We start from the raw sequence: 57,671 nt of genomic DNA, 5'->3' as shown, positions 1-57,671 counted from the left end.
AGACAACATTTATGATTGTCGGATCATTCGGAATACTATGGATTATTCCCTGGCTGATAATAAATAAAAAACTTCCATCGCACCATCCCTGGATTACCGAAAAGGAGAAAGAGTTTATCCTCGAAGGTCAACACGTACTCGATAAGAATGATCCGGGCAGAAAAGGACTTACTCTAAAAGAGATCCTATCGTTCAGGGAATCGTGGGCTGTTCTAGTTTCCAGATTTTTTCTGGAACCGATCTGGTGGCTCTTCGTTGGTTGGATGCCCCTTTATCTTGCTGATGTATACGGATTCAATGTAAAGGAGATCGGATTTTTTGCATGGGTCCCATACGTCGGAGCGGCTGTTGGAAGTTTATCCGGAGGTTATTATGCCGGTAAGTTGATTTCAAAAGGATTAACTGTTAACAGAGCTAGAAAAACTGCTATAGTTATCGGTGCTGTAGTGATGTTCACTGGTTTGCTTGCAACCATTCTGTTAGCGGATACAGCTCTGAAGTTTGTAATAATCGTAGCGTTTGTTCTCTTCGGATTTCAGTTTGCTATCGGTAATATTCAGACTATACCGAGCGACCTTTTCAGCGGTAAGTCTGTCGGCTCGCTTGCCGGGCTCGGCGGAATGGTGGGCGTCTTCTCTGTTATAATAATGAATTTTCTTGTACCGGTAATATCGGAGATCTCATATATCCCGATTTTTATTATGATTGCCGTATTCGTTCCGCTTGGTGTCCTTGCGGTTTATACTCTGGCAAAAAACATTGCACCAGTTGAGAAACATTAATCAAGGAAAAATAAAATGAAACGGTCATTATTCTTTCCGGTTATAATATTTCTGATTTTACTCGGAACCGTTGTATCTGCACAAACGGTTTTGAGTCTTCACGCCTTGTTTTCCGATAATATGGTGCTTCAAAGAGATTCGAAAATACCTGTATGGGGTAAAGCGGAAGCCGGGAGAAAAGTTGATGTGAGGATCGGCTCGAATCTGAAATCGACATATGCAGATGCTGACGGCAAATGGAAATTATTTCTAAATGAAATGAGTGCCGGAGAAAATTATGAAATGACCGTATCATCAGGTAAGGATACGGTTAAGTTTACGAATGTTTCTGTAGGTGAAGTTTGGCTCTGTTCCGGGCAGAGCAACATGGAGTTTCAGTTAATTAAATCGGAGAACGGTGAAGCGGAAATAAAAAATGCTAACGATACCAGAATCAGATTGTTTACCGTCGCTCATAAATCCTCTCCAATACCGCTTGAAAATTGTGAAGGTGTCTGGAAAGCCTGCTCTCCCGAAAATGTAAAAAACTTTTCTGCGGTCGCTTATCATTTCGCCAAAAACCTGATAAATGAGATCAATGTTACTATAGGATTGATCCACTCCTCCTGGGGCGGTACACCGATAGAAGCATGGATATCTAAAGAAACTCTTGAATCTGATCCCGAATTTGAACAGGTGTTTCAAAGATGGGAAAAGATTGTTGAAGAGTATCCTGCTGTATTGAATGATTTTAATCTGAACAAGGAGAAACTGCTTCTCAAATGGAAAGAGGATTCTGCAAAGTCGGTATCGCTTGGATTTGCGCCCCCTAGAAAACCCGGACTTCCCACTGCTCCGGGCGGCAGGAATACACCTTACGGACTTTACAATGGAATGATCTATCCTCTGGCTCCATATGGTATCAGAGGAGTGATCTGGTACCAGGGGGAATCAAATGTCGGAAGACCCGGTGAATATAAAAAACTATTTCCAGCGATGATTAAAAACTGGAGGGATGTATGGGGTGTAGGACAATTCCCGTTCTATTTTGTACAGCTTCCTAATTTCGCGAGGGAGCCGGAACCATCCGGCAGCGGCTGGCCTGAACTGAGAGAAGCACAGCTTCATACTCTTTCGGTTCCTAATACAGGAATGGCGGTAACCATTGATGTTGGAGATCCGATGGATCTTCATCCGAAGAACAAAACTGATGTTGGATACAGACTTGCACTGATCGCGCTTGCAAATGCTTATGGCAAGAAAAATCTGGTCTTCTCCGGACCTATTTATAAATCACATCGTATTGATGAAAATAAAGTTATTCTGGACTTCTATTACGGCGAAGGATTGACGGCAATGGGTGACGGTAAGTTAAAGGGCTTCCGGATAGCTTCCGACGATTGGGAGTTTGTTGATGCCGAAGCTGTAATTGAGAACAATAAAGTAATTGTATGGTCCGATAAGATTACAAAACCTTCTGCACTCAGGTATGCATGGGGTGATAATCCCACGGGAAACCTTTATAACAAAGGCGGACTTCCGGCTTCTCCCTTCAGAACGGATAACCGGGAAAAATAATCTTCAAGTATTCAGGGAAAATATTAAATGAAAGAATTTCTCTTCGCTCTATTTTTCATAATTAGCTCTTATTCCTTCTCACAGGTAGATAAAATTAATCCGGATATAATTCCTTCCGACGGAGATCTTCTCTATTCGCTTAAGTCCAGTATCCCTGGATTGGAACAGGTTTACCGGGAGCGAGATAAAGGAAATCTTGAAAATGGGATTCGTTTGCTGGCGGATTATTTCAAGGAGAAATTTTCGGAGAGATATTATTTCAGCTGGAAGAATTTCAGGGAACGGTTTTCAGAATACTCAAAGAAATATCCGAATGAAAGATCGTCTCATATACGAAGAGCTGATGAACACAGCACACTCTTCCCCGCCTCAGCAAAATGGGAATTACCTTCCACAAATCTGAAAGGGGAAAATGTAAGCGCGTATGAATTGCGGCATCTCGCCCGGCAGCATAAATCAATCAATGCCGCGTTTGCCTACTTTTACGAAAATGAAAAATCAGGAAGAGTCCGCTACTTTATAGACCAGGTCAAATCGTTGAACGATGCTTTTACGAAAAAAAGATACGACGATAAAGGGAATGCGGTTTACGAGGTATTCCATGCCGGATACAGAGTTCAGAACTGGCTCTTTGTCCACGCTCTCTATCTTGCAAGTGAAGAGTATTCGCATAATGACCAGGCGGAATTGATCCGTACCTTTCTTCATACAGGAGCACAAATTGCGAAACGGGGAAAGAAATTCTCTTACGGAAATCATCATACAAAAGGATTGACCGCCCTCTTTTTAATCTCCGTTTTATTTCCGGAATTCCGAGTTTCGGATCAATGGCGGAAAATGGCTGTTGACGGGCTTACTCTCCATCTTCAGAGAGAAGTAAACGACGACGGATTCCAGTTCGAACGATCGGTCCATTATCATATGGGTGATATCGATAATTATTTCTACGTCTATCAGCTTGCTATGATCAATAAAGTTGAGCTGCCGCAGGAATTCAGATCCCGTTTTCGTTCGATGTTCGATGCGCTGGTCAGAATGGCTCAGCCCGGCAGAATACTTCCTGTACTTCAGGATGATACGGATGCGCCGTGGGGTGAGTATAACGAGATCAGGAATGCGATGACGATCGGCGCGCTCCTTTTTACCGATCCCGTCTACCGCTATTTCGCTTCGGAAAGTACAGGTGCTGAACTCTCCTGGTTCTTTTCTAAAACTCAATCGGAATTCCTTAAATCAAAAGGACGGAAACCCGAATGCGGATCCGAGGCGCTTGAAAAAACCGGGTATTATGTTATGCGCGACGGGTGGGAAGAGGATGACCGTCATATGATAATTAGTGCCGGATTATCCAAGCAGAAGCCTGATCATCAGCATGGTGATATGCTTGGATTGGTCGCCTACGCTTACGGCAATCAGATTCTTCCGAATTATCAGGTGCGGTATAATCTGAATGATTATGAGTTCTTCAAAAATTCATTCGTTAAAAACGTCGCGATAGTCGATTCGATTCCGCATGCGAGAGGATGGAAAATGAATGACGGACAGTCGGGATTCGGCAAATGGAATTTTATTCCCGCGCCTAAAACACTTGCGTGGTACAGCGACGAAAACATCGACTATTATTGCGGATCTCATAATGGTTATGATTCTCTCGGTGTTGAATATTTGAGAGAAATCTTTTTTATAAAGGATGGGTTCTGGATTGTGCGTGATCAGTTCATCGGAAGCGATTCTCATGATTACTATCAGATCTGGCAGGGTCATTATGATTCCGAAAAAGGGAATAAGCATATAAGATCAACTTTTCAGAACGGATCAGGCCTTGATATCGTTCAGCTGAATGAAGAGCCGGATCGTTTAATTAAAAGCAGTATCCGTGGGAAGGGCTCTGTTCAGCTTACTGCACGAAATAAAAATAATTATCTTTTTGAAACGCTCTTATATCCTTTCAAAAATTTCGAAACAAGGATTATCGATGCAGATGATAAAAAGATTCCTCTTTCCGGCTGGAACCTGTTTAAAACTGATAACCGTGAAAAAATAATTGATACTGATTTTACAATAGTATCCGGAGCCGAACATTACATTAAATCAGAGGGGAAATATCTACTTACAGGAGTTACTGAACTGAAAATAAAAGAGGATACATTCAAATTTGATAAGCGGGTAAACATATTCCTTACAACGACGGAAAATAATATTTTAATAAGACTTCTAAATGGATACGATATTAATGTTCATCTTAATAACCATGACAGCATTATGATTAACGAGCAGAATATTCCCGGTGTGAAAAATATTCTCTTAAAACCGCTCGATGTTTTGAAAATACCACGTAAGTAAATAATTCCTTAAATACTTTACAGTATCATATTCAGAAAAATTTTTATTTCACCGGATAATTTAATATTCCTCAAGCTGCAGAGATAACATCTGTATCATTTGAACAACCTGAAGTTTTCCTCAATCTAAAAAGGTGTTAATTTATTAGCATAGTATATGAGAATCGATTCTATTATTTTTTTTGGTCTTCAATCTGCATAATAATAGTTAAAAGTTAGATCACTGAGGATCGATGATGAAACTTTTAATATTTGCATTGCTCACTTCATTCTTGATTATAACCTGCGATTCGGCAAACATTGATGAAAATGAACCGGTCACTCAGATCCTGATGCCGGAATTAACCGGCGACGGCTGGGAAGTAGCCTCGCTTAATTCGGCAGGACTCAATGAAACAAAATTCAAAGAACTAATCAACCGCTTAAACACTACCAGCAACCACCGTATTCATAGTATTCTTGTAGCTAGACACGGGAAACTCGTCTTTGAAAAATATTATCCGGGAGCAAAATTCAATCTTGGTCAGTTTACCGGAGAATACGGATATAGTATTAACGACCTTCACGTTTTATGTTCTGCTACCAAAAGCATTACTTCGGCGCTGTTAGGGATAGCAATGGACCTCGGTTATATTCAATCGGTCGATCAGAAGGTATTCGATTTCTTTCCCGAGTATTCGTCTATCCTGTCTGAATCCCCATCTAAAGGAAATATGACAATAAAACATCTTCTTACTATGACCTCGGGACTAACTTACGATGACGAATCTCTTCCATACACGGATTCCCGCAATGATATGACCCGTTTTTTTGTAAGCAGCGACCCGATCGGATTTCTTCTTTCCAAACCGCTCTTCGCCGAACCCGGAACCGTTTTTGATTATGATAACTGCAATACGAACATACTCGGAAGAATAATCAGCAAAGCGGTGAATAAGAGGATTGATCAGTTTGCTGCTGAATTTCTTTTCGGTAAACTCGGTATCAGACAATGTGAATGGCAGATAGTAAGGGGCGATGTCATACTCTGCTCCGGGGATCTTCATCTGCGCCCCAGGGACATGGCTAAGTTCGGTCAGCTTTTTCTCAATAATGGAATTTGGGAGGGGGAGGATGTTATTTCATCCGGATGGTGCGGCATATCTACATCGGCATCCCTCAATCCCAACAATTACAATAATGAATTTACCTGGGCGGGCGGATATGGGTATCAATGGTGGCAGAAGACTTTTTACAGCGGTTCGAAATCATATCCGTCTTATTTTGCTGCGGGCTGGGGCGGGCAGCATATTTTTATTATTCCATCGTTAAATATGATTATAGTAACAACGGCGGGAAACTGGTACGACCCTGAGATTATTTCCCCTTTCACAATTGTCTCCGATTATATAATCCCTTCGGTAAAGTGATTATTTATTTCTATGTTTTCCTGATATTAGAATGGATTCATAGTTACTTATCTTTTTCATAACAAGGTTTCAATTGATATCCGCTTAGAAGCTGCTATGTCTTTTGCATGTAATGTTATGAAAAAATAGTTTTTGCTTCGAAAATCTCCTTTAACTGTAAATAACCGGCCATTATTAAAGTAATATAAGGGTAATGGTCTTTCATGAAGATCAAATTTTCGGCAAGATCACCAAGAATAGGAAATAAAAAACCCCGATTTCTTTCGATTTCGGGGCTTTTTGAGCTGGCGGACGGATTTGAACCGCCGACCGGCTGATTACAAATCAGCTGCTCTACCAGCTGAGCTACGCCAGCAACTTCTCCCGCATAGCGGGATGAATAAACCAAATTTTGAGGCACAAATCTAAAATAAATTAACATTCGATGCAAACTTTTGTAACTTATTACGGAAATTTTCCGGATTCAAATGTTTTCTAAGAATCAGCTTAAATATTTCGCGAATCTGAACCAGAAAAAGTACCGTCTCCTCGAACAGAAGTTCCTGGTAGAGGGTCATAAGCTTATTATCGAAGCTCTCCGCGCAAAATTAAACTGCGAAGCAATTCTTACTACCGGTTCATTTCGGGATACTAATCCGTCGTTCTTCAAAAACCAACTCCTTAAAGATCTATCTGTCGAACTGATCAGTCATAACGAACTCGAAAGAATCTCCGATACTCAAACACCCCAGGGAATTATCGGTGTTTTCGCTATTCCTAAACCTAAACCGGTAAACCTTAACAAAGAGAAAATAATCGTTGCTCTTGAATCGATCTCCGATCCCGGCAATATGGGTACGATTATAAGAACCTCCGACTGGTTCGGAATCAATTATCTGTTTACGTCTAATGACTCAGCAGAAACATTTAATCCGAAAGTTATCCGATCGTCTGCCGGCTCCGTATTTCATGTGAATGTCATTGGATTCGATAATTTCTACGGCGAACTTGAACACCTCAAAAAAAATAATTATAAAGTTCTTGTTACAGATTTAAACGGAGAGAATCTTTACAGTTTCAGTAAACCTGAAAATTCGGTAATTGTTTTTTCGAGCGAAGCGCACGGCCCTTCTCAGGAACTCCTTAATATTGCCGATCATGTTTTAACCATTCCGAGAAAAGGTAGAGCTGAATCTTTGAATGTTGCCAGCTCCGCTGCGGTTTTTCTATCTGAACTGACATAGTTTAAAAATTGAATCTGAATTTAATAATCACTCAATAGTTATTATCTGAACACGGCAATCTGATCAAGACTCTTTCTTTTTATCTCAGGAACTAAACAGTTTTCTTCGGGGTAACCAGCCACTAATATCAGAAAAGGTTTTTCGTTATCGGGCCGCTCAAGAATCTCATTAAGAAATTTCATCGGAGCAGGTGTGTGAGTGAGTGTAGAAATTCCGGCATTGTGAAGAGCTGTAATCAGAATTCCAGTTGCTATTCCTACCGACTCTTTTGTGTAATAATTCTTAACAATTTTGTTGTCGCCGGTCTCATCGTATTTTTTTTCGAAGATCACAATGAGGTATGGTGCGGTTTCGAGGAAAGGTTTATGTTCGTCTGTGCCTAGCGGTGCAATCGCTTCGAGCCATTCGGCAGGGGCTTTACCGTTATAGAATTCCTTTTCCTCGGCTTCAGCAGCCGCACGAATCTTTTTCTTGATACGAGGATCTGACACTATAACAAAATGCCATGGCTGACGGTTAGCTCCGCTGGGAGATGTTCCGGCGGTAGAGATACAATTCCTTATTAGGTCAATGGAAATATTTCTGGAAGAGAATTCTCTTACTGTCCTCCGTTTGCTCATTAGATCAAAAAAATTTTTTGATCTTTCAATCGATTCAGCAGGCTTTAAAGTAAGAGGATGAGTATAATGAATCGTTTTGAGTTTGGTCATGGTTGTTCCTTCTTGACTCACCGAATATAATAATTTTTGGAAGATATATTGAAAAGCCGGCGGGCTAAGTCAAATAAAGGAGAGAGGAGTCCGCAGCCAATTACAAAGGGGCGGCCGCGGATCCTCTCTGAGAGGGCTACGAGGGCTTAAAATTTATTTTCCCGGTCCATACTATTCATAAAGTTGTAATTCACCTTAAATGTGTTATCAGAAGGGAATGTAAGTCTGAATTTGGTTCCGGTTCCTTTACAGCTCTCTACATCGATACCAATCTCGTTCAGCTCGCAGTACTTTTTAACCAGGGCCATTCCTAATCCGTTACCGTCGAACTTTCGCGAGTAGCCTTGATCCTCTTGTGAAAACGGAGTAAAGAGGTCTGACAGGTAATCTTCGGAAATACCGATTCCCGAATCTTCTACTGTCACAACAAGTTTATCCTGTAAATCTCGGTAAAGATTAACTTTTACAAATCCTTCATTTGTGTATTTAATTGCATTATCGATCAGATTGTTGAAGATCTGTCCTACCGAATATTCGTCGCAAATAACTGAATCATGCTCGGTTTCTATATTGATTTTAAAATCGATTCTTTTTTCCTCGGCCAGCAGAGCAAATTCGTTTTTTATAGGACCTAATATTTCTTCTCTAAGACTCACTACTTTCGGATAGTATTCATACAAACCCGTCTGAAGTTCGGATACATTAAGTATTAGGTCGATAGTTCTAATAATCCTCTTTCCGGAGATCTGTATACCGTCTACGCTTTCCCCGATCAATTCACTCGTAATTCCGTTTTCCTCCAGTTCATCCTGAATAAATCTTGAATAACTGAGCATTGCGTTAAGTGGAGTCCTGATTTCATGCGATACCTGGGCAAGAAATTCAGATTTCAATTCATTGGAACGTTCAGCTTTTTCCTTTGCACGTATCAGCTCATTCATCAATTCTTTCCGTTCGGTAACATCTTCTTTGATAGCCAGATAATATTTTACTTCATCCTCTCCGTTTTTGATTGGTGAGATCGAAGTTGATGCCCAGAAGAGATCGCCGTTCTTCTTCCTGTTGTGAAATTCACCCCGCCATTCGTTTCCGGAAACTATTGTCTCCCATAACTTTCTGTATTCCTCTTTTGTAGTATGCCCGGATCTTAAAACATTTGTTTTCTTATCTTTTACTTCCTCGAATTTATAACCGGTCAATTCTTCGTACTTCGGATTTACATATTCTATCAATCCTTCTGTATTTGTAATTACAATAGCCACGGGACTCTGTTCAACTGCGCGGGATAATTTAACGACTTCCTCCTGAGCTCTAAGTTTCTCGGTTATATCGGTGGCAAGTACGAGATCGGCTTTTCTTCCATTAAATATGATCGCGTGTGAGATAATTTCAACTTCGATTTGAGTACCGTCCTTCTTTAAATGGCGCCATAATCCGGCATGGTCAATTCCCTGGTAATCATTAATGCTTTCCAGCAATCTCGGAATATCTATAGCTGGACGGATCTCCTTGATGGTCATGTTTAAAAACTCATCTCTCGTATAACCGTAATGATTGATTGCGGACTCATTTACAGCAAGGAACTTGAGTGTTTGAAGATCGTAGACCCACATCGGCTGCGGATTTGCATCGAAAAGCTCTCTGTATTTTTCTTCGCTCTCTTTCAACGCATTCTCAGCGTATTTGCGTTGAGTTATATCCGTAAAGAATCCGATAGTAGCCGGGCCGTCGCTCAGTTCAACTCTTGTAACAGCAGCATTAATGTAGAACTCTGAACCGTCTTTCCGGAGCCCGATAGCTTCATATTCATTCTCAACGGGTAATCCTTTTTCTCTTTTACTTGCCCGGTCTATAAATTCTTTAAGATCCTTTTGCGAGACCGCGTCTGAAAGCGGCCGGTTAGTCAGCTCTTCAGGATTATTGTATCCGTACATTTTTGCAAAAGCGGGGTTGACATATACAAATTTCAGATTGCGTGATATTCCGATTGCTATAGGTGAGTTTTCGATAAGGGAGCGGTATCTGGTTTCGCTTTCCTGCAATGCTCTCTCGTACTGTATCCTTTCTGTAATATCGACAATTACGCCTCTTAAACCGATTACTTTGCCATCGTTCAATATCCGGTTCGAAAAGACCATAACGGGAAACGTTGAACCGTCCTTCCTCATAGCACTGTATTCGTGTGTGTCGGATTTGTCGCCTCTAAGAACCCTTTCCAGATTTCTTTTAGCCTTCTCCCTATCGGACGGGGCAATCATCTGAATTACAGATAAATTCTTTGAAAAATCCTCTTTGCTGTATCCGAATGTGCTGAATGCAAGCTCGTTGGCAAAAGTGAGATTTCCGCTTATATCCACTTCGAATATTGATTGCGGTAGAAGCTCCGAAAGATCTTTGTATTTGCTTTCGCTCAGCAGAAGCGCCTTTTCCGCTCTCTTCCTTTTTGTAATATCGCGGGTTATAAAAGAAACCGATTTCACTTCACCTGAGGCGCTAACTATCGGATTAATTCTTCCGAGGAACCACCGTTCTCCATCCAGAACTTCTAATTTGTACTCAATATGCTCTGTCTGCCCTGTCATATGTACTTTTTTGATCAAATCAACAAACGTTTCAGCAAGATCTGGAGGAATCACATCGAATATGCTCTTGCCAATTAATTCATTCTTTGGTAAAACAAGAACATTTTCGTCCGCAGCCCAGATATCGAGGTATGTTCCCTTATCATCGAATTCGAAAACCGCTTCGTCAAGAGTTGTAATTAGTGCACTCAGCCTGGCTTTTTCCTCCTTCAATTTATTCAGAAGTTCAATACGCTCCGTGTAGTCCCTGCTTATGCCGATCAATCCGATAATGTTGCCGTTCGAATCCCGCCACGGGAATTTAACTGCATCGAATATTCTTTTTACGCCGTCGCTTACAAGTATCTCTTCTGTCTTAACGGTTATTCCCTCATTTAGAACCTTGCTGTCGTTTTCAAGAATTACTTTGTCGGTTCCTTCTGTAAAAAATTCTGAATCGTCTCTGCCGATAATTTCTTCAACATCCTTGCCTAGAAATCCGGCGGCTGCTTTGTTTGCAAGAATGTATTTTCCTTCAACATCTTTAATGTATATGGCGTCTTTGGTGCCGTCAATAATCGATTTAAGCAGAATGTTGCTCTGCTTTAATTTTTCCTCGGCATATTTTCTATCGGAGATATTCCTGACAATGCACTGAATGAATTCGAGATTGTCGATCACTATCACCCTGGAACTTACTTCAACGTCGATTGTCCTTCCGCTCTTTGTTATATGCTTTGTTTCGTAAATATTTCCGGAACCGGAAAGCTGATTATGTTTTTCATGATCAGGAGCTTTTTCTTTTGACTTAGCTGTAAGATCCCTTAGATTAAGATTTCTAAGCTCTTCAATCGAATAACCGTATGTTTCAACGGCTTTGTAATTTGCCTCAAGAATTTTACCTGAGGGCTCAGCCATAATTATAATATCATTAGCATTTTTAATAAACGACTCGTAGTGACTTACAACAGCTTTTCTGTTTAATTCAGCCTCAAGTATTTTTTTGTAGGATTCCTCACGTATTTTACGGTAGTAACTATATATAACCGTCCCGGCTGTAAACAGCAGGGTTGCAATTATTATTGAAATCCAGATCCCTTTTTCAATAAGAGTTGCATAAACCTCTTCCTTATCAATTTTGGTTACCAGAATCCAGTTCAATCCTTCAATTATGGTTGTTACAGCAAATACTTCTTTCTCCCTGTAATCAATTCCGCTTAAAAATTTCTCCCCACCGGTTATAGCCTGAACAGCCGGAAGATCCTTCTGTGTATATGGTTTCCGGAAATCTAATCCGCGGTTGTTAATAAATCTTAAGTCGCTTATAAAATGGATACCGGAAGAATCCTTCCTTGCAAGAAATGATTCAGCCGTTTCGAAAAATGCGGGGTAATTCTTTAGCAGAGGGAATATGACCTTTTCCGGTGAAGTCTCGAGTACTACTACTGCGATTACTGAATCAGTTCCGTTCACATTCTTAATAATCGGAAGATAGGTGGCGAGGTGCACTGAACTGTCGTTTAAACAGAAATATATGTCTGTAAATATTTTTGATTTTGTTGTTACAGTTTGATTGATAAATAATTTTTTATGCTGGTCGACTTCAACATCGTCGGGATATGAAAGGATTATTTCACCTTCCGGGCTGGATATATTTACAGAACTTAGAAAATGTTGTTCCTTTAAATCCTTAAACATTTTTCTGAAATGTTCACTCTCACATTCTATTCCGGTTTTGGTCAAACAGATTTCAACTTTTTCTTTAACAACCGGATTGTTGAAGAAAATTTCGGTATCTGCAAATGATTTCTGAAGCCAGTTGTCTATTTCGTCGTTCTTGTAATCTGAAATAAGTTTAAGCTCCCTGTAAATATTATTTACGGCTTCATCTTTAAGCGAACCGTAATAAATAAAACCTGAAATGATCAGGAATAATGAAAGGATGAGAAAACTAATAGTTAACTTTCTCTCACTTTTATTTTTCATCTTTATGTCTGTACGATTAATCATTATGCCTTCTTTCTGCTATTAAGCTATCTGAAACATCTTCTGCATTTCTCTGCGGGATTTAACTGAATGCTGCGTTTCCATTAAACTTCTTATCTTTTCAAGAATTTCTTCGAACTGCCCGATTTTATCGAAACAAAAATCGGCTCCATTCGACATAAATTTTCTCATTATATCAATATTCGGAAATAGTGTCAGAAGAATTATTGCAGCATCGGGATTATTCTGCCTTAACAGGCTAATAATCTCTCTGAAACGGCCATGCAGATAATCCATGTCTATAATTGCGAGGTCAAAGCTCCGGCTTTTAATTAAATCAATAGTGTCGTCAATTCCTGAGACAGCCGCTACATTTATATTGTATGCTATCGCTTCAATGTTCCTTACAAGCGATGATCTTACTTCTTTTGAACTTTCAAAAAGTAAAATGTTCATCTAATTCTCCGGTTATTACGATTGCAAATTAACCTGAGTGCAAAATGTTGACTATAGTACATTTAATAATTGTTTTGTGGTTTAAGTATGAAAAAAATGTAATTGATACGACTACAGGCTGTCCGCAGAGATTATAATTTCAGCTTGCTGAGAGTTTTTATGAGCTGTTCAATGTCGTTAGTCTTATCGTAAAAATAGTCTGCCCCGAAACCAATTGACGTTTTCTTAAAAATATCGATTGAATAATTTGTAAGAATAATAACCTTTGTTTCCGGACTTTTTCTTTTAATTTCTGAAAGAACATCGAGACCGGTACCCTTTTTCAGATTGATATCGAGGATTACAATATCGGGAAGGTTATCGTTGAAAAGCTGAACTGCACTTGCCTCAGTTTCCGCAACTCCGATTATTTCAAAGTTTTGAAGGAGATTTAACCATCTTATAAGGCTTGTAACAATTTCGGGTGAATCGTCAACAAGGAGTATTTTTTTCACTTTCAACCATATTATTTGAGTGCAATCTAATTTAAAAGCAAAATTTTGTATGTAATACGCGGTATGATTATCATGTAGTAAAATTACTACATAGGGTAGTAAATATGAGGAGAGGAGAGAATCAGTTCCTAAAAAACTCTTGTGAGATAAAAATGAAATCTGAGTGCTGTAATGACTTTACGCTAATTTATTCCATCAAATTATTTTGAATCGCATATCGTATAATATCAGCGTTGCTTTTGAAATTCAGTTTTTCCAGTATTCTACTGCGATAAGTATTAACAGTACTTACACTGATTGCCAGTTCATCAGAAATATCGGATTGAGATTTTCCAGAAGCAATCATTTTGAGTATCTGAAATTCACGGTCCGATAGAATTTCATGAGGTTGTTTCTCGGTATGATCATAAAGGTCGTTTGCAAGTTTTTCCGCAAGGAATTCGCTTACATACTTGCGGCCGGAAGCGACTCTCCGGATTGCCGTAAGGATATCGTCGGGCAGTGAGTCTTTGGTAATATATCCTGAAGCACCGGCTTTCAGAGTCCGCTTGGCAAACTGGTCTTCAGGCAACATCGACATAATCAGCACTTTTACATCCGGCAGAATCTGTTTTACTTCCTTAAGCACATCCAGACCGCTTTTGCCGGGCATGGAAATATCGAGAAGAATAATATCCGGATTGGTTTCTCTTATCCGGTCACAAACAGTAAACGGATCTGCGGTCTCACCCACAATTTTGAGATCGCTTTCTAGTCCCACAAGATTTTTAATCCCTTCGCGTATCAGGGAATGATCATCGGCAACAAAAATCTTAATCATTTGGAGCCCTTTCTCTCAGGTGTCTGAAATATAACAGCAAATTAGGTTTATAGCATCTCTTTTTTTTCAAAAGTGGCCTGCATCAAAACCGTCGGTATTTATAATTCAGGCACAAACAATTTAATTTTTGTTCCTCTATTCTGCTCTGAGGAGATAGACAGTTCCCCCTTAATCAGTTTTGCTCTTTCTCTCATGCCGATTATTCCGTAAGTATTTCTGGTAAGACTATCTTTTGCCATACCGATTCCGTTATCAGTTATTTCCAGAATGTATCCCGGTTTATCCCTGTTGAATCTTACTTCAACTTTTGAAGCGCGCGAGTGCTTGGCTATATTGTTTAAAGATTCCTGCAGAATTCTAAACAGGGAAATTTCCATGTTTTTATCCAGCTTCAGTTCTTTTACATCGGTAGAAAAGCTGCATTCGATTCTGGTTTCCTTTTTAAATTCCTCTGTCTGCCACTCAAGAGCTGTAATTAGTCCGAGCTTATCTAGAACCTCGGGCCGTAAAGCGGTTATCAGTTTTCTCAGTTTAATCACGGAGCGGTCTATAATTCCCGCCATCGAATCGATATCGTTCAGCAGATCGTAATGTTCTCCTGCTTTATTACGGCTGTTAATATTCCTTTTAAGGAATGTAAGATTCATTTTCATGGATGTAAGGACCTGACCGAAATCATCATGTATTTCGCGTGCAATCGATTCGCGCTCCTCCTCCCTTGCAGTTTGAAGATGCCTTGTAAGAAGCTCGAGCTGATTATGATATCTCTGAAGCTCCTCTTCAGATTTTTTACGGTCGCTTATGTCCCGCAGTATAACATGAATCGCATTGCCGCCGTGTAAAGGGAATGGCGCGGCGGATACTTCTACATCTATTTCAGTACCGTCCAGGCATACTATTTTCTCTTCGATCGGCAGAACAGGTCTGCCCGTTTCCCGCATTGTCAAAATCCTCTGCCGTATATTGTCGTGAAAATCGTGATGAAAAATATCGAATGGTGAGAGTCCGATTAGCTGATCTTTTTCTCCGGCCCGCATCAGATTTTGAAATTCCCTGTTTACCAGAACAATCTCATCGTCAAAATTAATAAAGACCGCATCCGGCGCATTCTCGAAGAGATTCTGGTATTGAGTCTGGGATTCGGCCAGTTTGATCTGCATCTCCTTCTTTGCCGAAATATCCTCAACAACACCAAGTATCTGTTTCGGTTTTCCATCGGCTGTTCTGGAGAAAATAACATCCCACGAATGGAGCCACCGGAATTTCCCTTTCTTATCCTTCATCCGGTATTCAAGTTCCAGAACATCATTCTCCTGTGCATTTTCGTATCTCTTAATGTTCTGAGAAAGCTTTTTAAAATCATCCGGATGAAGTAGGCTGGGGAACAAATTACTTCCCATCTGTAATATTTCTTCGGGCGTATATCCGAGCTTTTCAAAAATATTTTTGTTTGTATAAATGTTCCGGTCTTCTATTATGTCGTAAATATAAATTGCAAGCGGGATGGTATCTGTGATTTTCTGAATGAAAGTCTGTGATTCTTTCAATCTTTCGGCAGCACGCTTGGTCTCGGTGATATCCTGAAAAGAACCCTTCACTTTAACTACTTTGTTGTTCTTAATAACGGGCTGCCCGATTGTCCTAACCCATTTATTTACATTATTAGCAGTCAGCATTTCCAGTTCAAGATCGTAAGGTTTCCCGTTTTCGAGTGCCTCCTTAATTGCTGCTTCAATCTTTGCGCGCGAATCTTCAGTATAAAAACTGACACCAAGCTCAACATTGGTCGGTAGGGAAGGGTCTAAATCGTGAATCCGTGCCACTTCATCTGTCCATGTCCCTTTTAATGTGACGGCGTCAAACTCCCATCCTCCGACTTTTGCAATTCTTCCGGTTTCTTCAAGTAAAAGATCTTTCTCGTTCAGCTCCTCTTCATAAAGTTTCTGTTTAGTAACATCCGAGATCGAAGCAACAACACCAGAGAATTTCGATTTTTCGGTATAAATGGGAGAAGCATTTAAGGATAGATATATTTTTTTCTTGCCCGGGGATTCAATTGTAAATTCAACATTCCTTACCGGGGATTTCGTCCTTTTAACAACATAAAATGGAAGCTCTTCAGGTTGAATCGGGTGTCCATCCAGGGATCTTATTATCCATTCAGGCGAATCATATTTTCGCGATTCGATCTCTTTTTTTGAAAGTCCGAATAACTCGGATGCTTCTCTATTCGCAAATGTAAATTCTCCCTTTTCGTTTAATAAAGTAATGCCGACAGGGCTTGTTTCAACAATGCTTTGGAATAGCATTTTCTGTTTCTGGATTGAGACCACATCCCGGTGAATTAAAATGTAAATAATTATTGATGTAATACCGATAAAGAACAATCCTTTAACAGTTTGAAATGTGGACAGAGTAGCTGCATCGGGGAAGAACTGCTCAATAAATTTATCGGAAAAGAAGATCCATAAAAAAGAAATAATAAAGTAGATAAGCGCAATCCTGGATGGTACTGCAATCAGATTGTTGTTATCTAACCGGTTTCCATTTGCCATGGCTAACCTCGAAGGAATTTAATAATAATTTTCGCGATGATTAATCGGCTATGGGAAGTGAAAAAATAAACTCCGATCCTTTACCTAATTCACTTACGACATTAATCTGTCCGCCGTGTTTTTCAACAAATTCTTTACAAAGCACTAATCCTAGTCCAGTCCCTGTTTCGTTATCGGTTCCGGTTTTTGATAATGTCTCATCGAGGCGGAATAATTTATTCCTGGTATTGTCGTCCATTCCAACCCCGGTGTCTTTAACACTGATGAAAACCCTCTCATCTTTTTCGGTTGAAGAGATTGTAATTGATCCGTTTTTATTTGTGAATTTGAGTGCATTGGTTAAAAGGTTTCGCATGATTGTGTTAATCATATCCTCGTCGGCTTTCACGTGGATTTGTGAATCGATCCGGTTAACCAAAAGGATCTGCTTTTTAAGTGCGGTTGCTTTAACAAGCTCCATATTTTGAAGAATTATCTCCAAGAGTGTGATTTTTTGTGGATGGAATTCAATTTTTCCAGTCTGCGATCGGGACCATTGAAGCAGGTTATGAAGAAGATTGTGAGAAACTTCGGCCGATTTATTCATTTCCTGTATGTAATAAATCTTTTCCTCGTCAGATAAATCCTTAAAGTCAGATAGAAGTAATTCGGAGAATCCGAGTATTGTTATGAACGGGTTCCTTAAATCGTGAGCGAGGATTGAAAAGAATTTATCTTTTGTAGCATTTAGCTGGTTCAGCTCATCTACATATTTTTTGATTGCTTCGGCATTTTGTTTCCTTATAATTGCCTGTGCAATCTGTTCGGATACGAATATAAGAAGCTGCTTCTCGTTTTCACCGTAAGCATTCTCATTCTCATAATCCTGTACAACCATAGCTCCGACAACTTTGTCACCGAGTTTTAGCGGAACCCCAAGCCAGATAGCCTGCGGTGCGCCGATCAATTCAACCTCGCCCTGTTCTCGTAATTCGAGATCGCGTTTTGCGTCAATTAAAGCCGCCTCTCCTTTCCTAATAACAAACTCTGTCATACCTTTACCCAGCTTTTTCGGGGGCTGGGGCGGATCGTATTCATCAACAAAATAGGGGAACGTAAGTATGTCCTCCTTCTCATTATAAAGTGCAATATAGAAATTCTTAACCGGTAAAAGTTCGCTCATTATTTCATGGAGGCTTTTATAAAGATTATTTATGTCCTCCGAAGTCTGAGCAGCCTCCGATATTTTATAAATAACGCTCTGAAGTTTTTCCGAGTAGATTCTTTCGCTAATATCCCTTAAGGTTGCCTGAACTAATTTTTTGCCTTCGAGTACTACTGAATTTAATGCGATCTCAACATCAATAAGCTCGCCGTTCATTTTTTTGTGCTGCCAGTAGAATTTTTGCGGTTGACCGGAAAGAGCGAGTTTAATTTTTTCATTTGCCTTTATAGTGGAATTGCTACCGTCCGGCTGTGTCTCCGGTGAAAACTCTGCGGGATGGTGACCAATAATATCCTCTTTTTCACAACCGAAAATCTTTAGAGTAGAATTGTTGCAATCTTCGAATAGGTCTGTCATTAATAGTATTCCGTCGGCGGAATTTTCAAATAATACATGGTACCGCTCCCGCTCCTGAAGAAGAGCTTCGTCGGCCTGCTTTTTTTCAGTTACATCATCGTAAATGGCAACGATTTCACCAGAAGGTAATTTATAAACATAATTTTCGTACCAGCCGGTTATTCTTTCATCTTTATAATTTTTTACAGGAAAAAGTTCAGGTTTTCCGGTTTTCCAGACACGCTTGAATACATCCAGAAGACCGAATTCTTTTGTTCCGGTAAATACGTCTAAAATATTTTTACCAATAATCTCTTCTCTTTTAATATTTAGTGAATTCTCGCTTGCCTGATTGAAATCCTTAAAAATAAAATCCTCGCCGTCATTCTTCACTTCGTAAATTGAACAACCGCTGCTCATATTATTAAAAAGTTCTTTAAACCTCGTCTCATTCTCCTTGATGGCTCTTTCTGCGAGCTTCTGGTCTGTGATATTCCTTGTAATCCCGAATGTCCCTATTATCTCGTTGTTTTCATTGTAAAGCGGCATCTTGGTTGTTGAAACCCATGTGGTGCTTCCGTCTTTGTATATTTGAACTTCCTCTCTACCGATTATCGGCTGCCCGGTTCTAATAATTTCCTGCTCATTATTATATGCCTGTACTGCATGTGTCTCGTCGAAAAAATCGAAATCGGTCTTCCCGATCAATTCTTCCGGATTAACATAACCGTGTTTCTTTGCTTTGGAATAGTTGACTACTAGATACTTACTTTCCCGGTCTTTGAAATAGATACTGTCGGGTATGTTGTGCATCAAAGCTTTCAGCAATCTTTCTTCAGACGCCAGGCGGGATATAATTTCGCGCTGTCCGGTAACATCCTCGGCAACGGCAATAAAATATTTAATTTTTTTATTGTCCCCCTTAATAGCAGTTACGCTTACTCTCCCCCAGATTATCGATCCGCTTTTATGAATATATCTTTTTTCTACTTGATAGGTGTTTCTTTTACCGGCAAGTATCTCTTTGAACATCTTTATACTTATATCTTTGTCGTGAGGGTGGGAGAGATCGGTATAAGTCATCTTCGAAAGTTCTTCGTTGCTGTATCCGAGAGTTCTAGTTATAAAACTGTTTGCGCCGATAATTTTTCCTGTATTGCTTATAATTATTATTCCCAGATTTGCGTTATCAAAAGCAAAATTGAATAGCGTCTCCTTTTCTGTCTCCAGGAGCGCTGAACCTTCGGCTTCGGATTTTTTGAGAAGTGTATTATACTTTCTTTTTAGGGAGGTAAGCTCTTTAAGCAGTTCAGCTTTGGTTTTTTCGGCCATTTAATATCCGGATTTTTTAAATCATTTTGTTATGATTTTTCAGGTTGAATATAAATAAATTGTGATATAAATGGAATTCAATCTTTGAGCGATTTTATGAGTCGTAATCCATAATATCCAACTAAAACCGGCTTGACCGAGAGTAACTTCATCAATCGTATGGAATCGGGGGGCTTTAATCCTTAAGTTAACAGTCAAAAAAATCAGGCATTGTATGAAACACTTTAGAATACTATTGGCAGTGCAGACACTTATAATTTTCTCCTCCTGTTCTACTCAATTAAAAGAGAAGGGTGATCCGGCATATGTTTCCGGAATAAAAAAATGGAAGGAAGTCAGGATTGAAAATCTGAAAAAGGAGAACGGCTGGCTGAATCTTGCAGGACTTTTCTGGCTCGGGGAAGGGGAGAATAAATTCGGATCTGACAAATCGAATCAAATAATTTTCCCAGAAGAAAAATCTCCCGGTTTCATGGGAAGTTTTTTCCTGAAGGATTCAATCGTTACGATGAAAATTAATGCAGGTGTTGAAGTGTTCCTTGAAAATTGCGAACTGGTCTCTGAGATTATTCTTAAGCACGACCAGCAGAAAGAAACTACAATCCTCGACCATGGGTCTCTCAGGTGGAACTTAATTAAGAGAGGCGAACGTTATGGTATCAGACTCCGTGACCTTGATGCGGCGCTTGTAAAAAATTTTCAGGGTATTGAATCTTATCCTGTTAACGAAGATTGGAGAATAGAAGCGGTCTTTGAATCATATAATCCTCCTAAAGAGATCGATATTCCTAATGTTATCGGGACAGTTGAAAAAGGGATTTCTCCGGGCGCGCTTGTTTTTGAAATGGAAGGGAATCGATACAGGCTGGATGTTACGGATTCAGGAAGATCCTACTTCCTGATATTTGCCGACCTTACGAACGGAAAGGAGACTTACGGCGCCGGAAGATTTCTTTCGGTTGAAAAAGCCGACTCTACAGGGAGGATTTATATAGACTTTAACAAATCCTATAATCCGCCCTGTGCTTTTACGAAATTTGCTACATGTCCGTTACCGCCGGCGCAGAACTATCTGAAAATTGAAGTAACCGCAGGCGAAAAGAATTTTGGAGAAGGTCACTGAAACCAATTACCGTATCAAATCCACCTTCTTTATTACAGGCGGACGATATTAAGAATTTTGTTTTTGTAATAACCCTGTTTCTTGTAAATTGTTTACCGGTTTTTTTAAAAAACGTATACTGAAAGGAATTAACGGATATCTATGGAAATAATAAACTACCTGATCGATCTATTTCTGAATCTGGACGATCATCTTCACGAACTGATTCTTGAATACGGTGCTTATACATATGGTATCCTCTTCTCTGTAATATTTGCAGAAACCGGATTTGTATTTACTCCTTTTCTGCCGGGGGATTCGCTTTTATTCGCTGCCGGCACTTTTGCCGCCAAAGGATCGTTCGACCCCCATCTTCTGTTTCTTCTTCTTACTACCGCTGCTATTCTTGGCGATACTGTTAACTACTGGATAGGCCATTATATCGGAATGAAAATATTCGACCGCTTTCCCAAAATACTTAAACGGGAATATCTTGATAGAACTCATCAATTCTATGAAAAACACGGCGGTAAGACGATTATACTTGCCCGATTTGTACCGATTGTCAGAACATTTGCGCCGTTTGTAGCCGGAGTCGGTGCTATGACTTATTCCCGGTTTATCTCTTACAATGTTATAGGCGGAATTATCTGGGTCGGCATATTCGTTTACGGCGGATATTTCTTCGGCAACCTTGAGTTTGTTAAGAACAATTTTACAATAGTAATCATTACGATAATAATTATTTCAATACTCCCCGGTGTTACGGAGTATTTAAGGCACAGGAAATCCGCTTCTAAGATTGAAGGAGAAAAGTAGTTTTATTCAGTTATTCAATCATAAATATACCGGCTGATAACGGATTCATTTTCAGAATTAAATCACTCTCCAGAATTCTTTTCGAATTTGTTATCAACTCTATCAGACTTGTTTTTTCTCCGATCCGGTGCTTAACCGGATTCAAATCAACTAAGGCTTCTTTTTCGTTTCCGTTTATAACAATTAAAAATTTTCTGTTGCCATCCTCCCTGAAATAGTAATAAACATCTGATACCGGAGGATAATGAATCAGTTTGCCGTTAATAAATGCGCTGTGACTTTTTCTGATATGAATTAAATTCCGGATAAAGTTAAAAAATTCGTTTTCGAAATCACTGCGGCCTGATTTTTCAAATCCATTCTGTTTATCGCTTGGAAATCCGCCCGGGAACGGTGCTCTTAAAACACCGTGTCCGCGTCCGCCTGTCATCCCGATTTCGGAGCCGTAGAAAACGGATGGTATTCCTCGAGTTGTCATCATTATTACATAAGCGAGTTTTACTTTATCAACATTTCCGTTTGCATAGTACATTACACGTTCGAGGTCGTGGTTATCAACAAACGTAACTAATTGCGAAGGATCTGTAAAAAGAAAATCCTTTGCAATTACATTGAATACTTTATACAGTCCACCTCTTCCGGAAACAAAATCAATCAGTACATCGCGCAGACCGAAATCGGTGAGGGAGGGTAGATGGGTGTTAAAATTCTTTTTAAGGAAAGTGTCTCTCTGGTAAGCTGCAAGAAAATCACTTTCTCCAGTCCATACTTCACCTACTATGTTTAATGTCGGAAATTCATCCAGAATTGCTTTGGCCCAACTCGCAATAAATTTCTGATTGTTATAAGGGTGAGTGTCTTCGCGTATCCCGTCCAGACCGGAAAATTCGACCCACCAGATTGTATTCTGTATTATATAATTCTGGACGAACAGGTTCTCCTGATTTATATCGACCATGTCTCTAACAAACCATCCCCTCTCAACATGTTTGATAGTGGAACTATCCGCATAAGGATCCGTAAAGATCATCTTATGATGATTCGCTGGGAGATGATCCTCAATTGATCCGTTGATCCAGTTTTTCATCGGCAGATTTCTCATCCACGGATGATTATCGCTGAAATGATTAGCCACATGATCCAGAATTACTTTGATTCCTCTTTTATGAGCTTCATCAACATATTTTTTGTAAAGCTGGTTTGAACCGAGCCGCGGATCGGTATTATAAAAATCTGTTGCGGAATAACCATGATATGAACGGAAAGTATTGTTCTCTACTAGTGGTGTGGCCCAGACAGCCGTAACGCCCAGGTCTTTCAAATAATCGAGTTTATCGATCATTCCTTGGATATCTCCGCCGAACCGCCACTCGTTCGGAATTCTCTGCATCGAATCGTAATATCCGGAAATTGAGTCGTTAGCATGGTCTCCATTTGCAAACCGGTCCGGCATCAGCAAATAAATTATATCATTGCCGGAAAATCCCTGGTGACGTATCCCTTTCTCCCTTTGGTAAACGGGAAAGTCGATGGATGCTTTTCCGGATCCGTTTCTCAATTCAAGTTTGTAATCGCCTGACGGGAGCCGGTCGGGAATCTTTATGTCGATGAATGCATAAGAAGAATTTTCGGGTGTATGAATTTTTTTAATTTTTATCCTGCTGTCCGAAAACTTAGCCGATATACCATTCAGATTTTCCCCGTATATCATCAATTGGATATTGTTCCATTTCATTCCGGTCCACCAGTTGGGCGGTTCTACTTTCTCTATTTTCAAAGTCTGGGAAAAAATCGGGCTGAAAGAAAAAATCAGAAATAAGAACAGAAAAATTTTTTTCATCATTACCTCAAATGAATTCACTGAAAGATATTTTAAAATACTCTACAACACAAAAGTATTAAATCCAATAACAAAATTATTATTACCCCTGTAATTAAGTCTCCATGTAAATTCAACAGTTATGGGGAAGAGGATCTGACCGATACTGAAACCGAGCTCGTAGATCGGCTTGTCGAATTCTGTGTACTGTGCGGGAAGAATTCGTTTGCTCTCGTCAGATATCCTGAGCAGTGCCGCGTTAAAATAGGTTGTGAGAATCAGATTCCAATCCTTAAGCAGAGGGACCTTCAGCAGTCGGAATAATTCATCGTTCAAATTATACTGGGCCGTAAAGATAATTCCGTTATCGCCGAATACTTCGCCGATGCCGAAAGTTCTGAATGAATACTCCCTGCCGACGCTTTCGATATTACCCGGAAGGGCATACATCATCTGAAGCGGCACTTCGCCTTTCGATCCGATCCCCTTAATTAGAAAATTGAGCGCGGTAGTCTTGAATAGCGGGATAAAACCCGACAGGTTTAATTCATAGAATTGAAAATCGAGACTGCTTTTAAGCGAAGAACGATCGCTTAAAAGGGCTTTGCCATTAAAAATTAAATTCGGACCGCCGAACGAAATCTTTCGGCGGAAGTAACCATCTTCAATAAACTTCCTGAAATCAATTGAAAATTCTGCAGTAACAGCATTTACACGTGTTTCGCGGATAAGCTTATTGGTGCGGTATACTTTGGATCTGTTCAGAATTGAAAAGTTGGAATTGTTGTTTGCGCTGTTGTCCGTCCGGTTTAATAAACCGATTCCGGCACGAAGGATTGGAAAAATTTCGCCGGTTATCTTAGCTTCTATTCCTGTCGTGTAATAGTAATCCCTGAAATCGTATTTGCCGAGCAGACTTGTAAGTGTAGATGTAGAACGGTCATACCTCACCGATTCGCCGAACAAATCGGTAAGCTTGTTAAAAGCTTTAAGACTTACAGTGGTTGTCCTGTAGTCTCCCAGATAGTATCTCGCGTAAAAGTCGGTTTCAAACTTTTTATCGGAAAATCCGTAAGCAATGTCACCGCTCAAATTCAGTCTTTTATCCAGCTCGTTAGAGATTGAAAAACCGAAGTTCAGAGCATGACCGGTAATGTTATTGAAACTGTAGAGGGATAACGGCCCTGAAATTGAAAAATTATCGCTTAGCCGCAGACTGGATGATAAGATGGAAAAATCATCCCAGAAATCTTTCGGAATTGTTTCCAGGCTGTCGATTCTCCTGTAAGCCTCAATCTCCTGAAGAGTATTCGGAATTGTCTGTGTCGAACGCCAGAATGTTGAATCCTTCTTATCGGCGTCGGGCATTACTTTAATAACAATCATATCGAAGAAATCAGGGTCGATTCTGTTGTTGATTTCGTAATCGTAGAAGATCGTATTAAGCTCGAAGCCGAATTTGGCAAGACCCAGAAAATTTCCTTCAACAAAAACACGGTAGTCGATAGGCATTACAATACCGTTTTCGAATGGAACGAACTGCTGAAAAATATTTATCCTTGTAAAAATTCCGCCGGGGTTTGCAGCGCTGTTTAAATTAACATCAAGTTTAACCAGGGAAAATGTACCGTCCTTTATATAAATCTTACCGTAAAATCCCGGAGCGGTTCTATCAATCGGCTCGAAGTAGATCTGAAAAACATTTTTATTGTCCATTGCCAGAGTGTCTTCGATGATATAGTAATAATAATCCAGCGCGTTATCGGCGATAGGACCTGTTAAAGGTCTTGTGAAAAACTGAATGTCATTCGTATAAAAATTCTGAAGCAGCCGCCCTCCCGTTAAAATATTAATTGTAGATGGAGTATTGGCTGACTGTTTGCGTGCGATTATTTCATCCTTGTAATAATCGGGTTTCTTAAAATATCCTTTGCTTTCGTTTTCTATGATACCTGTTATTTTCAAATCCCCTGTATCTTTAGTTCCGATTGAAATTCCAACGCTTCTGTCCGATGTTGTAATATCCTTTGTGGTTTTTACGAGACCTTTGGTGTAAGCTTTAAAAATGTATGAATCGATCTTCTCCTCGCGGGTCTTCTTAGCTTCGATAGCCCGGCGGATAATTTCGTCGGCCGGATTCTCACCCGGCAGAACTGTAATCTCGGGGAGCTTAACCGGAATCGGTTCCAGGCGAATACTAATATTTCTGTCTGCAGAAAGATCAACTTTAACAGTATCGGACTTATATCCGATAAATGATGTAATGAGGGAATAATTGCCGGTTTTAAGTTTAAGTTCGAAATCACCGTCAAGATTTGCAGCCGTACCGATTGTTGTACCGGCGATCCGGATGTTGGCATAACTTAGAGGTTCACCACTATTGCTGTCGGTTATTTTCCCCGACACCGAAAATTGCTGCGCAAAACAATAGCTGTTCAATAGCAGCAATATAATTAACTTATTCATATTCCCCCTGTAGATAATTCCGGAAAACAATATTTCACCCTCTTACTTGAAGATTCAATATATCAAAAGCAATACCTCTATAACAAGTTCCGAAAAATATTAATTCTGAATCAAAACTTTTTATTTATCAATTTTGTTGTAAAGAAAAAAAGGTAATTTGTGAATAAAAAAATAGTCATAACGGGTGCCACAGGTTTTATAGGAAGCAACATTGCCAGGCGGCTGATTAAAGAGGGAAACCGGGTTTCTATTGTAAGCAGATCGACCGAAAGAGCGAAAAGTGTTATTCCTGATGCTGTTGAATATATTGAGTGGAATTATAAAACAGATCCTGCAGGTTTTGTGAATGGTAGGGATGTTGTAATACATCTTATGGGCGAAAATATTATGGCCCGGAGATGGACCGCTAAACATAAAAAAGAAGTAATTAACAGCAGGATTGAATCGACAAGGGCACTGGTTAAAGGGATTGAAAACGCGGAAGTTAAACCGGAATTGTTCGTCCATTCTTCGGCAATCGGTTTTTACGGAAACGGATTTTTTGAAGCCGACGAAAACAGTAAAAAAGGAAAAGGATTTCTGGCCGATGTTGTATCCGAATGGGAGAATGAAGCGGCTGAAGTTGAAAAATACGGTGTAAGAAGAGTGAGTGTAAGACTGGGAATTGTACTTGATAAGAATGAAGGCGCGTTGAAGAAAATGATACTTCCTTTTAAATTTTTTATAGGAGGCCCTTTAGGCAGCGGCAAACAGTGGTTCCCATGGGTAAGTATCGACGATGCTGCAGAGATTTTCAGGTTTGTAATTGAAAAAGAAAAAATTGAAGGACCTGTAAATGCAGTCGCTCCAGAGTTCATAGACATGAAAAGATTTGCAGCTACTCTTGGCAGAATAATGAAACGGCCCTCTTTATTCAGGGTTCCGGAATTTGCACTTAAAATGATTCTCGGTGAAGCAGCCGAAGCATTGGTTTACGGCGTTAAAGTGATTCCGGCGAGATTGGTTGAACACGGTTATAATTTCAGGTATAAGAATATTAATGAAGCTTTGATAAATCTGCTGTAGAGTTTATTCAAACCATGAAACAATTTCGAAATTGCCTGTACCCGGGAAGAACGGGGGACTGGCAACCATGAACCTGTCATCGTAACGGTAACGTTTCGAGAATCCGTTTATAATTGTTGATACTCCGCCGACAGTTCTGAACTCGCCAACCGGACCTCTTGCATTCTGAATTACGCCGCCATACAACTGAATAGCGCCTGCAACCGGCCTGCTCTGGTAATCCTCTGCCTGGAAGGATCCGGATTCCGAATAAATTGAAGCCTGAACCTTTATATTGTTATTGTTGGCGGCATTGTTGGTAATCTCAATATCTCTTTGCGCAATTATCCCGAGCATATCCTGTGAATTCGGATTTACCTGCGGATCGGTATTATAATAAATATCATCGTCCAGATAGATTTTTCCCCGGTCTCCTCCGGTTCCGGAAGATCCTATTGTAAATCTTCCTTTTACTCTCCCTTTAATTCTCAACTCGGCATTCTCTGCAAAAATTGCCCCGTTGGGCGCGAATGTCGAAGCCAATGCATAGTTCCAGGTCCCGGAACTGCTGTATCTGTATCTGATACTGTCACCCCTGAATTCGAGATAAACCAGAGACCGTCCTGTAAATTTGTATCCGCCGGCAGTTGCGGCTGCATTAAGGTTCGATACGCCGTTTGAGGGGATAGCGATATGAACACCGGTCTGGAATCCGCCGAGGAATTGAGGCCGGGCACTGTTGCTGTATTTAACAAGCCGTCCGTCTATTGTAACCTTTCCCATAAAAACGGGCCTGTCAGCAACACGTAATGATCCGTTCGTATGCAGAGGACCCCAAACAGTATCAGTAGTCGTCCAATATATATTGGCAGATTCTGAGTGTGAAAAGTAAGCATATTTTGAAAATGAACTCGGCCTTAATACTATTCTAATATTAGTCGAATAGTTTCCGTAAGTGCCTGTAACGTTAAGCTCCCTTATATTCTGATAGGCATCAACGGTTGAAAGAACCGCTCTTATAGTCCCGCCGTCGTAGCTGTAATTAAATGTCTGATCTGCAATGGAATTATTTAAAAACACCTGATTCGTTACAAGATTAACACCGGTTGCTGCAATGCTATGAGCCTTTGCATCAAAATAGTAATTGGTAAAGTTTTCAACAGTCGCAGTTGCCATGCTGTTAAAATTTCTTCCCGCCACCATAAAAATAATGGAGAAACCAAGTACTAATAATATTGCTCCTTTTCCACCCATCTACTTTTCCTACCTTAAAGTAAAATTTCTTGCCGGTAATCTTACCTGTCTCCAAAGAACCCTTTTATCAGCCGCATAATCATTGCCGTATGCGGCCGGATTCTCCACTGCCATATCAATTTGAATTGCTGCTATTCCAAGCGGAGGCGAAACAGGCATTGTTGAAATAGTATCTCCGTTTGCGTCAAAATAGGTGAGTCTAAATTGAGTTATGCCCAGGTTTGAACCGCCCGGTGTTGTTGAATTGACTACACGGTATAATAACCTGTCGAACGGATTTGGTGTAACTGTCAATTCTGATGCCGGCCCGAGATAGTAGTGTAATGTGTCTACAACCCCGTCTCCGTATGCATTTGAAGTTGTTACAATGTCAGTAAGGAATGAAATACGGTTTGAGTCAGCGCGAATAATTGCCACTGCGGGGTTTGGTATTGCCATCCAGTTGTTGCAGTATCCGATCTTTCTGAAATCGTATTCCAGAAGTTTTACAACGTCAACCAGATTCTGCTGAACAATTCTTTCGCCGCTGTACTGGTAATTATTCTGTACGGCAGAATCGTTCATTCTAAGCAGAATCATTAATAACATTCCGCCAATTATTGTTGATCCTATTATGTCGAGTATTGCGCTAAAACCCATATCTCACCTGAAATACCAGTAACTGTATATTGTTGATAACTTTATTGTATCGGTCATCTCCGGACTAATAACCCGAACAATCAGTCTTTTATGCCAGGTTCTCTGGTTGTAAGCCGAGTTAGGATTATTAAGCGAAACATAATCCACTCTGCAGAATGTCCGGAAAACTATTCTTCTGTTTGTTCCTTCGAATGCAAGTGTATCCAGTTTAGGGTTTGTTCTATAACAGTTGTAATCGTCAAAGTCGTTGAATCCTTCCGGATTAGTTGCGTTCTCACCGGCATCAATTCCTAAATAATTTATATTAGTAAGAGTTGTTAATGATGTAACAGCGATCGTGTCTGTATTATTATCGAATGCTTTGCCGGTAGCTTTCTCAATTGTTGAAGTAGCTAAAGAGGTGGCAAGTATTCCGTAACGGTTATCTATCATCGTCGAGTTTGTTGTGATCAAACCCCGGTTAGTAGTCAGGATTACCATACTTAATAAAAATACGGCTCCAATCGTTATTAACATTTGTCCGGTATTCATTTATTCTCTAACAATTCCCGCAAAAAGATATAAAAATTGCCGGCCTTATTCTACACTAATACTGTGCTGCAAAGCATTCCGGCCGGATTTAGAAAACCTTCTATTATTATCGAAATTCAAAGAAAAAAATTAATCTTTATAAATTCATCTTAAATCTGAATGTAATGAAGCTGATCAAATCAAAAAATATTCATTATTACTCATACCATGAGACAACTTCAAAATTCTGTGTGTGCGGAAAATATGGCGGAACCGAAAGTAAAAAACGGGTATCGTAAGAGTGGACAAATCTTAGGCCTTTAACCGGAGTGCTGCCCGAGTATACCGCTGTTTGGCGTGTGTCTTTTGCGATTAAACCGCCAAGTATATTCCAGTTTCCGAGGAATGACTGGTTTATAAGACCATACTCGGGACCGATATTCCCGGTAAGTGAGAACATAGAAGCATGTGTGCTAATGCTTTTCCCGCGAGTGCTTGCATTATCCTGAATTCTTATATTACTCTCGGCAATTACTCCAAGCATATCGTTCGAATTCGGATTTACTCTAGGATCATCTTTGTAAACAATGTTATCTTCGAAAAAAACCTGTCCCGCACCGGTTGAATTTATTTTCGTAGCAACAATTGTAATCCTTCCGTCAAGAGTCCCCTTTGTATAAATATTTCCTCTTTCAACATAAACAACTCCACTGGGCGCAAAAGAAGTAACCGAAACTGTTTTAGGGGTACTCCATGCACCGCTGTTTATACTTTGACTGTATGTAACGGTTGCGTCATTATTGAAATAGAGACGGACATTGGTAATATAATTATTGTTTGTTGTATCTCTGAAAATCCGGCTTGCATGGGAACGGAGTCCGGTTGTATCGAATTGAAGGGGGAGATCGACACCGGTTTCATATCCGCCGTAAAATTTCGGATCGGCTGGTGTGCCTTGTTTTTTCAATCCGTTTCTTGTGGTGACTTTACCCCAGAAGACAGGAGTGCCATCGGTTGTCAGTTTTGCATTCACGTGGAATGGTCCGTTGAAAGTATCGCCGGTCGCAGGGTAAGCGCTCATCGAGGAATAAAAATTTCCGAACTTTGCAAAGTTACTCGGTTTTAATTGTACAATTATAGTTTTGGTAACACCCTTATAACTGCCTTCGGAAATAATTGTCGCAATCTGATCGTCAAATTCGGCACCGCCGCATGGACCGAGATAATCGCCATGGGCCAGATGAGCAGAGACCGAACTTGTGGCAATTGAGATAGTTGTGCCGCCATCATTTTCTGGTTTATGACAGATTGTAGTCTTACCTGTCAGTCCGTTGATGTTATTGCTTATATAAACGTTTATCTTTCCTCCGCCGAAACTGAGATTGGAATAACCGGCTTCCCAGTATTTATCCATAAATAATTGATTGGCCGCCATGTTGGCGCCCGTAATAGCAAGGTTATGAGAAACAGCATCGATGAAATATTTGGACTCATTATCAACTGCACGGATTGATAATCCGGCAAAATTCTGTCCGACAACAAGAAAAATTAAACTGAATCCGAGTATAAGTAGTATAGCTCCTTTTCCGCCCATGTCAGGTCACCTGTTTTTTAGATTTCGTGCAGCAAGTCTGATCTGCCGCCAGAATACTGTTGAGTATTCATTTTCATATGCAATAGTACTTTCAACTTTTATATCGATTCTCATAGTATAGATTGAACTTGGTACTGTTATCGGGAAGGGAAGCTGCTGTCCGAGAGCATTGAAGTAGATCATTTTAAATTTTGTAACACCAAGGTTCGAACCCCCCGGTGTATCATTATTGACCACACGGTATAACAACCGATCATCAGGATTAGGTGTTTCTAAAAGTGAATCGGGTGAACCCAGGTAGTAATGAAGCGTATCAACAATTTCATCTGAATCAACATCAGTAAGAAACGAAATGCTGTTTGAATCGGCAGCCAGAATTGCTTTAGAGGGATCCGGAATCTGTTCCCAATTTTTACAGTAACCGATCTTTCTGAAATCATATTCCAGAAGGGCAACAATTTCTACGAGGTTCTGCTGAACAATCAGCTCCCCGCCGTAGTTATAAGTGTTTTTAACTGAGGCATCATTCATTCTAAGCAGTATCAGGAAGAGCAAACCGCCTACTATAGTTGAACCCAATATGTCGATTAACGTACTAAATCCCATTTGACTACCTGAAATACCAGTAACTGAAGACTGATGATAAACGGATTGTATCCTTCATAGAAGGACTTGTTACGGTCACATTTATTTTTTTATGCCATGTCTGTGAAGAAACAAATGATTCCGGATTGGAAGGAGTTATGTAACCAACCTGACAGGAGATATAAAACGGAGCAGATTGAAAAGAAGAATCCCCGGCTGTACTCCGGACATATCCGTTGAAATCGTCAAAGTCGTTGAAATTCGGATATATTTCGCCTGCTTCCGGGCCGAGTGATGCTACTGTCGTAAGAACAGAAGTTTGACTTATAGAAGTTGTATCAGTTGCTTTATCGAATGCTTTGCTGTTGGCCTCCTCGATTATTGAAGTACCGAGTGAGACTGCCAGAACTCCGAATTTTGTATCGAGCATTACCGAACTCGTGCTGAAGAAGACATTATTTATTCTCAAAATTACCAGAGAAAGCAGTAGTAATGCGGCTATTGTAATTAACATCTGTCCTGTGTTCATAATTTTAATACATCTTGCTTGATAAAAAATCCCCCCGGTTTTCCCGGCTTTGTTACACAAAAATTGTGCTAAGACTTGACGAGTAAACGGGCTTAAATTCAGGTTTTTTTCAAGCTATTTTCTATCAGCATGTAACTGTGACAGGTAAAAATGTAAACGAATGGACCTCAATTTCTGCCGGCAGGATTTATTCTAAAGTTATTATATTGGGTTCAGATTTTATTAAATGACATCAATATGGATCCAGTTAATCTGATTGCAGCAATTATCTTATTCCTTTCTATGACCGCAAACTGGGGAGGGGCCCGGAAAGGGTTGAAAACTTCTATTACCAAAGTTGTTGTAAAACCTGATACTTTTCTTCAGAAAATTCCCCCGAATGTTTCGGCTGTTGTATTGATTCTGATCGTACTGGGGATTTTTAATATAGGTACTTTGGATAATGAGAAAGATGGATTGATACAAACGACCCGGTTTATAGGACTGGGATTCTTTGCGGTTTTTTCCTGGCTGCAGGTCTATTCCTACAGATCACTTGGAAGTTCTTATGCACCCGATATAGTGATTTTAAAAGATCACAAATTATATACAAATGGAATTTATAAATTTATCCGTCATCCCCAGTATCTAAGTCAGATTTTAAGTGATCTCGGTGCAGGAGTAGCTTTGATAAGTTACTTGGCTCTCCCGTTAATCCTGATTCTTGAAATTCCTCTTTTTATTATGCGCGCTTCGGTAGAAGAAAAGATGTTAGCCGGATATTTTAAGAGCGAATTTACAGAGTATAAAAAAAGAAGCGGTTTCCTTATCCCTTTCATCGGTTAATACGGAATGAGAAGTACACTGGTAAAATATCTTTTGATAATTCTTATTTTGATTTCTGCAGATCTGAACGCTCAGCGCCTTCTTAAAATTTCTGTTGAAATCAACGGAAGGGAATCGACTCTATCATATATTTCAAGGAATGGGTTTGCATTTGTATCGGGTAAAGAGATCGCATCAATTCTTTCGGCAAATATTTTCTATAACCAGGATGCCGCAAAGCTTGAGATCAAATTCCCGGATTACACCATTAAGCTTACTGCCAGGAATCAGTTTCTTATTTTAACAAGGCGCTCTGATAACACAACAAGTATTTATCAACTTCCGATCTCAACCCTGCTGATTAATAACGATGTCTTTGTTCCTCTCCTCTATTGCCAGAATTATCTTAGTCTTGCATTCGGTAAAAAAATCAGTTTCGACAACAGTACAAAAAGTCTGACCGTTTTTGATGAACCCTATTCACCGGATCTCTTCTATGTAAACCTTGAAGATGAGAAAAAGGAAACGGAGACCGAATCAAAAACAATCGATAAATCCCAGCCCTCAAAACCGCCTGTTTCCAGGTACGATATTTATCTTCTGAACATTGAGGAAAAATCGAACGGAACTCTGATAAGACTTAAGACATCCCGTAAGTTACCGATACCGCGCCACTCAATTAACAACAATACACTTTATGTTTTCTTCCCCGGAATTTCGATGGCACCTGATATTATAAACAGTATTAAAAGTGCCGGACTAGTAAAAAGTGTAAGACGGGTTGCCCTTTCCCAAAAGAATTCTCAGCTCGAGTTTTCGCTCGACGAAGGATTCTCATCATCGGAAGCTTTCCTCGACCTTGAGAGCAACGACATTATGATTACAATTCATAATAAACTTTTCACTTCGCAGAATCTTCCTGTAACCGATTCCAAATCCAAATGGATTTTTGATACGGTTGTTATTGATGCGGGTCACGGGGGTAAAGACCCCGGGGCTATTGGTGTAACGGGCGTTAAAGAAAAGGATATAAATCTCAGGCTGGCTCTTAAACTCGGCGCCCTTTTTGAAAAAGAACTCCCCGGCGTAAAGATTGTTTATACGCGTAAGACCGATCAGTTCATAGAACTTTTTAAACGTGGTAAAATTGCCAATGAGGCCGGCGGTAAATTATTCATTTCGATCCACTGCAATTCTACAGTTAAAAAGGATATTAGTCATAGAGGTTTTGAAGTTTATCTTTTAAGACCGGGCAAGACACAGGACGCAATTGAAATAGCCGAGTTCGAAAACAGTGTAATTAAACTGGAAGATAATCCCGACCGGTATCAGAAACTTACAGATGAAAATTTCATACTTGTCAGCATGGCCCATTCACAGTATATGCGCTACTCCGAAAAATTTTCCGACCTACTGAACCAGGAATGGAAAAAGAGTGTTGAGATTCCATCGCTCGGAATTAAGCAGGCAGGATTCTATGTCCTGGTAGGTGCTTCTATGCCGGGCGTTTTGATTGAGACAGGTTTTCTTTCTAACCGGAAGGATGAGGCTTATCTGAACAGTAATAATGGTCAGAATGAAATTGCGCGGGCCATATTCAACTCCGTTGTTAAATACAGGAATTTTTATGATCGCGAAGTTGCTGAGGGTGCCGGAAACTAATATTTATTCACTGATCGAATTGATCTGGAAATATTATTGCCGACTTATCTTCATGCAGAATTTGTTAATAAAGTTTAATCGGGTTAATTTTATCACGCTAATATTACAGGAAAGGTAATTTAATATGACGAATGCTCAAAAATGGATGGCTGCTTTTCTCGGTTTGTTCCTGATCTTCTTTATAATCGGCAGGATTACACAAAAGGATGAAGTGGTTCCGCATATGATGGATGAAAATTATAACAGTGGATCTTCGCAGCAGGAAAGCCCTGAATTAGACGGACTTACACTTATAAAACAGAGCGGATGCGTTGCCTGCCACGGTCAGAATATGGAAGGGACCAAAATGGCTCCGGCTCTCGCAGGCCTCAAGGAATTCTGGTCCCGCGACGGTCTGATTAATTATCTTAGGAATCCATCTTCTTACAGCGGTGATAAAAGGTTTCAGGATTATAAGCTGCAGTATAGAAATATTGTAATGCCTTCATACGGGAATCTTGACGTAAAAGACCTTGGTAAGATGGCCGATTATCTTCTGTCAAAATAATCCGCTCCGTATCTTTAGATTTAAAAGAAAGCCCCGCTGTGCGGGGCTTTCTTTTATCTAATTCATCAGGAATAACAACTCAGGCTTTTCCGGCGCTACCTAGTACGTTTACAATTTTGTGCTTGTAAAGTTCTTTCAAAGAGTCGCGTGCCGGACCAAGATATTTTCTCGGATCGAATTCAGCCGGATTGTCTGTGAATACTTTTCTTATCGCAGCTGTCATCGCAAGACGTCCGTCGGAATCGATATTTACTTTGCAGACTGCAGAGGCAGCCGCTCTTCTTAACTGGTCTTCGGGTATACCGACGGCATCTTTCAGTTTGCCGCCGTTACTGTTGATAATCTTTACTAGGTCTGCAGGAACCGAAGAAGCACCGTGCAGAACTATCGGGAATCCGGGAATTCTTTTTTCGCATTCTTCCAGAATATCGAAACGGAGCGGCGGGGGAATCAGGATTCCGTCTTCGTTACGTGTGCACTGCGCAGGAGTAAATTTATTCGCACCGTGCGAAGTTCCTATAGAAATTGCAAGAGAATCTACTCCCGTCTTTTTAACGAAGTCCTCTACCTCTTCCGGTTTTGTATAATGTGTTACTTCGCTCGATACATCATCTTCAATGCCCGCAAGTACACCGAGTTCGCCTTCAACCGTAACATCATACTTATGAGCATATTCCACAACCTGAGCTGTAAGCTCAACATTCTTTTCGTACGGATGATGGGACCCGTCGATCATTACCGAAGAGAATCCCGACTCAATACACGACCTGCAGAGTTCAAGCGTATCGCCGTGATCTAGGTGGAGTACAATGGGAATTGAATAGCCGAGCTCTTTAGCATAATCAACGGCTCCTTTTGCCAGGTGTTTCAATAATGTCTGATTCGCATATTTACGCGCACCGCTGGATACTTGAAGAATTACAGGAGATTTAGTCTCAACGCACGCTCCAATTATTGCCTGAAGCTGCTCGAGGTTGTTGAAGTTAAAAGCCGGTATTGCGTATCCGCCCTTTACTGCTTTTGCAAATAATTCCTTCGAGTTTACTAATCCGAGTTCTTTATAGCTTACCATATTTCCTACCGATATTTAATTAATGAAAATTTTATGAAGTGATCTGTCTAAAAATATGCCACCACACCTATATGAAATGTAAGAAGATCTGTTTTAGATCTCCTCGGTGAATATATAATTCGGTTGTTATTAATAGTTATATCATCCTCTGTCAGATACTGGGCTTCCGATCCGTAGACGTATCTGGCTTTAATATCAAGATAGAGATTTTTTACTTCTGCCATATCTTTAGAAATCAGTAGCAGCAATCCGGCTCCGGCTCCGTAGCTCCATGTGAAATCGTCCCAGTTGGTTGATTCGGCGAACGTAATTTGCGTGCTCTCGCTTTTTACTTCGGATGTTGTAAATATGTATGCACCTCCGAACAGGCCTTCTATGTAAGGACGAACTGTTCCCGTAAATGGGGAAATCTGTAAAAGGAGATGGAGATTTGCCAGATTATTTGTACGGTTCACCTCCACCATCACATCAGGAATCGTGTTGCTTAAAGGTCTCCGTTCGGAAATTTCACCGTAGACCATATAACCAAGATTCAAACCGACAGTGAAAGGCCTTTCATTGCTGGGAGCCCATAAGGTGCCATGAACCTGAATTCCATAGCCAAGCCGGTCTACATTTGTCCTGAAATCACCCTGAGGTGATCCAAGCATTAAACTTCCGCCAAATGTCTGCCCGTAATTAACAGAAATAAAAAGGAATGAAATCAAAATAGCGCTAAAAATCTTTTTCATTTTACCCTCTGAAAGGTTGAGAATTCTGATTGAAATACTTCAATTTTACAGGCAAATATAATAATTTTTTGACGTCTTAGAACTCTATTAATTCAGGAAAAACTCGGATTGATTTTGTGGGATTCGTTCAGAAGCCGGTTGAATTCCTCGAAAGTGATCTCCTCTGCACCGAACATTTTAAGGTGATCGGTCTGGTACTGAACATCAAGAAGTCTAAAACCTTTTTCATTCAGTCTTTCCACAAGCTTTACAAGCGCGCATTTGGATGCCTGAGATTTTCTTGAGAACATCGATTCTCCGAAAAAGGCTCCGCGGTATGTTACTCCGTAAAGTCCGCCAGCAAGCTGATTGTTTAGCATAACTTCAACCGAATGTAAATGTCCTGCGTTAAATAGACCTTTATATGCGTCGATCAGTTCGCCGGAGATCCAGGTTGATTCACGTTCCGCACAATTCCGGATTACTTCAAGTGTAAGTGTGTCGTACCTGAATTCAAACTGGTCCTGTTCAATAATTTTTTTTAATGAACGCGGTATGTTGAATCTGTTTAGAGGAATTATTGTCCGTATCTGAGGCATGTACCATTCAATTTCCCCGGAAGGATCGGCCATCGGGAATGCTCCCCGAGAGTAGAGAAAAATCATGTTGACCGGGTCTAGAAGGTCTTTCTTCGATAAGTACTGATTATCAGTCATGTGCGCTTACTTCAAATTTTATAATATCATAGCCTTTTTTTGTTTCGAATCCTGCAAAGATCACTCCCGTAAGAACCGAAATCATTCCGAGAAGAAATGTCGCGATAATAAAATAATTGAGCTTGAAAATCGGCATGAATGAGGATACTCCTAAAAGCAGGGAAGTTAAAACAAATAAACCCACGGCCGATACATAAGAAAGAACAGAATTCCTAATCAGTTTTACCCTGTATACAAGGAATGAAATCTGCTTTGCAATACTCTCAAGACGGATGTTTTCATCAGTTGTCGGGGGCTTCTCTCCAACTTTGATGAGTATACGCCTCTTCTCTTCATTCAGTAAACGGATCCTGTTAACAACGAGCGAATACCTGTTGTTCATACCTAATAAAAGGAGACCGCATGCACTTATCATTACCGCCGGTGCAAGCATTAACTGGATTATGCTTACGGCGTCTAGCTGACCTGAAAATAAATTTTCCATTTTTATTTCGCATAAATATAATTGTGAAGTACTTCAATTGTTTCCTGCTGAACCTGCAAATCGATCTCTAAGAGATCCCTTAAAGAGATTATCCCCTCAAGTTTTTCGTTTTCTATTACTAAAATATGCCTGATTTTTTTGTCTTTCATCTTTTTAAGGCATTCCTGGTGCGACTCGTTTATGTTGGCAATAACAAGCTCTTTTGTCATAACATTATCTACTACAGAAGTATGAAGATCGAGGCCGCTGGAAATAACACGTCTTACAAGATCCCTCTCCGAAAAGACACCCAGTAATTTCCCGTCGCCGGAGAGGACCGGCACAAGCCCGATATTGTGCCCGGCCATATATTTAACGACATCAATAATTTTTGAACCGCTGCGGACAGTGTATAATTCCTTGGATAAAATTATATCCTTAAGTGATCTCATTAATCCTCCTTAATAGTTTTAAGAGATTCGTTATAATGTTAAGTTATAGAAAGGACTAATTCAAGAAAAAAATATGGAATGAAAAAAGACAATGGAATAAACGGGCAAACGCAAATCTACTTAAAAGGAAATTCTATTTGATCAGTTGCATTGATTTATCTATCAGCGATTTTAATTCGCTGATTTTAATCGGTTTAGTCAGAATAAAATCGATGTTGTGCTGGGCTTTCTCCTCATCATCAAACTGATTGCCCCAGCCTGTTAAAGCGGCTATCTTTAATTTCCCGTCGAATTTTTCGTTGATTTTTTCTATTAACTGCCATCCGCTCATTTTCGGCATACCGATATCAGTTATTACAAGATCGAATTCTTCATTATCGAGAATCTCGAGGGCTTCCATTCCGCTCGATGCCATTACGGATCTATGACCAAGGGCTTCAAGTAGTTCCCCTGCAATTTCCCTTATCATCGGTTCGTCATCCACCCAGAGTACTTTTGCCGAACCTGTGAATTCGCTTATTACATTACTATCGGTGCTTTCGGGTTCATTGCTTACTGCCGGTAGTGAAATTCTGAAGGAGGTTCCCTGGCCGGGAGCCGAATTAAGTATCGTCAACTCTCCATTATGTTCCTGGATTATTGAATAAGAACCGCTAAGTCCGAGTCCTCTTCCTATCTCGAAACCTTTAGTGGTAAAGAACGGTTGAAATACCCTCGTCTTGGTCTCTTCATCCATACCATTCCCGGTATCCGAAATTTCGACATAAACATTTTTCTCTATCATTCCGGTTTTGAATTCGATTGTTCCTCCCTCCGGCATTGCTTCAATACTGTTCTTAAAAATATTATAAATCACAGATCTTAATTCCCCGTCATTTCCTAAAACCGGAAGTATTTCTTCAAATTTTCTTACGACATTAATTTCTTTCCCTTTTTCCTCCTGTTTGTCTTTCCATAGAGGTCGTGCCTGAACGATTACATCTTCAACAATTTTATTCAGCATAATTTTCGTATAACCCGAAGAACTCTGCTTCTTTCCGGAGAATCGCTGCAATAACTGGACTCTTGCAGAGGCGTCTGAAGCCGATGTCTTTACTGTCTCCAGATAATCTCTTATCTGTTCGGGTAGATTTTTATCTAACAAGACTATATCAAGATTGCTGAAAATCACCTGAAGTGAATTATTAAAATCGTGAGCAACAGCACTTGCCATTTCGCCGATGGCACTCAATCTCTGACTTTTAATCACGGCGTTTTCGGCCTTTTTACGTTCGCTTATATCCCTTGTAATACCGATGAACGATTCGACTTCTCCAACCAAGTTCGATTGCGGAGTTAAACTGGTAATATGCCATTGCCATTCACCGTTCTGATTCCTGATCCGGTGTTCCCCGTATGTATTAGATTTATCGCCTTCAACAACTTTTCGCATATAATCTGAAAATCTGTTAACGTCATCCGGATGAATAAAGTCAATAAAAGGATGACCCTGTATTTCGTGTTTCTCATGGCCCAGAATCTCTTTCCAGTTAGGCGATACATATGTTAATGATCCTTCTGCAGTCATAGAAAAAATTATATCGCTCGCTTTTTCTACAAGTGTTCTGAATTTCTTTTCGCTTGTGGCTAATTGAAGTGTCCGGGATTTTACAAGTGATTCGAGATTCTTGTTTATCTCTTCCAGTTCTACTTTTTTCTGATTCAACTGATTCGTAAGTACAAAATTGCGGCGGTTGAAATATTCAATCGAATATGCTGCAAACATGCTTATTACATTTGCGGAAATGTAGAAGAAAGTATATGCAATTATCAGGTTTTGGGGAATTCGGGAATAGAATAAGACCGCAAATAAAAAAACAGCAAGCGTTAACCATCCGGCCAGCGTGGCCAGAAAAAATCTCAACTTAACAAAGAAGTATCCAGCTGAAAATACCAGCATAAGGCCGGCATAGTAGGTTAAATTATCGGGCATTCTTATTATCATAAGAATTATTCCCGAACCGCCTAGAATGAATGAAATAAATAAGAGCGCCTGCCAGATTCTAATGAAAAAAGAAAAAAAGGAGAGTAGGAATACTACTATCAGAAAAGGAATAACTATTACAAACCTGATAAAGAAGAAGAAATTTTTGTGTTCGTAGGCCACGGCTACATCGAGCATGCCGAATATTCCGTAAAGAAATGCTACTACTATTAGAGCTACACGGAATGAAATTAATGAATCTTTGAAATAGTAATTCTGATATTCTCTCTCTATCGCTCTGTCCCGGAATGATAAAGCGATCCTGCTGATCATTATGTTCGGTGTTATATCAATATTTAGAAGCTTTTCGTTCAAACCGTTTCATTAAATAAAATTTTTAAGCACAAGTTAAGATGACAGATTGAATCTCGTTATTAAGCGCAACTCACCCCGCATCAGTATTCCATTTAAAAATGAAATCCATGAAGCCGGAGGATAGATCGATGCATCCGTGAAAATGTAATATCTTCCAGTTTATTATCGATTTTTGAAGCAATAATTATAGTGACTACAGGCAAAAAGAATTTGTCTGTTACTTGAACCTATTCCGGTGTCCCAAAATTTCTGTTTTTGCAGGATTCCGGTTATTCTAAATCAAATACCGGATGTTTCTTATGATAATCAGTCGCATCCTGAAATGTTTTCGCGACAGCTATTATTGTTCCTTCGTCAAAGAGTCTGCCGATAAATGTAATGCTTGTAGGCGTTCCCCGTTCAGAAAAACCGTTAGGCAGAACAACGGAAGGGTGACCGGTAAGATTTGTTAAAAGTAAATTACTCCCAACCCAGGAGGGTGAAATATAAAGATCAACTTTTTCCATCAGTTTCTGCATCTCCTGAATCAGCATAAAGCGGACCCGGTTTGCATTAATGTATTCAACAGCAGGTATAAACCGTGCCGAGCGGAATACATTCGGCCATGCGTTTTTAACCTGACGAATGAGAAGGTCGTCTTTATTGCTTCTTGTAAGTTCATCGAAAGCGGCAGCGGCTTCGGCCGATAAGATAAAGGAAATATCGCCAACAGGTATGTCCGGAAGTTCTATCGGAATTAATTGAGCGCCGAGTTCCTCCAGCTTCTTAAGCGCGAGAGAATCGTTGTTATGGAATGGATACTTCCTTTCGAAGTCATTCTTAAGGTAGCCGATCTTTAATTTTTTAAGATCTGCTTTAGGATTATAATTGAACGGAGCTTCATAGAGTGTCTGGTCGATTCCATCCGCGCCGTAAATTGTGTTAAATACTATTGCGAGGTCCTCGGTGTTCCGGCATATAGTGCCAATTTTATCCATCGTCCAGCTTAGAGCCATCGCACCGGTCCTGCTTACACGGCCGTAAGTCGGTCTTAATCCTGTTACACCGCATACTGTGGATGGCGAGACAATTGAACCCCAGGTTTCGGTTCCGATAGCGAATGGAATAAGTCCCGCGCTAACGGCGGAAGCTGAACCTGCCGATGAACCGCTCGATCCGCGGGTTGTATCCCACGGATTACGGGTCATTCCTCCGAACCAGACATCGCCCCACGCTAGGGCACCCATAGTAAACTTAGCAGCGAGAACCGCTCCGGCTTCATTAAGTTTTTTTATTACAGTTGCGTCCTCGTCGATAACCTGTTCCTTGTAAGGCGTAGCGCCCCAGGTGGTTTTATATGTTTTTGTAGAGAGGAGATCTTTAACTCCGAAAGGAATACCGTGCAGAAGTCCGCGGTATTTTCCGCCGGCAATCTCCTCGTCAGCTTTCCTGGCCTCGGCAAGTGCACGATCTTCTGTTAATGTAATGACATTTAAAAGCTTGGGACTGAATTTCTTAAGCCGTTCGATAAAAAACTTTGTCAGTTCGGTGGAAGTGATCTGCTTCGATTTTATCAGGTGGGCAAGTTCACCGATTGAATAATAAGCAAGATCGTCTCGGTTTGCGGGAAGTTTGATATTGTTATAATCACTGAATTTAACCGGCATCTGTTTTTGATCGAATTTGAAACCGATTGGAACCGGATTAAAAGTAATTGCCGGTGGAATAGAGTTGGGTAGATTCAGGCTCCAAATTTTATTATAGTTTCCCAATTGCTCGTCAAGGTTATCGAGCATCGAATCCCGTTCTGCGTCATTGAATTCGAGGCCGTTTATTTTTTCGGCATGCTGAATGTTTTCTTTTGTAATCTTATTTTCCTGGGCAGGGGATGAGGAGTATAAAAATACTGCCGTTAAAAGAACGATCAGAATTCTATTAATTAACGCCATGTTTAGCTCCCTTAATAATTTAGAAAAAATTCAAAGCCCTGAAAATATTAACGGCTTCATAGATTGTGTCTTATAGGATCAGCTTTATCAGTTTTGTCTCTTTCCCTTTTATTTCGAAACCGGCTTTGTTTCCGGAAAATTTAACTTCTCTGCCATCTTCTTCAAGGAAATTTGTTTCGACTATTTTTGAAGGAATAAACGGCAACTCAACTTCTACTTTGGTGTTAATCCCCGTCGTTTCATATAATGTAATAATCCAGTCGTTTTCGTTATCATCGGCATGCTTAATAGATGTGGCGATAACATTTTTAGGATTAATCAGCATAAAAGATTTTTCAACCGGTAAATTTCCCGCATGAGAATCCGATAGACAGGTTATCAGCGGGTAATTGAATTCATATCCTTTAAATACTGTTTGACTCTGCTCAACTCTTCCTTTATGCGGGTAGAGAGCGTATTCAAAAGTATGATAACCGCGGTCGGCGGTTGGATCCGGCCATTTAGGAGAGCGGAGCAGCGATAGACGCATAACATTGTCTCTGGTATCATAACCGTATTTCGATTTGTTAAGCAGACTGATTCCGAAATCGTCGTTGGAAATGTCCGCCCACTTCTGAGCATTGACTTCCCATTTCCCTTTATCCCATTGCGCTTTAAGCGTTGTTGAGCGTTTGATTGTGCCGAACGGTATTTCGTATGTCGCTAATGTGTCGCTTACGTTAAAGTCGAACGCTACTTTAAGCATTGTCTTATCTTCGAACCATTCAACGTCTGTCTTAAAGTCGATCCGGTCCATTCCTTTATATAGTATCAGATCCTGAGTAAAGAATGTGTTGGGATAATCCTCTGTCGGGAAACTTTTTACAACGCCCGGTTTCAAATAATCGCGGGTTATCCTGAGAACCGATTTAACCGGACCGTTATCAATCATCTTTACATTGCGGAATGTAGAAGGGAATTCCTTACCGGTTAAACCGATATTCCATGCGTCCCAGGCACTCGGCAGATCCTCAAGAAGCTGCAGTCTGTTGCCCGTTCCTTTCAATAATTCCTTATTGAGTTTCTTATCGTAAATGCTGGTAAGCAGCCCTGTCTTTGTATCAACTTTTAAAGAAAAGAATTCGTTCTCAATTCCGTCCGCTATGGTATTCGGTTTGTTGTCCGGAGTATTCACGGATTTTTTAAGTATGAATGTCTTATAACCAAGTGAAGGAATATCATTAGCAATGAAAATTATCTCTCTTGTTAGTTTATCTTTTTGTTCAATCTGCGAGGGAATTTCATTTCCATTCAGATCGAATACGGAATATGAATTTTCATCTCCTTTCGGAAGAGTCACAAATGCGGCATCTGTTCTCTGCCAGGAGAGAGGATTGAAAACTATTATCGGTTTTCCATCTTTTATGGATGAGGTATTAATTTGTGCCGAAAGATGATCAATTGATTTTCTCAGTGCGAAATTAGCAATGTCATATGCTTCCTTATAATCTATTTCAGAATCGATATAGACTTCTCTAATACTCGAACCGGGAAGAATATCATGAAACTGATTGAATAAAACTGTTTTCCATGCCTCTTTTATTTTATCAGCCTGATTCATTCCGCCTGAAAGCGTTGCGAATGAATTCAGTTTTTCTGCATTGGTCAGATAGACTTCGTTCAGCCGGTTCCATTTTTTCGTGTTTGATTGTGTAGTGGCTGTACCGCGGTGGTATTCAAGATATAATTCGTCATTCCATGTCGGGAGTTTTGACAGATCGTGTTTTCTTACCCAGTCGATATAATTCTGCGCTGTATTAAATTCTATTGCAGGATAAATATAGAGGTCTCTTAACTGGTCGATTCGCGCCATCATTGCGAGTGAAGGTCCGCCGCCGTGGTCGCCTACTCCGAATAATACCAGCAGCTTTGTCAATCCTGTATTTGCTTCGTACTGACGGAGCCAGTCTACAAGTCCGAACGGATTATTTATTTCGTTAACGTAGCTGAAAGGGAAGTAGGTTAGAATTTTTGATCCGTCGGGCGACTGCCACCAGAATAATCTGTGGGGAAAAACGTTTGTGTCGTTCCAACCGATTTTCTGGGTTATGAAAGCATCGAGCCCGCCTTTAAGCATAAACTGGGGAAGGTTCCAGTTGTATCCGAATGAATCGGGATTCCATCCGATCCGCGCCTGTTTACCGAAATACTTTTTAAAAAATTTCTGCCCGTACAGAAGCTGCCGGCCCCAGGAATCACCGCTCGGAAGATTGCAATCCGGCTCAACCCACATACCTCCTGCTATTTCCCATCGTCCTTTATCGGAATAACTTTTCATCTGATCAAAGAGATCGGGATAATCATTCTTCATCCATTCATATAACGCTGGCTGGCTTTGAGTATATGTAAAATCGGGCCGGGCTTTAAACATATTCATCACGGCGGAGAAAGTACGCTTTGTAACTTCTTCTGTTTCTTTCTTGCGCCAGAGCCATGCCGCATCGATATGAGCGTTCGCAACGAATTGTAAAGTAAATTTCTTCGCAAAGTCCGAAACCGGTTTTAGGTCATTGATTACTCTCTTCGCTGAAGAGATGAATCTAGTTGTGTCTCCGTTTCTGAGTGCTTCTGTATCGATTTTTTGAGCCAGTTCCTGAATCAATTTACCGAGTTTTTCTTTCTCGGACTTTTTCATTTTGGAAAGATCCTGTCCGGGGTCTACTTTAACTCTCTCATTACTCTGATAAGTATCGAAGCTTAGAAGCTTTTGTCCGACTTTTAGGCTTAGAGAGAGGTTTCTGATCATTTTCTGAAGAGGTCTTTCGGAACCGAAATTGAGTTTTGCGTTAATGAGGCGCAGCGGCCCGCCGGTATTAATAGCTTTAATCAGAATGGTAAATTTCTGACCGGGCTCGGCATTATCAGTCAGAAGCGCTTCGGCATCCCAGCCGAATTTGCCTTTATAAATTCCGTCGATCCAGATGTAGCTGTAGTCATCAACGGTATTTAAGAAGTTGAGACTGCCGGATACAGAAACACCGGCGATATAGGCAGGTATCTCTATCTCTTTTCGGAACCAGCAGGAGTCGAGCGTAAAACGCTGGTTGAGTGTTGCGCTCTGCCAGGCGGTGTCGTCGTAATCCGGCTTTGAGATCTGATCGGGTTTTAGGGAAAAGTCGGTTGAGTATTTCCAGTTGTTAAATGATGCGTCGCTTAACAGGTCGAGCTGCTCAACTAGTCTGTCTACATTAGTCTGTGCATAAGCAAGTGTCGATAAAAATGAAATTAACAGAATAATTTTTTTCATGACTAAATTCCTTAAAAAAGAAAAAAGATTTACACGCAAAGTTCGCGGTGAAAACGCAGAGATCGCGGATTTGAAGAACAATCTCAGTTACAATAATCACTGATGAAATTTCATTTTCATGCATTGATTATCCCCCTCAAAGAATAAGTGATTAACACGCAGAGATCGCAGTTTTAAATTTTTATTCACTGCGAACTTTGCGATATCTCAGCATTCTCTGCGTGCAAATCTTTAATTACCACTCATTTAGAAAATCTTTTATAAAGCAACCATGTAAAGAAAACAGATAAACCCAGAATGATTGCCGGTATAATAATTCCTAAGGAAGGATCGCCTATGCGCTGTGCCTGTTCAATCTGAGCGATCATTTCTCCTCCTTTTTCGAATGTTTACGGTATGAGTACCATGCTAAAAGGAGTCCGAGGAACGAAGCCGCATAAGCGATCGACATCCCTATCACCATTGCTAATCCCTTATCCATTTATTTCCTCCCAGCGCGCGTTGCGCTCTAATTTTTCGAGATATTCGTGCTGTTTCTTTTCGTATTCGCCAGATATGACTTTTAATTTAGGGTCGATTACCCAGTGCATCAGCCACGTTAAAAATATTCCCAGTGCGAGAAGTATAAATCCCCATACATTCAGCAATATACTAAGCACTGTTCCAATCATAAGAAGAATATAACAGATAGGTGAAAGAAGGATTGCAATCCAGTCCTCTTTTCTCCATTCATCGGCTTCCCATGGTGTCCAGTTTCTTTTAATGAATCCCATTTATCTGCCTCCTTCTTTTTTTATTTCAATATGTCCAAGCAATCCGAGTTTCTGCGCTTCTCTTTTTACAGGTCCCCACCATCCGATTGGACGAGCCTGAACATAATATTTTATTAAATGCTCCATCGGTTCATGTTTGGTAAGTAATGTAACTGGGAGAAAAACTAGCGCCCCAAGAAGCATCAATAACCAGAACTGCTGATAATCAGGAAGAGGAGGAATTACATCCCAGTGTGGAAGTATCCACACTACAAGCCAGCTCAATCCGAGGTTTGCAATCCATGAGGATAAGTATCCCCATGCATTAAACCTCCACCAGACAACCTGAAGAATATTCGGCAGCCAGATTCCTGCGGCCATTAGCCACAATGCAAAGATAAGCCACGATGTAATATCCTCCATCATCAATCCGTAAAAGAAGGAACCTAGAAGAAGAATTAATGTTGCAACTCTTCCAACCCATACAAGTTCTTTCTCGGTTGCCTTCGGTTTGAAATAGTGAAGATACAGATCGCGTGTAAAATACATTGCGCCGAGGTTCAGGTGCGATGCAATTGTAGAGACGTGAATCGCAATTAAAGCCGCGAAGAAAAATCCGATCAATCCAACGGGTAAATATTCAAATCCGAGACGGAACCAGCCGAGCTCGTATTCCGCCTGTGTTGGAATATTAGGTGAGATTACATAGAAAGCTAGAATTGCCGCAGCCCAGACTGAATTACGCGTAAGCACAAGGGCCGTTCCCCACCAGATGCTGTAGCTTGCGTCGCGGACAGACTTAGCGCTCTGGATCCGCTGAGCTTCAACATACCAGTCGATGCTTGTTCCCATACCGAATCCGCCAATAACGGCAATAAACATCATCGTAATAAACCATGCGACGGGGAATTCTCCATCGAACCAACCGGTGAATGCAAATGGATTCATGCGCCAGCCTTCTCCCATTGCCGTTAGTTTATCGGCAATTTCTATAGGACCGCCGGCGGCCATTATTCCCCAAGCCGATACGATCAATATCATAAGAAACGCAATTATTCCCTGCTGGAAGTCGGCCATTATAACTCCCCAGTATCCGGCGGCTAGAACGTAGATTGCGCAGAGTGATGAGAAGAGGACCAGACCGATCCATAAATCCCATCCGAAGAGATAGTTGCAGACCTTTCCCATTGCAATGCCGACCCATCCGAGAATGAACATATTCATAAAGACCTGCCAGCCGGAGATCCATCCTCGCAGCATCTCGGCACCGAGTCCGTGAAAACGGATCGTATTCCATTCGGCCTGAGTATATGCAAGGGAACGGCGGAAGATTCTTGTTGATACGAATGCGCTGATTGCGCACCACGCAGCAAAAAATGTGTACCATAATCCGGCAATTCCATACTTGTAAACGACTCCGGTTACCCATATTGGTGTGTCGGTCGCAGTATGTGTAGCATAAACGGATGATGCGGGAAGCCACCACGGCAATCCGCGGCCGGCTAAAAAGAAATCTGATTCCGATCTTTTACCGAGCCGGTAGAAGGCTACTCCGAGTCCTACCGTTATAATTAGAAAGAGTACGACCCAGAACCAGTCGAGAAATTGAAATTCAACCATAAATTGCCTCGTATCTATTTTCGATTTTTAGAATTGGATTCTGCTGATTGGTAATTGTAAATGATTGAAGGTTTATGACAGACGCTTGAAGTATGATATATAAATTATAGTGCGGGGATTTGAAACGGGTATGGAATCTGTTCATAAAAGGTCAGATTTATTTGAAGTGAAATTAGGGAATGAGTGGGAGTGAAGCAACAAATAATTTCTAAGCAGATTATGCAGATAGATTGGGGATCAGAAGTGATTTCCCCTGATGATATTCACTACTGATCCGCCTTAAATAAGATTTATTTTAGATATACCATTTTCTTTGTCTTAACCGATCCGTTCGATGACAGTCTGTAGAAATAAATACCGCTCGGCAATGAATAATTGGAAATCGAGAATGTATAATTGTAATTACCTTCAGGCTTGAATTCGTTAACAAGCGTTGCGACTTCTCTGCCAAGCGCATCATAAATTTTTAATTGTACTTGACCGCCGACCGCTAACTGATAACTGATAACGGTGCTCGGATTAAATGGATTCGGATAATTCTGATTCAATTGAAATGCGGTGCTTATCTCCGGCTCATTCTCCTTAATATCTGTTATGATATTGAATGGCACCAGCTTCTTAGAGGTGTATAACCTGTATTCTCCGGGCTGGAGGTTTATGAGTGCATTTACGTCCGTCACATTCAGACTGTCTCCTGAAAAGAATTCATACCACCATCCGGCCGATTGGAAAGTCGGATTAATGTTTCCAGCCGTTACATCGAAATTTCCGAGTATAGTTGCGTTCATAGTTGTATGGTTAAGCTGAATCTTTTTTAGTGCACTTGAAACACTCATGGTATAGTTATCGGTTGAAAAAACGTCGTAAGCTTTTTTAAGCCGTGTTAATGCCGCGAATGTATTGAACAGACTTTTTCTATCAGCATTGGAATAATAATTCAGTCCGTCACTCCACGGAAGCGGCTTCCTGCCTAACCTGCCATTCTGATCGATTGAAATATCGTACCCGAGTTCACCGAACTGCCAGATCATTTTTGGACCCGGCACAGTAAGAAAGAATGCGGCGGCCAGCTTTATCCTGTTCAATGCGGTCTGCAGATTCTTTATATTGTAATTGCCGGAGATGTTACCGAATTGAAGGTTCTTGAACATAAGCCTTTGTTCGTCATGACTTTCCATATAACCGATCAGGTGCGGTTTAGTCCATCCTCGCGATTTATATGATATTCCCTGAAAATTCGATTTGCCGCCGTCATGAAATCCCATTGTCGCTTCGTTGTAATTATAGTTCATGTTGCCCCACATCAGGATACCGTTGCCGTAATGCGCGAGTTCTCTGTCCTCCTGATCGACCGCCAGATGCTCAAAGATCATGATAGCAGTTGGATCGTACGACCAGATTTTATCTACTATCCGTTTCAGTAATCGTATTCTGTCTGGGTCGTAATTGCTGCCCCAGGGATCGGATAAAGTCTTTTTCCTGTTGCCGATTCCTTTTGTGAAGTCGAAACGGAAGCCGTCGAATTTGTATTCGGTAAGCCAGTATTCAAGCACACGGTCAATAAAATATTTTGTATGAACACTTTCGTGATTAAAATCGTTGCCCCACTGAGCATCGGGGTTGTCAAAGTTGGATTGAACATTGAACCAGGGATTATTAGCTGCGGGTCTTCCGCTGTTCCAGTACATCTGCGCCATCGAATTATTATTGTAGGCGTGGTTAAGAACTATGTCCAGTATTACCGCGATGCCGTTCTCATGGCAGGCATCGATGAATTTTTTAAGATCGTCCTTTGTTCCGTAATACTTGTCGGGCGCAAAGTAGGTGGTCGGGTTATAACCCCAGCTGTCGTTCCCGTCGAATTCGGAAACCGGCATCAGCTCAATTGCATTAACTCCGAGCTTCTTAAAGTAGCTTAGCGTATCGATAAGCGTTTTATACGAATGGGTGGCAACAAAATCGCGCACCAGCATTTCGTAAACTATCAGTATCTCTTTAGCGGGCCGCTCGAAAACAGGAATCCGCCAGTTGTAGGGAGTCTGACCGGTCTGAAGAACCGAAACTATTCCGCTTGTCTTCTGTGAAGGATAATATTTTAGATTGGGGTAAACTGTCGCAGAGATTCCGGAGTCGTAAGATGGATCGAGTATCTTATCAGTGTAAGGATCATAGATTCTTAAACTACCGTCTATAAGGAACTGGTAGGCATATTCCTGCAGAGGCGTGAGATTCGAGAGAGTTATCCACCATATTACGCTGTCGGCCTTCGGCTCGTATCTGTTCATCTGATAGTTTACGTCAACTTTCCAGTCGTTGAAATCGCCGATCAGATATACAAATTCCTTATAAGGTGCAAACAGAGCCAGAGTAACTTCGTTACCGTTGTAATTGATTCCGTGAATGTTGCCGGCTGGAAGAGGCGCATTGTTAATTTCCGGATTCCTTAGAATTACAAACGCGGAAGAATCCTTATCACCCGTAATACCTGTCGCGATAATCTTAACATCGTTTCTGCCCGCCGGATATTGATCCGCTATAAACTGGTATTCAATTGTTGCATTGTTTGTGGAAGCTTTCTCAACCCCGTTAACGAATAATTTCATACCGGCTGTTGTAGTTCCTACTGCAGCGCCGGTAGCGGAAATGTTAAGAGTCTCGCCGGATTTCGCGAAAGCAGGGGAGCGCATCGGATCACCGAAATCGACTGATACTGCAGGTGAATTGATTACAACACTAATTCCTGGTTCGTATAGAGAAATAAAAATATCTTCAGTTTTACGATTACCATCGGAGCTTCGAATTACGAAACACAATTCAACTATTTTTTCGTTTGATAAAACATTGGGATAATATGTGCGCGGATTATTGATTACTAATTGATATGTATTTGTTCCAAGTCTCGTTAGTTTGGGTTGAGTTGCATTATCGTTCCATCTTTCAATTACATGCTGCCATCTATTATTATTTCCAGTCCCGATCTTCACAGTCACTCCCGTATGTGCGTATGCATCGCCGGTATTATATCCAGAGAGAGAAGGTTTGTCAGAAGGATTAGCATTTGTTACATCGAATGTAAGTGTAATATTATCTGTCTCGGTTGGATACTGAGGATTGGTCGTAACTATTGTCTGAGCTTGTAAGCCAATACTAAAGATTAATAGAACGAATAGGATTTTTGAACGCATTATTAACTCTTATTAATTTTTCATAAATGGATTTAATTCTAAAACAATTTAGGAACGGAAAGGGTTCTAATCAAGGAATTCCCACGCCACTCCTAAACGAAGGCCTCTTTCCTGTTTGGGATAGTAGGGAACTATGTAATATTTTTCGTTCAGAAGGTTTTCGAAAACGAAATAGATGGTGGCCGCATCCTGAATCTTTCCTGCAAGGAAGAAATCAAACTGAACTGAAGGTTGAACATCCTCAGACGGAATCACTATATTTCCATTGGTTCTAATCCATCTGGTTATTTCAAAGGTTTCAAAATCGATGATTTGATAACCTCTGTTTCCAATCAGCCGGTAGTTAATCCCGGCTTTCAGTTTAAGATTGGAATTAAACAATGTATCTACATAATATATTCCGCCGTTTGATGTAAAATCGGGCAGCGGGTAATTGTCCTTCATCTCCTGAATGAAATAGTAATTCGAAGTTGTGCTCAGTAAAAACTTCCAGAGATGCCAATCTAATTTCAGATTTATCCCTTGTAATGTTTTGTTATAACTGCCGACAATTGCAAGTTCCTGAAGAAAATATCCCGTAGAAATATTTGTTGATGAATTATTATAATTCAGTTTTGCTTCAAGAATGCTGAAATCCGATTCATAATTTCCCCCCGCGGCAATATGTATAAGATTAGATGGTTTCCGGAATTTTGACAAACCCAGATACATAGAAAACTTTTCATCAATAAACCATGAGAGATCCGCTCCGGCCCCGAAATAACTTTTACCGTCGTAATTCAATACTTTACCGAATACTGACGGAATGATTTTTTGTTCTTCAATTTGCAGATATAGACTTGCCTTTGCGAGCGCGGAGAATGTATTAATTCTGTCACTCCTGTTTATTAAGGGTGTGTTAAGCGAAGTGGTCTCATAAAGTGCTTCCGAGTAAATATTCAGAATGTCAGCTTCTAATTTTTGTGAGAGTTTAGCGCCATATGTGCTGAACTCATTATTATGAATAATCTTATCATACCTGAACGGGTAGTACCATTGCAACATAGACGGTACCGGATTTGTATTCTCATTCTGTCTGAATTCAATCAGTGATGATTGATAATAAAATGTTAGATCTGTCGGTTTGCTTCCGATCAGTTTTGCAAGCAGTCTGATATTAAGATTACGGCCCGATACTTTCTGATATCGGTCGATAAAATTGACCGGCGCCTCAATTGTGCTATACAGTACTTCTTCAATTTGTGAAGAGGGGAAGGCAATTTTTATGCTGTCAATATCAACTCCTCCGTTCAATCCAACATTGCTCTGATAAAAAGAATATCCGCCTGTAAGGTTAAAATCATTACTTAATAGATATCTCAGCCGCACTGAACCGGACCACAAACCGTAATCACTGTTCTTAAACCGGGGATCGGTGCTCTGATGAGTTATTTGTGAATAAATGCTCATCCGGCGGCTGATGTTGGAACTGAATATCCCGTCAAAAAAGCCCTCTTCGTTCGGAGCCTGGTAAAATTTTATACGCGTATAAGGTCTGTTCGTAACAAAGTCCCGTGAGATCATATTAATGCTTACGGGATTATTCATTTCATTGAAAAGAAATCCCTGCGGCAGCGGAATTACTTCGAGTGAATCAATACTCTCGCTCTGGAAAAGATTAAGATCAAGAGAATTTATCAGGCGGTTGTTGATGCTTATTCCGTCGGATAAGTAGGAAGAATTGCCGAATCCGTTCCCGTAAACCGAAATTTCGTTCGGCAGTCCTATTGATCCAAGGTCTCTTACAAATCCGAACGGCAGGTATTGAAACAAGTCGCCGGCATACCGGTGATCAAGCTTTAAGATTTCATCCTTTCTTAAAATATTTCCCGTACTCCCGGTCGAATAAAAATTATTAGGCGGCAGGGGCAAAAGCTTTTCGGGTCTCTTAATTTTTGATGAATCAACGGATCCTGTTTTCGAAGTATCCTGAACTTGAACTTGTTTTGATTTGGAAGTATCAGGAAAATCTTTTGTATTCAGAATTTTTTGTTTAGAGTCCTGCTGAAATGCTGAAAGATTCAGATAGAAAAATGAAATAATAATTACAGAAAAAAGTTTTTGCATTAAGAGTCAGAAATTTTTTTGCTAAAATATGTTTAATTCCCGATTGATAAAAGATGAAAAAGAGAAGTCGGCTTCAGCCCTATAAACATTGCTTAACCGGGGCGTTGTATCGTAAATCAAATGCTGCACAAAAAAGACAAAATCTGTTTGTTTTGAAATAAAAAAGTGCTAAATTTCGCATGAATTTACATCTAACAAACAAAGGGGTTACATCATGGCAATGACAAAAAGCCAAATTTTAGCTCATCTTGCTGCAAAGACCGGTGTTAGCAAAAAAGTAGCCGGTGAATTTATGGGCGAATTAGTAAAACTTGCGTACAAAGAAGCAAAAAAATCATTCGTTCTTCCAGGATTGGGAAAATTGGTTTTGGTTGACAGAAAAGCCAGACAGGGAAGGAATCCGAAAACAGGCGAAACAATTACAATCCCTGCAAAGAAGGTTGTTAAATTCAGAATTGCAAAACAAGCTAAAGATGCTATCTTAGTTTATAAAGCATAATTGAATAAAATATAAGCCCATCTTTTAAAGGTGGGCTTATTTTTTCCTCTCGATCCTTATCTCCTTCATACCCGTCAGTAGCTTGTCGTATAACGGCTGAGGTATATTCTTTAAAATCGTTGTAATCAGTTTCTGAAATTTTCCTACATGGGAATAAAATCCGATTGTTATATTCTGCCTGCCGTCTTTTATATAAACCGGCCGCGTTGGGTAACCGCTGAAAATTCCGCCTGTTATATTCTCTATATCCGAATGGTAAATAGTAATTTCCTTTCTGCCGAAAAGAAAATCCCGGCAGACTATTTTTTCGTTATCGGCTTCTACTGTAAAAGGGAAGAGTCGGTATGTTTTGAAAAAATACCTGTTTACTATGAAAATGATGAAACCGTTTATCAGCGCAAAAAACACGAAATACCATTTTTCAAACATCATCATTATTGAAGAAATAAAATGGACCGATAAAAAAAGCGTTGCAATTATGTTGCCGTATCTATAAATCAGTTTTGCAAAAAATGAATATTTAAATTTTTCCAAGACTCTTTTTTCTCCAACAGATTTTTTTACCTCTGCAAGGTAATTATTCTGTTCTGAATAGTGAAACATTCTTTTGCAATTGAATTTATTGACCAGTCAGACTCACGAAATAATATTCCTTGCAGCGGCCCGCATCAGGATGGAACTTTATTTACCTGCAAACATTAATAATTAACAGCGGTGGTTTTCTACCATTCCTTCAGTGATTTTCTATTTCATCAGGATAAACTTTCTGGTCTGCGAGTATTTCCCGGCAAACGAATCAAACTTGTTTATAAATGATAGATTATAAAAATAGACTCCGCTTGCAATAGAGGACCTGCTTTTCAGATTATTTGAATCAAATAGAACAGAATGAAATCCGGGGGATTTATTCTCATCGACTAATGTTGCGATCTCAGTTCCGAGCGAATCATAAACTTTCAATGTAACATCCCCTTCATCCGGAATCTGATAGGTGATTCTTGTGGAAGGATTAAATGGATTCGGATAGTTCTGGTATAATTTATAATCCGGCGGTAATGATAAAGCGCCGACACTGGCCGAAGTGCTTGTGAATTTATAGAGCCTACCGGTCGTGTAATTTGCAAAATATAAAGTTTTGTTCTGATCCAATCCGAATGTTGATATAGCATGATTGGTTGAGAAGAGAAGCTCGTTTGAGACTGTTCCGCTCTTGAAATCGAGCGCCCAGATTCTGCCCGATACAAAATCCCCGTAAATGTATTTACCCTTCAGTTCCGGTACAGAAGAACCTTGATAAACATAACCCCCTGTTATCGAATACCCGCCCTGATCATTGTGACCGTATTCCCAGACCGGCAGAGTTAAATTAGCCGTGTTGCAATTTGAAGGGGGATTGAAACAATGATTCCCTTCCATAATTCTCCAACCGTAATTCTGCCCCTTAGCTATAATGTTAATCTCCTCCCACGCATTCTGCCCTACATCAGCAGCCCATAATCTCGAATCCTCCGGATCAAAACTGAATTTCCATACATTCCTTAATCCCCAGGCATAAATCTCTTCCTTTAATCCGTTTGAGTTCCCTTTTAAAGGATTGTCGTCTGGTATAGAGTAATTTAATCCGCCGGAAGTATTATTCACGTCGATCCGCAGGATCTTTCCGAGCAGCGATTTAAGGTTCTGTGCATTGTTCTGGGGATCCCCGCCGGAGCCGCCGTCTCCTAGCGAGATATAAAGATAACCATCCGGCCCGAATGAAGTCTGTCCTCCGTTATGATTTGAATAGGGCTGATCTGCCTGCAGCAGAATCAGTTCGCTTGAACGATCCGCAGCATCGGGATCGGACTGGCTTACCCGGAATCGTGATACTACAGTCCTCCGCGGATTACTGGTTGTGTAATTTATATAGAAGAAGCCGTTGTTCCTGTAGTCGGGGTGGAAGGCGAGTCCCAGCAATCCCTGTTCTCCGCCGAACAGTACCTTATCCCGGATATCCAGGAATACTTTTTTAGTTCTTACATCGTTATTATTCTCAAACAGGTATATGACACCGGGCTGGGATACAACGAAGAGCCGGTTTGTGCCGTCATCCGGATATTGAATATCCACCGGCTGCTCAAAACTGAGATTCGGAAAAGCGGGCATTATCTGAACCTGTGCGTTTGATGGTTTGCATCCGGTTATCAGAATAATCGATGCTATCGATAAATAAAGTAACCTTTTCATATCTAGGCCTTTCATTTCTAATGGAACGGTAGTAATATAAAAAACAGAGGTGTAAATGCAACAGTTCAATTCCGACAGAAAGGTATTAGTAAGGGTAAAACATTTTGCCAGGAACTTTAAAGAGGGAAATCTGTTTGACAGAATAGGGAAATGATAAATATCTTTGTCCCGCAATCAATAAATAATCAGGAGGGAAATATGAAAACATCAAATATATTTTTTGCAGCAATCATTGTTTTTGCCGCCTCTTTTGTATTTGCCGGCGATGTATCGAAAGTTGAAAACTTCAAGCTGAAGGATTACAACGGCAAAGAACATCAGCTCAGCGATTTCAAAGCTTCTAAAGCAATTGTTATTATGTTTGTCGCTACGCAGTGCCCGGTATCGAATGATTATAACTCCAGAATGGCTGAAGTCTATAATGATTATAAGGATAAGGGAATTGTTTTTATAGGTATTAATTCCAATAAACAGGAAAGCATTGAAGAAATTAAGAATCATGCAAAAGAGAATAACCTTGCATTCCCTATTCTAAAAGACGAAAAAAATGTAATTGCAGATAAATTTTCTGCATCTGTCACTCCGGAAGTTTATGTTTTGAACAGTAATTTTGAAGTTTTATATCACGGTAGAATTGATGATTCAAGAAAGCCGAACGACGTTAAATCGAAAGATCTTCGCAAAGCGCTTGATGAAATTCTCGGCGGTAAATCGGTTTCAAATACTAAAACAAAAGCATTCGGATGTACAATTAAAAGAGTATCGTAAAATGAGAAATTTTCTTTTAGCTTTTTTTATTGTTTTATTTTTTGCGGGCGTTAGTTCTTATGCTGATGAAAAACCGAAACAGAACAGTAAAATAACCGTTGAATCCATTGATAAGGATAAACTTTCCAGGATATTGAAAGACCGGAAGGGTAAACCCCTGTTCCTTAATCTGTGGGCAACATGGTGCGTTCCCTGCAGGGAGGAATTTCCCGCAATCAATAAACTGGCTGAAGAATATAAGGATGTTGAGTTTATCGGGATCAGCGTCGATTTCCCCGAGGAGATCGAATCCAAAATCATTCCTTTCCTTAAATCACAAAATGCGAAATTCATCTCTTATGTTAACGGATTTCAGGGGGACGAAGAGCTGATTAATACTCTCGATAAAGACTGGAACGGCGCGCTTCCC

General features: G+C 40.3%; 44 protein-coding genes and 1 tRNA gene (2 of these 45 cut by a window edge). 14 read left to right on the top strand and 31 right to left on the bottom strand.

The features are described 5' to 3' along the window. From PLZ15_02935 to PLZ15_02920, 4 genes are all read left to right on the top strand, one after another. Positions 1-782, top strand: partial view of an MFS transporter gene (locus PLZ15_02935; GenBank protein HOI28689.1) — the 3' portion only. The gene continues 487 nt to the left of window position 1, outside the view; only the last 782 of its 1,269 coding nucleotides appear in the window; the start codon falls outside the window, past its left edge; its stop codon occupies positions 780-782. Positions 783-797: 15 nt separating this feature from the next. Beyond that, positions 798-2,339 carry a sialate O-acetylesterase gene (locus PLZ15_02930; GenBank protein HOI28688.1) on the top strand — a complete coding sequence of 514 codons (1,542 nt, stop codon included), beginning with the start codon at positions 798-800 and terminating at the stop codon, positions 2,337-2,339. Between the two features lie 27 nt (positions 2,340-2,366). Then, complete coding sequence (locus PLZ15_02925; GenBank protein ID HOI28687.1) at positions 2,367-4,682, top strand: heparinase II/III family protein; 2,316 nt, start codon at positions 2,367-2,369, stop codon at positions 4,680-4,682. 232 nt (positions 4,683-4,914) lie between these two features. Then, on the top strand, positions 4,915-6,090 hold the full coding sequence (locus PLZ15_02920) for a serine hydrolase (GenBank protein ID HOI28686.1): 1,176 nt from the start codon (positions 4,915-4,917) through the stop codon (positions 6,088-6,090). Between the two features lie 282 nt (positions 6,091-6,372). On the opposite strand, the gene PLZ15_02915 is transcribed toward PLZ15_02920, so the two are convergent. Then, positions 6,373-6,445: transfer RNA gene (locus tag PLZ15_02915), tRNA-Thr, on the bottom strand. A gap of 112 nt (positions 6,446-6,557) precedes the next feature. Here PLZ15_02915 and PLZ15_02910 point away from each other — a divergent pair. Then, positions 6,558-7,313 carry an RNA methyltransferase gene (locus PLZ15_02910; protein HOI28685.1) on the top strand — a complete coding sequence of 252 codons (756 nt, stop codon included), beginning with the start codon at positions 6,558-6,560 and terminating at the stop codon, positions 7,311-7,313. Between the two features lie 41 nt (positions 7,314-7,354). Here PLZ15_02910 and PLZ15_02905 read toward each other — a convergent pair whose 3' ends face one another. The 7 genes from PLZ15_02905 to PLZ15_02875 form a co-directional block, all read right to left on the bottom strand. After that, entirely contained in the window at positions 7,355-8,023 is a 669-nt protein-coding gene (locus PLZ15_02905) for a nitroreductase family protein (GenBank protein ID HOI28684.1), read from the bottom strand. 146 nt (positions 8,024-8,169) lie between these two features. Further along, positions 8,170-12,594 (bottom strand): PAS domain S-box protein, encoded by a 4,425-nt coding sequence (locus PLZ15_02900; GenBank protein HOI28683.1) that lies wholly within the window; start codon positions 12,592-12,594, stop codon positions 8,170-8,172. A gap of 18 nt (positions 12,595-12,612) precedes the next feature. Continuing rightward, positions 12,613-13,026: a response regulator gene (locus PLZ15_02895; protein HOI28682.1), complete on the bottom strand. Its 414-nt coding sequence runs from the start codon at positions 13,024-13,026 to the stop codon at positions 12,613-12,615. A gap of 131 nt (positions 13,027-13,157) precedes the next feature. Further along, positions 13,158-13,520 (bottom strand): response regulator transcription factor, encoded by a 363-nt coding sequence (locus PLZ15_02890; GenBank protein HOI28681.1) that lies wholly within the window; start codon positions 13,518-13,520, stop codon positions 13,158-13,160. Positions 13,521-13,707: 187 nt separating this feature from the next. Then, positions 13,708-14,340, bottom strand: a complete 633-nt coding sequence (locus PLZ15_02885; GenBank protein ID HOI28680.1) for a response regulator transcription factor — start codon at positions 14,338-14,340, stop codon at positions 13,708-13,710. Between the two features lie 98 nt (positions 14,341-14,438). Next, entirely contained in the window at positions 14,439-16,895 is a 2,457-nt protein-coding gene (locus PLZ15_02880) for a PAS domain S-box protein (GenBank protein HOI28679.1), read from the bottom strand. A 40-nt stretch (positions 16,896-16,935) separates the two neighbouring features. Then, positions 16,936-19,767, bottom strand: coding sequence for a PAS domain S-box protein (locus tag PLZ15_02875; GenBank protein HOI28678.1), 2,832 nt, complete (start codon positions 19,765-19,767; stop codon positions 16,936-16,938). Positions 19,768-19,981: 214 nt separating this feature from the next. Here PLZ15_02875 and PLZ15_02870 point away from each other — a divergent pair, with 214 nt between their 5' ends. Both PLZ15_02870 and PLZ15_02865 read left to right on the top strand, forming a co-directional pair. Continuing rightward, positions 19,982-20,890, top strand: coding sequence for a DUF1684 domain-containing protein (locus PLZ15_02870; protein ID HOI28677.1), 909 nt, complete (start codon positions 19,982-19,984; stop codon positions 20,888-20,890). Between the two features lie 141 nt (positions 20,891-21,031). Next, positions 21,032-21,688, top strand: coding sequence for a DedA family protein (locus PLZ15_02865; GenBank protein HOI28676.1), 657 nt, complete (start codon positions 21,032-21,034; stop codon positions 21,686-21,688). A 10-nt stretch (positions 21,689-21,698) separates the two neighbouring features. On the opposite strand, the gene PLZ15_02860 is transcribed toward PLZ15_02865, so the two are convergent. Beyond that, positions 21,699-23,528: an alpha-amylase family glycosyl hydrolase gene (locus PLZ15_02860; protein ID HOI28675.1), complete on the bottom strand. Its 1,830-nt coding sequence runs from the start codon at positions 23,526-23,528 to the stop codon at positions 21,699-21,701. Between the two features lie 42 nt (positions 23,529-23,570). After that, positions 23,571-25,973, bottom strand: coding sequence for a DUF5686 family protein (locus PLZ15_02855; GenBank protein HOI28674.1), 2,403 nt, complete (start codon positions 25,971-25,973; stop codon positions 23,571-23,573). A gap of 159 nt (positions 25,974-26,132) precedes the next feature. Here PLZ15_02855 and PLZ15_02850 point away from each other — a divergent pair, with 159 nt between their 5' ends. Further along, a complete protein-coding gene (locus tag PLZ15_02850) occupies positions 26,133-27,038 on the top strand; it encodes a TIGR01777 family oxidoreductase (GenBank protein HOI28673.1) in 906 nt (301 codons plus the stop codon). A 3-nt stretch (positions 27,039-27,041) separates the two neighbouring features. Here PLZ15_02850 and PLZ15_02845 read toward each other — a convergent pair whose 3' ends face one another. The 6 genes from PLZ15_02845 to PLZ15_02820 all read right to left on the bottom strand — a co-directional run bounded on the left by PLZ15_02845 (position 27,042) and on the right by PLZ15_02820 (position 32,113). After that, complete coding sequence (locus PLZ15_02845) at positions 27,042-28,271, bottom strand: hypothetical protein (GenBank protein ID HOI28672.1); 1,230 nt, start codon at positions 28,269-28,271, stop codon at positions 27,042-27,044. 9 nt (positions 28,272-28,280) lie between these two features. Further along, entirely contained in the window at positions 28,281-28,910 is a 630-nt protein-coding gene (locus PLZ15_02840) for a hypothetical protein (protein ID HOI28671.1), read from the bottom strand. A gap of 3 nt (positions 28,911-28,913) precedes the next feature. Next, positions 28,914-29,441, bottom strand: coding sequence for a hypothetical protein (locus PLZ15_02835; protein HOI28670.1), 528 nt, complete (start codon positions 29,439-29,441; stop codon positions 28,914-28,916). A gap of 196 nt (positions 29,442-29,637) precedes the next feature. After that, the gene (locus tag PLZ15_02830; GenBank protein ID HOI28669.1) at positions 29,638-31,014 is read right to left on the bottom strand and encodes a hypothetical protein; all 1,377 of its coding nucleotides are present in this window, start codon (positions 31,012-31,014) and stop codon (positions 29,638-29,640) included. A gap of 6 nt (positions 31,015-31,020) precedes the next feature. After that, positions 31,021-31,620 (bottom strand): hypothetical protein, encoded by a 600-nt coding sequence (locus tag PLZ15_02825; GenBank protein ID HOI28668.1) that lies wholly within the window; start codon positions 31,618-31,620, stop codon positions 31,021-31,023. A 4-nt stretch (positions 31,621-31,624) separates the two neighbouring features. Then, entirely contained in the window at positions 31,625-32,113 is a 489-nt protein-coding gene (locus PLZ15_02820; protein HOI28667.1) for a hypothetical protein, read from the bottom strand. Between the two features lie 252 nt (positions 32,114-32,365). Between PLZ15_02820 and PLZ15_02815 the strand changes: the two genes are divergently transcribed. The 3 genes from PLZ15_02815 to PLZ15_02805 all read left to right on the top strand — a co-directional run bounded on the left by PLZ15_02815 (position 32,366) and on the right by PLZ15_02805 (position 35,141). Beyond that, entirely contained in the window at positions 32,366-32,953 is a 588-nt protein-coding gene (locus PLZ15_02815; GenBank protein HOI28666.1) for an isoprenylcysteine carboxylmethyltransferase family protein, read from the top strand. A gap of 6 nt (positions 32,954-32,959) precedes the next feature. Further along, on the top strand, positions 32,960-34,594 hold the full coding sequence (locus PLZ15_02810) for an N-acetylmuramoyl-L-alanine amidase (GenBank protein HOI28665.1): 1,635 nt from the start codon (positions 32,960-32,962) through the stop codon (positions 34,592-34,594). Between the two features lie 124 nt (positions 34,595-34,718). Continuing rightward, positions 34,719-35,141 (top strand): cytochrome c, encoded by a 423-nt coding sequence (locus tag PLZ15_02805; protein ID HOI28664.1) that lies wholly within the window; start codon positions 34,719-34,721, stop codon positions 35,139-35,141. Between the two features lie 79 nt (positions 35,142-35,220). On the opposite strand, the gene PLZ15_02800 is transcribed toward PLZ15_02805, so the two are convergent. The 13 genes from PLZ15_02800 to PLZ15_02740 form a co-directional block, all read right to left on the bottom strand. Beyond that, positions 35,221-36,213 carry a class II fructose-1,6-bisphosphate aldolase gene (locus PLZ15_02800; GenBank protein ID HOI28663.1) on the bottom strand — a complete coding sequence of 331 codons (993 nt, stop codon included), beginning with the start codon at positions 36,211-36,213 and terminating at the stop codon, positions 35,221-35,223. 47 nt (positions 36,214-36,260) lie between these two features. Further along, a complete protein-coding gene (locus tag PLZ15_02795) occupies positions 36,261-36,944 on the bottom strand; it encodes a hypothetical protein (GenBank protein HOI28662.1) in 684 nt (227 codons plus the stop codon). Between the two features lie 92 nt (positions 36,945-37,036). Then, on the bottom strand, positions 37,037-37,639 hold the full coding sequence (aat, locus tag PLZ15_02790; protein ID HOI28661.1) for a leucyl/phenylalanyl-tRNA--protein transferase: 603 nt from the start codon (positions 37,637-37,639) through the stop codon (positions 37,037-37,039). Beyond that, positions 37,632-38,123 carry a DUF2721 domain-containing protein gene (locus tag PLZ15_02785; protein ID HOI28660.1) on the bottom strand — a complete coding sequence of 164 codons (492 nt, stop codon included), beginning with the start codon at positions 38,121-38,123 and terminating at the stop codon, positions 37,632-37,634. The genes aat and PLZ15_02785 overlap by 8 nt, the downstream gene beginning before the upstream one ends. 2 nt (positions 38,124-38,125) lie before the next feature. Beyond that, complete coding sequence (locus PLZ15_02780) at positions 38,126-38,554, bottom strand: CBS domain-containing protein (protein ID HOI28659.1); 429 nt, start codon at positions 38,552-38,554, stop codon at positions 38,126-38,128. A 133-nt stretch (positions 38,555-38,687) separates the two neighbouring features. After that, positions 38,688-40,892, bottom strand: coding sequence for a PAS domain S-box protein (locus PLZ15_02775; protein ID HOI28658.1), 2,205 nt, complete (start codon positions 40,890-40,892; stop codon positions 38,688-38,690). A gap of 269 nt (positions 40,893-41,161) precedes the next feature. Further along, positions 41,162-42,820 carry an amidase family protein gene (locus PLZ15_02770; protein HOI28657.1) on the bottom strand — a complete coding sequence of 553 codons (1,659 nt, stop codon included), beginning with the start codon at positions 42,818-42,820 and terminating at the stop codon, positions 41,162-41,164. 70 nt (positions 42,821-42,890) lie between these two features. Continuing rightward, on the bottom strand, positions 42,891-46,106 hold the full coding sequence (locus PLZ15_02765; GenBank protein ID HOI28656.1) for a glycoside hydrolase family 38 C-terminal domain-containing protein: 3,216 nt from the start codon (positions 46,104-46,106) through the stop codon (positions 42,891-42,893). Positions 46,107-46,348: 242 nt separating this feature from the next. Further along, the gene (locus PLZ15_02760) at positions 46,349-46,474 is read right to left on the bottom strand and encodes a hypothetical protein (protein HOI28655.1); all 126 of its coding nucleotides are present in this window, start codon (positions 46,472-46,474) and stop codon (positions 46,349-46,351) included. 105 nt (positions 46,475-46,579) lie between these two features. Further along, positions 46,580-46,879, bottom strand: a complete 300-nt coding sequence (locus PLZ15_02755; GenBank protein HOI28654.1) for a hypothetical protein — start codon at positions 46,877-46,879, stop codon at positions 46,580-46,582. Beyond that, the gene (locus PLZ15_02750; GenBank protein HOI28653.1) at positions 46,880-48,478 is read right to left on the bottom strand and encodes a Na+:solute symporter; all 1,599 of its coding nucleotides are present in this window, start codon (positions 48,476-48,478) and stop codon (positions 46,880-46,882) included. A 290-nt stretch (positions 48,479-48,768) separates the two neighbouring features. After that, complete coding sequence (locus PLZ15_02745; GenBank protein HOI28652.1) at positions 48,769-51,663, bottom strand: alpha-amylase family glycosyl hydrolase; 2,895 nt, start codon at positions 51,661-51,663, stop codon at positions 48,769-48,771. Between the two features lie 66 nt (positions 51,664-51,729). After that, entirely contained in the window at positions 51,730-53,769 is a 2,040-nt protein-coding gene (locus PLZ15_02740; protein HOI28651.1) for a hypothetical protein, read from the bottom strand. A 214-nt stretch (positions 53,770-53,983) separates the two neighbouring features. On the opposite strand from PLZ15_02740, the gene PLZ15_02735 reads away from it, so the two are divergent. Continuing rightward, positions 53,984-54,268, top strand: coding sequence for an HU family DNA-binding protein (locus PLZ15_02735; GenBank protein HOI28650.1), 285 nt, complete (start codon positions 53,984-53,986; stop codon positions 54,266-54,268). A 36-nt stretch (positions 54,269-54,304) separates the two neighbouring features. Here the strand turns inward: PLZ15_02735 and PLZ15_02730 are convergent, their stop codons facing one another. After that, complete coding sequence (locus tag PLZ15_02730; GenBank protein ID HOI28649.1) at positions 54,305-54,871, bottom strand: hypothetical protein; 567 nt, start codon at positions 54,869-54,871, stop codon at positions 54,305-54,307. Positions 54,872-55,012: 141 nt separating this feature from the next. Further along, complete coding sequence (locus tag PLZ15_02725; GenBank protein ID HOI28648.1) at positions 55,013-56,494, bottom strand: PQQ-dependent sugar dehydrogenase; 1,482 nt, start codon at positions 56,492-56,494, stop codon at positions 55,013-55,015. Positions 56,495-56,692: 198 nt separating this feature from the next. On the opposite strand from PLZ15_02725, the gene PLZ15_02720 reads away from it, so the two are divergent. After that, positions 56,693-57,262, top strand: coding sequence for a thioredoxin family protein (locus tag PLZ15_02720; protein HOI28647.1), 570 nt, complete (start codon positions 56,693-56,695; stop codon positions 57,260-57,262). A 1-nt stretch (position 57,263) separates the two neighbouring features. After that, positions 57,264-57,671 carry the 5' portion of a TlpA disulfide reductase family protein gene (locus PLZ15_02715; GenBank protein HOI28646.1) on the top strand. It continues 105 nt past the right edge of the window, so 408 of the gene's 513 nt are visible here — the first part of the coding sequence; the start codon lies at positions 57,264-57,266; its stop codon lies off the right edge, out of view.

This window comes from Melioribacteraceae bacterium, assembly GCA_035362835.1.
Taxonomy (GTDB): domain Bacteria; phylum Bacteroidota; class Ignavibacteria; order Ignavibacteriales; family Melioribacteraceae; genus DSXH01.
Note: the sequence above shows the minus strand (reverse complement) of the source record. Positions and strands in the feature narration are given on the sequence as shown.

Excerpts from the sequence above, each read along its gene's own strand:
- PLZ15_02930 (HOI28688.1), top strand. The coding sequence starts at position 798 with ATGAAACGGTCATTATTCTTTCCGGTTATAATATTTCTGATTTTACTC.
- PLZ15_02925 (HOI28687.1), top strand. The coding sequence starts at position 2,367 with ATGAAAGAATTTCTCTTCGCTCTATTTTTCATAATTAGCTCTTATTCC.
- PLZ15_02920 (HOI28686.1), top strand. The coding sequence starts at position 4,915 with ATGATGAAACTTTTAATATTTGCATTGCTCACTTCATTCTTGATTATA.
- PLZ15_02910 (HOI28685.1), top strand. The coding sequence starts at position 6,558 with ATGTTTTCTAAGAATCAGCTTAAATATTTCGCGAATCTGAACCAGAAA.
- PLZ15_02905 (HOI28684.1), bottom strand. The coding sequence starts at position 8,023 with ATGACCAAACTCAAAACGATTCATTATACTCATCCTCTTACTTTAAAG.
- PLZ15_02900 (HOI28683.1), bottom strand. The coding sequence starts at position 12,594 with ATGATTAATCGTACAGACATAAAGATGAAAAATAAAAGTGAGAGAAAG.
- PLZ15_02895 (HOI28682.1), bottom strand. The coding sequence starts at position 13,026 with ATGAACATTTTACTTTTTGAAAGTTCAAAAGAAGTAAGATCATCGCTT.
- PLZ15_02885 (HOI28680.1), bottom strand. The coding sequence starts at position 14,340 with ATGATTAAGATTTTTGTTGCCGATGATCATTCCCTGATACGCGAAGGG.
- PLZ15_02880 (HOI28679.1), bottom strand. The coding sequence starts at position 16,895 with ATGGCAAATGGAAACCGGTTAGATAACAACAATCTGATTGCAGTACCA.
- PLZ15_02875 (HOI28678.1), bottom strand. The coding sequence starts at position 19,767 with ATGGCCGAAAAAACCAAAGCTGAACTGCTTAAAGAGCTTACCTCCCTA.
- PLZ15_02870 (HOI28677.1), top strand. The coding sequence starts at position 19,982 with ATGAAACACTTTAGAATACTATTGGCAGTGCAGACACTTATAATTTTC.
- PLZ15_02865 (HOI28676.1), top strand. The coding sequence starts at position 21,032 with ATGGAAATAATAAACTACCTGATCGATCTATTTCTGAATCTGGACGAT.
- PLZ15_02860 (HOI28675.1), bottom strand. The coding sequence starts at position 23,528 with ATGAAAAAAATTTTTCTGTTCTTATTTCTGATTTTTTCTTTCAGCCCG.
- PLZ15_02855 (HOI28674.1), bottom strand. The coding sequence starts at position 25,973 with ATGAATAAGTTAATTATATTGCTGCTATTGAACAGCTATTGTTTTGCG.
- PLZ15_02845 (HOI28672.1), bottom strand. The coding sequence starts at position 28,271 with ATGGGTGGAAAAGGAGCAATATTATTAGTACTTGGTTTCTCCATTATT.
- PLZ15_02840 (HOI28671.1), bottom strand. The coding sequence starts at position 28,910 with ATGGGTTTTAGCGCAATACTCGACATAATAGGATCAACAATAATTGGC.
- PLZ15_02835 (HOI28670.1), bottom strand. The coding sequence starts at position 29,441 with ATGAATACCGGACAAATGTTAATAACGATTGGAGCCGTATTTTTATTA.
- PLZ15_02830 (HOI28669.1), bottom strand. The coding sequence starts at position 31,014 with ATGGGCGGAAAAGGAGCTATACTACTTATACTCGGATTCAGTTTAATT.
- PLZ15_02825 (HOI28668.1), bottom strand. The coding sequence starts at position 31,620 with ATGGGATTTAGTACGTTAATCGACATATTGGGTTCAACTATAGTAGGC.
- PLZ15_02820 (HOI28667.1), bottom strand. The coding sequence starts at position 32,113 with ATGTTAATTACAATAGCCGCATTACTACTGCTTTCTCTGGTAATTTTG.
- PLZ15_02815 (HOI28666.1), top strand. The coding sequence starts at position 32,366 with ATGGATCCAGTTAATCTGATTGCAGCAATTATCTTATTCCTTTCTATG.
- PLZ15_02810 (HOI28665.1), top strand. The coding sequence starts at position 32,960 with ATGAGAAGTACACTGGTAAAATATCTTTTGATAATTCTTATTTTGATT.
- PLZ15_02805 (HOI28664.1), top strand. The coding sequence starts at position 34,719 with ATGACGAATGCTCAAAAATGGATGGCTGCTTTTCTCGGTTTGTTCCTG.
- PLZ15_02800 (HOI28663.1), bottom strand. The coding sequence starts at position 36,213 with ATGGTAAGCTATAAAGAACTCGGATTAGTAAACTCGAAGGAATTATTT.
- PLZ15_02795 (HOI28662.1), bottom strand. The coding sequence starts at position 36,944 with ATGAAAAAGATTTTTAGCGCTATTTTGATTTCATTCCTTTTTATTTCT.
- aat (HOI28661.1), bottom strand. The coding sequence starts at position 37,639 with ATGACTGATAATCAGTACTTATCGAAGAAAGACCTTCTAGACCCGGTC.
- PLZ15_02785 (HOI28660.1), bottom strand. The coding sequence starts at position 38,123 with ATGGAAAATTTATTTTCAGGTCAGCTAGACGCCGTAAGCATAATCCAG.
- PLZ15_02780 (HOI28659.1), bottom strand. The coding sequence starts at position 38,554 with ATGAGATCACTTAAGGATATAATTTTATCCAAGGAATTATACACTGTC.
- PLZ15_02770 (HOI28657.1), bottom strand. The coding sequence starts at position 42,820 with ATGGCGTTAATTAATAGAATTCTGATCGTTCTTTTAACGGCAGTATTT.
- PLZ15_02765 (HOI28656.1), bottom strand. The coding sequence starts at position 46,106 with ATGAAAAAAATTATTCTGTTAATTTCATTTTTATCGACACTTGCTTAT.
- PLZ15_02760 (HOI28655.1), bottom strand. The coding sequence starts at position 46,474 with ATGATCGCTCAGATTGAACAGGCACAGCGCATAGGCGATCCTTCCTTA.
- PLZ15_02755 (HOI28654.1), bottom strand. The coding sequence starts at position 46,879 with ATGGGATTCATTAAAAGAAACTGGACACCATGGGAAGCCGATGAATGG.
- PLZ15_02750 (HOI28653.1), bottom strand. The coding sequence starts at position 48,478 with ATGGTTGAATTTCAATTTCTCGACTGGTTCTGGGTCGTACTCTTTCTA.
- PLZ15_02745 (HOI28652.1), bottom strand. The coding sequence starts at position 51,663 with ATGCGTTCAAAAATCCTATTCGTTCTATTAATCTTTAGTATTGGCTTA.
- PLZ15_02740 (HOI28651.1), bottom strand. The coding sequence starts at position 53,769 with ATGCAAAAACTTTTTTCTGTAATTATTATTTCATTTTTCTATCTGAAT.
- PLZ15_02735 (HOI28650.1), top strand. The coding sequence starts at position 53,984 with ATGGCAATGACAAAAAGCCAAATTTTAGCTCATCTTGCTGCAAAGACC.
- PLZ15_02730 (HOI28649.1), bottom strand. The coding sequence starts at position 54,871 with ATGTTTCACTATTCAGAACAGAATAATTACCTTGCAGAGGTAAAAAAA.
- PLZ15_02725 (HOI28648.1), bottom strand. The coding sequence starts at position 56,494 with ATGAAAAGGTTACTTTATTTATCGATAGCATCGATTATTCTGATAACC.
- PLZ15_02720 (HOI28647.1), top strand. The coding sequence starts at position 56,693 with ATGAAAACATCAAATATATTTTTTGCAGCAATCATTGTTTTTGCCGCC.